Source organism: Hypnocyclicus thermotrophus, assembly GCF_004365575.1.
Taxonomy (GTDB): Bacteria; Fusobacteriota; Fusobacteriia; order Fusobacteriales; family Fusobacteriaceae; genus Hypnocyclicus; species Hypnocyclicus thermotrophus.
Genome location: NZ_SOBG01000005.1, coordinates 1 through 57,671 on the forward strand (window position 1 = coordinate 1; position 57,671 = coordinate 57,671).

Genomic DNA, 57,671 nt, shown 5'->3' on the forward strand with positions numbered 1-57,671 from the left:
TAACTTATGGAATTGATATGTATTAATATCAGTTTCCCGCTTCTTTCTCTATTCAATTTGTAATGTCCTTTTCGTCAATTCCCTTGACGCGAGATTAATTCTAACATATCTTTTGTTCCTAGTCAACACTTTTTTAATTATTTATTTTATTTGTCATCCTAATACTCTATTATACTATTTAAAATCAGTGTTTCTATAGAAAAAAAATTAAAAGTTTTAAAATTAAATAAAAATTTCAGCATATATTCTTCTTAATTAGTTTAGATAAAAACTTTTATCTAAACTAATTATATAATTTTATGTTTATTTTTGATATAATTTAATTATATCAAAAATAATAAATGGAGGTTAAGAATTATGAAAAAATATTTTTTGATTACACTTTTTGCTATTTTAATAACTACTCCATCTTTTGCAGAGAATATAAAAAAACTTAAAATTGCTACTTTAAAAGGTCCTACAGGTATGGGGATGGCTAAGTTAATGGAAGATTATTCTAATGATTATAATTTTGATATATATTCTGCACCTGATCAATTAATTGCTAAAATAATAAAAAAGGAAGTTGATATTGCTGCAGTCCCTGCAAATTTAGCATCTATCTTATATAATAAAACTAAGGGAAATATTAAAGTAGCGGCCATAAATACATTGGGAATTTTATATATTGCTGAAAACGGAAATAATATAAGTTCAATATCTAATTTAGAAAATAAAACTATATATGCTAGTGGAAAAGGAGCTACTCCTGAATTTATTTTAAATTATTTTTTAAAGAAAAATAATTTAAAAAATGTAAATGTAGTTTATTTATTAAATCATAGTGATATAGCGTCATCTCTAGTAGCTAATAAAATTGATATTGCTCTTATTCCTGAACCATTTCTAACAATTGCTCAAACTAAAAATTCTAATATAAGAGTTGCTCTAGATTTAAATAAAGAATGGGAAAAAATAACAAATAATAATAAACTAACTATGGGGGTAATTATTATTAATAAATCTATTAATAATAATAAAATTGATGAATTTTTAATTAGATATAAAAATTCTATTAATTTCGTAAATAATAATCCTGATTTAGCAGCTAATTTAATAGAAAAACACAATATATTTACAAATAAAAAAATTATAAAAAACTCTATTCCAAACAGTAATATTGTATTTATTGATATGAATGAAGGCGAAAAATATTTAAATGATTTTTATAAAATTTTATTTGATTTTAATCCAAAATTAATTGGGGGAAAAATTCCTAATGAAAACTTTTATTACAAAAATAATTAAAAAAAAAATTATTATTTTATCATGGATATTAATATGGGGATTAATCGCCAAAATAGTAAATAATTCCATATTAATACCTTCTCCAATAGAAACTTTTAAAACTCTATTATCCCTTGTAAATAAGGCTAACTTTTGGTATACAATTTTTTTTACTGTATATAGAGTATTAATTGGTGTTTTATTATCTATATTTTTAGGAACTTTTTTAAGTATATTTGCAATTTATTCAAAAATATTAAAAGATTTTTTTGAGCCAATTATTACTGCTATAAAATCAACTCCTGTTATGTCTTTTATTGTAATTGCATTAGTATGGTTTAAGTCTGGGATTGTTCCTATATTTATAAATGTATTAGTATGTTTTCCAATAATTTATACAAATATTTTAGAAGGAATAAACTCTATTGATAAAAAAATACTTAATATGGCAAAATTATATAAAGTGAAAAACATTTATATTATAAAAGATATTTATATTCCAGCAACTAAAAATTTTCTTGCTTCTGGGATCATTATGTCTTTAGGACTTGGATTTAAAGTGACTATTGCATCTGAAATTTTAAGTGTCCCAAGATATTCTATAGGTCTTAATTTGCTAGAAAGTAAAACATTGCTTGAAACTCAAGAACTTTTTGCATGGACAATAATTATTGTATTTTTAAGTCTACTATTTGAAGGTTTATTTAAATTTTATCTAAAATATAAGCGAGGGAATTTTAAAAATGAATAACTCTATAAAATTAATTAGTATTGATAAAAAATATAATAATGAAATAATTTTTAAAAACTTTTCTATTGAATTTGAAGAAAATAAAATACATATAATTTTTGGTCCTTCTGGAATCGGTAAAACTACTTTATTAAATATAATTGCTCAAATTGAAGATTTTGATAAAGGTAAAATTATAAATAATCACACTGTCTCATACGTATTCCAAGAAGATAGGTTACTTCCTTGGTTAAATGTATATGAAAATATTGAATTTGTATTAAAATCAATAATAAATAAAAAAAATCGAGAAAAAATTATTAAAAATAATTTAAAATTAGTAAAGCTTGAAAATCATTTATATAAATTTCCTAATGAACTTAGTGGAGGAATGCAACGAAGAGTAGCTTTAGCAAGAGCTTTTTCTTATCCTAGTAGTCTACTTTTGATGGATGAACCTTTTAAAGGTCTTGATTTGAAATTAAAAAAAGAAATCATTTCTGATTTTTTAAATTTATATAAATCATCTAATAAAACTATTATTTTAGTAACACATGATATTAAAGAAGCTAAACTTTTGAATGGAATAATTTATGATATTAGTAAATTAAAAAAAATTTCAACTCTTTAATAAATTTTATATTTTAAAGCTTAAATTTTTAATAAATTTAAGTCTTTTTTATTTTATTTAATATTTTTATGTGCTATAATTATAAAAACAAACTATTTAAGAGGTATATAATTATGGAAAATATTTATGAAGCTTTAAAAAAAGAAATTAATAATCTAAAAAATTCTACATCTACCTTAAATAGTGATAAAGTGACTATCTCTATTAAGAATATTGAAAATTCTATTGATTTTTTATTTGAAAAAGCTATGAAAGAAAAACTTAATTCAGAAAAGATAGTTAAAAATTTTTTTGAAAAAAAAGAAGTTTTTGAGATTATTTTTGATAATATTGATATTGGATTATTTATTATTAATGTTGTTAATAATGAATTTTATGTGGAGTCTATAAACAGAGCTTATGAAAAGGCTACTGGTTTTAAAAAAGATGATGTAAAAAATAAAAATATTAAAGAAATAGTAGATACAAAGTTATACTCCGCTTTTACTTCTAATTACCAAGAATGTATAAATAAAAAAGAACCTTTAGAATATGAAGAAATTTTATTTGTTAATTCAAAACGAACATATTGGTTTACTAAACTTATACCTCTTATAGAAAATGAAAAAGTTATTAAAATTATAGGTACTTCTGTTCCTATCACTGAATATAAAGCCTCTGAAAAAGAAGCTAAAAAAAGAGAATCCTTTTTAAAAACTCTTTTAGACACAATTCCAAATCCTATATTCTATAAAGATGAAAATTTAAGATATTTAGGTTGCAATAAAGCCTTTGAAGATATATTAAGGCTTAGACTTGAAGATATTATTGGTAAAAATGTATTTGAGTTATCTTCTAGAGAATTAGCTGAAGAATATCATAAAAAAGATATTGAACTTTTAAAAAATCCATACAAACAGCAATATGAAGCTCAGATTAAAAACGCAAATGATCAATATAGAGATGTATTATTTTATAAAGCAGTTTATGAAATTGACGGTGAGATAGCTGGTATTATAGGTACAATTCTTGATATTACAGAAATTAAAAATTATCAAAGAATACTAAAAGAATTATCATTACAAGATGAGTTAACTCAAATATATAATAAACGTGGTATCAAAGAACTTAGCCAATCTATGTATAGAGAATTAATTAGAAATAAAGGAACTCTTGGAATACTTATGATAGATATAGATAATTTTAAAAAATATAATGATACTTATGGACATCCAGAAGGTGATGTCTGTTTAAGTAAGATAGCTCAAACCATAAAAGAATCTTGTAATAGACCTCGAGATCTAGTTGGAAGATATGGTGGTGAAGAATTTATTGTGTTTTTACCTAATACTGATATTAAAGGGACTATTGTAGTTGCAGAAAGAATTCTTAAAAAGATTAGAAACTTAAAAATCCCTCATAAAACTTCACCTACTGCAGACGTTGTTACTGTAAGTATTGGTGTTCTAAATGTTCTTTGTGATAAAAACATTGATTTAGATACACATATATTTATGGTAGATAATTTACTTTATAAAGCTAAAAAAAATGGAAGAAATAGATACGAGGTGTAATAATGGCAAAATTAATCGGGTATATCAAAGATAATTCTATAAATATTTATATAAAAAACAGATTACTTGGAACAATAGATATAACTAATATTAAATCTATACCAAATATCCCTAAAATTTTTAATTTAACTAAAGAACATTTAAAAACTGAATGGGATAAAATAAAGCATAATCTAACTATTGCTGATAGACTTTTAAATTATGTTTTTAATAGTGAGTTAAAACTTTTTATTGAAAGTGATTTTTCAAGTGCAGAAGGTTTCGGATTAATGTCAATATTTATTGAAGTATTAAAAGTCTCTAAAATAGAACTTTTGCATAAATCTGATTATTTTTTTACTAATGGAAATAAAAATAATTTCTGTTTTGTAGAATCAAATAATAGAAATTTTATATATTTAGATTTTAATTCTGGTAATAAAATAATTATCTCTAAAGATAACATTGACCATTTAAAACAATATATTAATCTAGAAAGAGTTGATATAATATCTGATAAATATATAAATGAATTAAAAGAATTTGAACAAATCACATTAAAAGATTATTTAATAGTTGAACATTATTTAAGTAAATAGGAGTATTATGTATAAAGAAATAATCTGTAAAGAAAATCTAAATTTAAATGGTATAGTTTTATTTCAAAAAGCAGTAAGAGGAATTATTTATAAAAACAATAAATTGTTACTTATTTATTCAAAAATTAATAAAGATTATAAATTTCCTGGTGGCGGAATGGAAATAAATGAAACAGAAATTGATACTTTAAAAAGAGAAATTTTAGAAGAAACTGGCTATAATGTAACTAATTATAAAAAATTTGGAGAAATTATAGAGATTGATGAACCATTAGATAAATCTAATTATGATATTTTTAAGATGCATTCAGTTTATTATTTATGTAATGTAACTAATACTATTTCAAATCTATCGCTTGATGAGTATGAAAAAGAATTACAATTTACTCCTAAATGGATAGATATAAACAATGCACTAAAAAAGAATAAAATTATTCTTAATAACAATTTTAATATACCTAAATGGTGTAAAAGAGAAACCTATGTTTTAGAGTACTTATCAAATAACATTAAAGATTTAGAGAATTTTAGTCGATGATATTAATGTTATTAATTATCATCGATAAATCTTCCAAATAATAAAGAGTATCTATAGGGATACTCTTTTTATTTTTCTTATTGACATTTAATTTTTTATATAGTAAAATCATTTATGCAATCGTATGCATGATTTTATGAAATAAAGTACTAATATATTATTAAAAAGAGGTCTCTTATGAAAAAATTTACAATTAAAGATATCGCCAAAATAGCAGGAGTACACCCCTCTACAGTATCAAGGAGTCTTAACAATAATCCTGTAATTCCAGAAAAAACTAGAAAAAAAATTCAAGATATTGCTAAAAAATTAAATTTTGAATTTAATAGCAGTGCTAGAAATCTTAGTCTTAATAAAACTGATAATATCGGACTTATTATTTCAAATGGCTTTGACAATGATAGCACCATGCCTTTTGTAAATATTATTCTTGAGAAAACTAGAAAAATACTTTCTAAAAACTCTCTTGATACAATAGTCGAATTTTCTAAAAACATCTATACTAATGAGAGTAATATCCAAAAAATGGTGGCTTCTAAAAAAGTCGACGGTTTTTTAATACTTGATTCAAATTTTTCTAAAAAAGAGTTTAATTTATTAAAAAAAAATAAAATTCCTTTTGAAATAATGCATTTCAAACCAAATTTTGAAGATAGCGAAAATTATGGATACACTGCTACCGATCATTTTGAAGGTGGACTAATGGCAACAAATTTTCTTATAGAAAATGGTTTTACAAACATCTTTACTATTACCGCTATTCAAAATGACACATCTTTTAACGAGTTTACACTTAGAACAGCTGGGTATAGATATGCTCTTAGTAAAAATCAAATTGAAATTAATGAAAATAATATTCTATATTCTAATATATCTTATGAAGATACCTATAAAATAATAAAAAATAATATCCACATTTTTAAAAAAGGCGATGCTATATTTGCACAAACAGATATCATTGCTTTTGCTGTAATAAATGCATTTCGTAATCATAATATAGATGTCCCTAATGATATCTCGGTAGTTGGTTATGATGATATCGATATGGCTAGATATTTTTATCCTGCACTTACTACTATAATGCAACCTTTGGATGAATTAATAGAAAAATCGTGCTATAACTTAGTGAAAAAAATAAAAAATGTAACTTTTAAAGATAATTATAAAATATTAATTAAGCCAAAATTAATAATAAGAGATAGTGTACTAATAAAGCATTAGTAATTATTTCATAATTTTATGCATTCGGTTGCATAATTTAGGAAATGAAAAAAAGAAATGATTAGGAGGTACCAAATGGAAAGAAAATGGTGGAAAGAAAGTATTGTATATCAGATTTACCCTAGAAGTTTTAAAGATACTACTGGAAATGGCATAGGTGACTTAAAGGGAATTATAGAAAAAGTTGATTATTTAAAAGAACTTGGCGTAGATATAATTTGGCTAAATCCTGTATATAAATCACCTAATGATGATAATGGTTATGATATTAGCGATTATTATAGTATTATGGATGAGTTTGGAACTATGGAAGATTGGGAAAAATTATTAAATGAACTACATAAAAGGGATATGAAATTAATTATGGATCTTGTTGTAAATCATACCTCTGATGAACATATCTGGTTTTTAGAGTCAAAAAAATCAAAAGACAACCAATATAGAGATTATTACTTTTGGAAAAAAGGAAAAGATGGAAAAGAACCAAATAATTGGGTTTCTGTATTTGGTGGTTCTGCATGGCAATATGATGAAACTACTGATGAATATTATTTACATATATTTAGTAAAAAACAACCTGATTTAAATTGGGAAAATCCAAAAGTAAGAAAAGATATTTATAAAATGATGAAATGGTGGCTCGATAAAGGTATAGATGGTTTTAGAATGGATGTAATTAATTTTATCTCAAAAAACACAGACTTTCCAAGTGTATCTACTAATGAAAAATACGGTTGGGGTGGTGAATATTTTATGAATGGCCCTAGAGTAAATGAATTTTTTAAAGAAATGAATAAAGAAGTCCTTTCAAATTATAACATAATGACAGTAGGAGAATGTCCAGGAGCTACTCCAGAACATGCTAGTAGCTATGCTAACATCGATGGTAGTAAATTAAATATGATATTCACCTTTGAACATGTAAGTCTTGATCATGGCCCATATGGAAAATTTGATATAAAACCTTTAAAACTAAAAGATCTTAAAGAAAATATAAATAAATGGCAAATAGAATTGTATAATAAAGCATGGAATAGTCTATATTTAATGAATCACGACCAACCAAGAGCAGTGTCAAGATTTGGAGATGATAAAAAATATAGAGTCGAATCAGCTAAAATGCTAATAACTTTTACTATGACTCTTTGTGGTACCCCTTATATTTATCAAGGAGAAGAAATAGGAATGACAAATATTAGTTTTGATTCTATTGAAAAATATAGAGATCTAGAAACATTAAATTATTATAATGAAGCATTAAATAATGGTGCCGATAAAAATAAACTTATGAAAGCTATTCATTATATGAGTAGAGATAATAGTCGTACGCCTATGCAATGGGATAATACAAAAAATGCTGGTTTTTCAAATGCTGATACTACTTGGATTAATGTAAATCCAAATTATACAAAAATAAATGTAAAAGAAGCATTGAATGATGAAAATTCAATTTTAAATTATTATAAAAAAATGATAAAAATAAGAAAGTCTAATTTAACTCTTATATATGGCGAACATATTCCTTTTATGAATGATAATGAAAATATTTTTGCTTATATAAAAAAATACGAAAATCAATTATATATAGTATATTTAAATTTTTCTAAAAATAAACAATCTATAATTTTACCTGAGAATATTACTAAAGAAAATCTTACTTTAATAATTTCAAATTATAAAAATAATGATTTCTTTAATTTAAAACCTTATGAAGCAAGGGTTTATAAAGTATCTCAAAACTAGAGTATTTATCTACTCTAGTTTTTTATTTATTAAAAAAAATTAATGTATTTATTACATAATTCATTTTTTTCTCTTAAATTAAATTTTATGAATTTTTAATTTGAATTTTTAATTTGACATTACAATATAAATCTTATAGTTACATATAATATTTTATGATATAATATAGTGTAAAATTAAGAATTAAGGAGTGCTGATAATGTCTGAAAAAGATAAAATTTTAAAACTTCGAAAAGAGATTAAAAGGTATAATTATTATTATTATATAAAAAATGAACCTTTAATTTCAGATACTGAATTTGATAAATTATTAAAAGAATTAGAAGTTTTAGAAAAAAAATATCCAGAATTAAAAGATGAAAATTCACCTACAAACAAAGTGGGATCTAGCATTGAAAATAATAAATTTAAAAAAGTTGAACATAAAAAGCCTATGCTAAGTTTATCAAACACATATAATACTCAAGATATTTTAGATTTTCACAATAGAATTGTCAAATTTATTGAAAGTAATAATATCGAATATACTATTGAAATGAAATTAGATGGACTTAGTATTACCTTAATATACGAGAACGGTGAATTAATTCAAGCTCTTACAAGAGGAGATGGAATAATTGGTGAAGACGTTACAGAAAATATTTTACAAATAAAATCTATTCCTAAATATTTAAAAGAAAATATATCAGTTGAAGTAAGAGGTGAGGTTGTTTTACCAATATCTGAATTTAAAAAATTAAATGAAATCAGAATAAATAACGGCGAAGAACCATTTGCAAATCCACGTAATGCTGCAAGTGGTACTCTTCGTCAATTGGATAAAGAAATAGTAAAATCAAGAAATCTTGATGCTTATTTTTACTTTTTAGTTGATTCTGATAAATATAATATTAATTCACATTTTGAATCATTAAAAGTAATAGAAAAACTTGGATTGAAAACTACCAAAATTTATAAAAAATTTAAAATAAATGAAGTAGAAAAATATATAAAAAAATTTGATGAAATACGAAAAAACCTTGATTATGAAACTGACGGACTTGTAATTAAAGTTGATAATATTAATTTATACAATATTCTTGGAAATACTACAAAAAGTCCTAGATGGGCAATAGCATATAAATTCCCTGCAAAACAAGCTACTACAAAAATAAATAATGTCACTTTACAAGTAGGAAGAACAGGTGTTATTACTCCTGTAGCTGAACTTGAAGAAATAGAATTATCTGGAAGTCTTATTAAAAGAGCTTCTTTACATAATTTTGAAGAGATAAAAAGAAAAGATATAAAAATAGGAGATACAGTGTTTATTGAAAAAGCAGCTGAAATTATTCCTCAAGTTGTAAAAGTAATAAAAGAGTTGCGTACAGGTAATGAAAAAAATATCGAAATCCCTAAAACTTGCCCCGCCTGTGGAAGTAAGCTTATAAAAGAAAATGGTTTAGTCGCATTAAAATGTACAAATAATAATTGTAGCGCAAAGTTACAAAGAAAAATAGAATATTTTGTGTCAAGAGACGCTATGAATATTGATGGTCTTGGAGGAAAGATTATTGAAAAATTTATTGAAATAGGAAAATTAAAAAATATCGATGATATCTATACTCTTCATAATTACAAAACAGAATTAATTTCTTTAGAAAAAATGGGGGAAAAAAGTGTAGAAAACTTATTAACTTCTATTGAAAATAGTAAAAATCAAAAATATGAAAAAGTTATTTATGCTTTAGGTATTCCTTTTGTTGGAAAATTTACTGCAAATATTTTAGCAAAACATAGCAAAAATATTGATAGTTTAATAAGAATGTCAAAAGAAGAACTTCTTGAAATTGAAAATATCGGAGAAAAAATAGCTGATTCTATTGTACATTTTTTTAAAAATCCTGAAAACATTAAATTAATAGATAGATTAAAAAAATATGGTATAAATTTTACTATTTCAAGTAAAAATAATAGCAATAATATTTTTGAAGGAAAAACATTTTTAGCTACTGGTTCATTAAAAAAATATAAAAGAAGTGAAATAAGAGATATTATTGAAAATAACGGCGGAAAATATTTGTCAACTGTTAGTAAAAATTTGAATTATCTTATAGCTGGTGAAAAAGCTGGAAGTAAATTAAAAAAAGCAAAAGAAATGAATATAACTATATTATCTGAAAAAGAATTTGAAAACTTATTAAACTCAAATACTAATATCAATAAAGAAAATGATTCTATTCAAAAAAATACAGGACAAAAAACTTTATTTTAATAAGTTTTAGGATTTCACTTAAATAAATCAATTACGACTAATAAAAAGGGGTATTATATGATTAAATTTATTGATTTTTTAAATGATTTAGATTATGAAATTTTAAATCAAGGAGAAGAATTTCCTTTAAATAATATGCAATATGATTCTAGAAAAATAAAAGAAAATGATATTTTTATAGCACTTGAAGGATATACTGTAGATGGACATAATTATATTAATAAAAGTATTGAAAATGGTGCAAAACTTATTTTATGTAGTAAAAAATTAAAAAAATATAATAAAAATATCACATATATTTTAATAAAAAATCTTCGGAAAAATTTAGGATTTATTGCTAGTAGATATTATAATTTTCCAGAAAAAAAGTTAAAAATAATTGGAATTACTGGTACAAATGGAAAAACTACTATTACGTATATTTTAGAAAACATTCTAAAAAATATAGCTAGAATAGGAACTATCGAATATAAAATCGGAGATGAAATATTAGAAGCTCCAAATACAACTCCTGAATCATTAGATATAATAAAAATATGTAAAAAAGCAGTAGAAAAAAATATAAAATATCTTGTTATGGAAGTAAGCTCTCATGCATTAGAATTAAATAGAGTAAATATGTTAAACTTTGAAGTTGCTGGATTTAGTAATTTAACTCAAGATCATTTAGATTATCATAAAACAATGGAAAATTATTTTAATGCTAAAAGAAAATTATTTTTACAAACAACTAAAAATAATTTTGTATTTAATATTGATGATAAATATGGAAAAAGATTATATAATGAGTTTGGTGGCATTAGTTATGGGAAAAATGGTGATATTTCAGGAAAAATTTTAGAATACAAGTTATCTTCTATGCTTTTAAAGTTAAATATTTTAAATAAAGAGTATATTATTGAAACAAAATTACTAGGGAAATTTAATCTATATAATATTCTTTGTGCAATTGGTATTTCCTTAAAATTAAATATTCCTATTGATTTAATTATTGATTCAATAAAAAAGATGAATGTAGTTCCTGGTAGATGTGAATCTATTGACATTGGTCAAAATTTTTCTATAATATTAGATTATGCTCATACTCCTGATGGATTGATAAATATTTTAGATACTTTACATGATATGAAAAAAAATAGAATTATTACATTATTTGGAGCTGGTGGCGATAGAGATAAAACTAAAAGACCTCTTATGGCAAAAGCTGCTACAAAATATAGTGATTATATAATAATTACTTCTGATAATCCTCGTACAGAAGAACCCGATTTAATAATTGATGATATAGAAACTGGATTAAAAGAAATAAATTTTAAAAATTATACAAAAATAACAGATAGAAGAGATGCTATTAAATATGCTATTGATATAGCAAAAGAAAATGATATAATATTACTTGCAGGAAAAGGACACGAAACTTATCAAATAATTGGAAGAAAAAAAATTAATTTTAATGAAAAAAATATAGTAATAAAATATTTAAATGATTTAAAAAAATAATATAAATATATAAATTTTCATAGCATTTTAAATCTAATATAAAGTTAAAAATAATTATAATATTATTATCACTAAACTATTTAAAATACAAAAGGAGAAATTTATGGGATTAATTTTACAAAAAATAATCGCTAATATATTTTTATCACCATTTTTAATAATTCTCTTAATTATTCCATTGTTTTTTATAAAAAAATATAAAAAACATTATATCTTTATATTATCTATATTTATCTATATTTTTTCAATAGAGCCTACAAAAGATTTTGTTATAAAACCTTTAGAATCAAAGTATCCTACAATAACTAAAAAAACAGAGTTAGATAACATCGATATTTATGTAGTTCTTGGAAGCGGGATAAATGATTATGCTCCTCTTAATTTTAATACTAATGGTACACCAACTAGAGCTGCTCTTGCTAGAATTGTTGAAAGTATTAGACTTTACAATATTTCAAAAAAGAAAATAATTTTTTCTGGCGGAATAGTATTTAACGGAAAAATTTCAGAAGCTGAAATTTATAAAAAAATTGCTATCGATTTAGGGGTAAATACAAATGATATTTTAATTGAAACTAAAAGTAAAACAACTTATGAAAATTTGAAAAATATAAAAGAAATTTTAAATAATTATAACTATAAAAAAATAGGTCTTATTACCTCTGCTATACACATGAATAGAGCTATTAATAGTGCAAAAAAATTAAAATTAGATATACTTGCATTCCCTTGTGATTATCATTCAAGATATACCTCTTATAATATTTCATCATTTATCCCTAGTTATGATAATATGAAATATATTCGAGACGCTATATGGGAATATATCGGGGTAATATACTATAATTTAAAATCATATTAAAAAAGGAGATGAATAAATGTTAGTAAAAGATGTTAAAAAAATAAATATAGGTGGAAAATTTAATATAGGAGAAAAAAATAAACTAACTTTATTAGCTGGTCCATGTGTAATTGAATCAGAAGAATTGGTTATGGAAGTTGCTGGAAAAATAAAAGAAATTTGTGATAGATTAAATATAAATTATGTGTTCAAATCATCTTTTGATAAAGCAAATAGAAGTTCAATCTACTCATATAGAGGACCTGGTATAGAAAAAGGTCTTCAAATACTTCAAAAAGTAAAAGATACGTATAATATACCAGTAGTAACTGATATTCATGAAGTCTGGCATGCTGAAAAAGCTGCAGAAGTAGTTGATATTCTTCAAATTCCTGCATTTTTATGTAGACAAACAGATTTATTAATTGCAGCTGCGAAAACTGGAAAAGCTGTAAATATAAAAAAAGGTCAATTTTTAGCTCCTTGGGATATGAAAAATGTGGTTAAAAAATTTGAAGAATGTGGAAATGAAAATATTATGCTTTGTGAAAGAGGAAGCAGTTTCGGATACAATACATTAGTTGTTGATATGAGAAGCTTACTTGAGATGAGAGAATTTGGTTATCCAGTAGTATTTGATGCTACTCATTCTGTACAAAAACCAGGAGGTAAAGGAGATACAACCGGTGGAGATAGACAATATGTATCACCTCTTATGAGAGCAGCTTTAGCTATTGGAGTAGATGCAATATTTGCAGAAGTTCATCCAGATCCTGATAATGCAAAATCAGATGGTCCTAATATGTTAAAATTAGATGAATTAGAAGAGATATTAAAAATTGCTATAGAAATAAATAATGTAGTTAAGAAATAAAAATTTTAATATAAAAAAAAGAAAAAGAACCACATAAGAGAAATTTTAAAACTATAAATTTAAAGTTTTTAATCTATTGTGGTTCTAAAAATTTTCTTTGTATACTTTATATAAGTTCTTTATATATTCAAAAATTTTTAAAATTACAAGAGGGGGATTAAATGAATAAAGAAAATAGGGTACAAATTATACTTATCTCTATACTTATATCTTTTTTATCATTAGTAGTATTTTTAAAAAAAATACCTTTAAAACCTGGTACTATAGAATATTTAGCATGGCCTGTAAGTAATATAAATTATGATTTTTTTTCATTTTATAAATCAAGAATTTTAATTTTATTTGTAGCTTTTGCACTTCCAATTACAGCTATAAATAAATGGGGTAAAATAGATTGGAAAAATCATTATTTATTTTTGTTTATATACATATTATTTGCTATTTTATCTGCTGTTTTTTCTCCTTTTCCACAATTAGCATATAATGGAGTTGCTGATAGATATGAAAGCTTATCTGTTCTTATTGCTTATATTATGCTATTTTTTATAATTAATAATTCTATTTCAAATGAAAAAGATTTAAAGTCTATTTTAATTGGGGTGACTATTGTATCAATCGGAGTTGCTTTAATAGGTATTTTCCAATATTATGGATATGATATTTTTTCTTCTAATTTTGGAAGAAAATTAATTTTACCTAAAGATTTAGAATATTTAGCAAAAAATTTAAGATTTAAATTTCAAAAATATCAAATTTATTCTACTTTATATAATCCAAATTATGTAGGTTCTTTTATGACTCTTACTATATTTTTGGGTATAGGGATGTATTTATATCATACAAACATAAAAAAAATATTTTGGTATTTTTATACTTTACTTATGTTTGCAAATTTAGTTGGATGTCGTTCTAGAGGAGGATTTACTGGATTTATTTTTTCTCTTTTGATTTTTTCTATATTTTATTTTAAATTTATTCTAAAAAATTTTAAACAATTATTATTTTTGTTTTTATCTATTATTTTAGTATTTTATTTAATGAATGTATCTGACAAAGCGGATAAAGTTCTTATAAAAAAATATAGTACATATTTTGATAATTTTGATACTGGACTTCGAGATCTTTATATAGAAGGAAATACTGCGATTATTAGAGATAAAAACACTACTTTAAAAATAGAAAATATTGATAATACCAAAGTTGTGTTTTTAGATATTAATAATAATCAAATAAAAACTAAAATAAAAACTAATACTATTTATCTTTTAGATGATAATTATAAAAATTTTAGATTTGAGTTGAAAAAAAATGCTTTAAATTTCAAATATGGAGATACTCATTTCGAATATTTATTAATATTAATGGATAATACTTTTAAAACTGTTGATAATCATAATAAAATAATGCCTATTTTAACTGTACCTCATGTAAAACTTCTTGAAGGATATGAAAAAATGGGTTCTTTTAGAATATATAATTGGTCAAGAACAATTCCAATAATAAAAGATACATTAATTTTAGGTTATGGCCCAGACACTTTTTCAATAGTTTTCCCTCAAAAAGATTATTTTGGAAAGCTTATATCTTATGGCACAAAATCAATTCTTATAGATAAGCCACATAATATGTATTTACAAATAGCTGTAAATACTGGAGTTATCTCACTAATTGCTTTAATTGGATTATTTTTACATTTTTTTATAAAATTTATAAAAAATAGAGTATCCATACAAAGTAATTCTTTTCCTATATTTATCAGTCATTTTATAGGATTAGGAATAATAGCCTATTTAATAACAGCAACTTTTAACGATAGTGTAGTATCCGTTGCACCTTTATTTTGGACATTTTTTGGTAGTTGGTATGGAATATTAGAACTAAAAAAATAGGAGTAAAACTCCTATTTTATTTTATATATTTTTTCTAATATTTCTATTGCTTTATTAAAATTTTTTTCTTTTATTAAAATATAATCTTTTGATACTGCCGAAACTATGTTAAAATCAATATCTTCATTAGCTAACTCAGTAGTAATATTTGCTACTACTTGAATGAGTTCATCCTCATTTCTATCCTCTATTTTTAAAACTCTCCAATTTTCATTATTACTACTACTTTGTTTTTTACAAATAATAGATATATTATCTCTTATTTTAAGAATAGAATAAAATTCACTTTTTTCTATATGTTTTTTTAAATTTTCATATTTTTCTATATTATATATACTATAAATTTCATCTAATATTTTTATTATGTACACTTTATCCCTCCAAAAAAGAAATATCTCAGTCATTATTATAGCATATTATTAATTTATAACAAATAAAAATAAAAAGGTCTTTTGTTTTAAAAGACCTTTTTATTTTTATTTAATACTCTGTATAAATCTAATAATTCCTTCTAATCCTTCTTTATCTCTTTTATAAACCCCGGCATGTTCTAATACTTTAGAAAATACTATTCCTACTTCTTCTTTTAATATTTCTTTTGCATTTTCAAAAGTTATATTATTATATTTTGATTTTACTTCTTTTACCCAATCAAGATGTTTTATTACATCTTGATTTTTTTCTATTTCTTCTATATAGTTATCTTTTATAATTAATTTTTCTAATATTCTTAATTCGTGTTTCAATCTACCAGGAAGTACCGCAAGCCCCATTACTTCTATAAGACCAATATTTTCTTTTTTTATATTATGTACTTCATTATGTGGATGAAATATTCCTAAAGGATGCTCTTTACTCGTTCTATTATTTCTAAGAACTAAATCAATCTCATAATTTAAACCTCTTCTTCTAGCAATTGGAGTTATTGTATTATGAGGTTCATCTTTGCTATATGCATAAATTCCTAGTGATTCATCACTATATTCTCTCCAATTTCTAAGAATTTTATCAGCTAATTTTGATAATCTTTCTCTATTTTTTCCATTTATTCTTATTACACTCATTGGCCATTTTACTATCCCTATTTCTATATCTTCATAATCTTTTATTTCAACAAATGTTTCTATATGTGCTTTTTCCATCGGAAAAATATGTCTTCCACCTTGAAAATGATCATGACTAAGAATACTTCCTCCAACTATCGGAAGATCCGCATTTGAACCAATAAAATAGTGTGGAAATTTTTCTACAAATTCAAGTAATCTATCAAATGAACCTTTATCTATTTTCATTGGTCTATGATTACTACTAAATATTATAGAGTGCTCGTTATAATATACATATGGTGAATATTGTAAATTCCAAGGCTCATTAGTAAGAGTAATTGGTATTACTCTATGATTTTGTCTTGCTGGATGATTTAATCTTCCGGCATATCCTTCATTTTCTACACAAAGTAAACATTTTGGATATGAACTTTGAGGCATATTTTTAGCTGCTGCTATAGCTTTTGGATCTTTTTCTGGTTTTGATAAATTAATTGTTATTTCTAAATCTCCATACTCAGTTTTACTATACCAATGCTCATTTTTAGCTATTCTATCTGTTCTTATATAATTAGATTTTTTTGACATTGCGTAATAATTATCTGTAGCTTTTTCTATTCCTTTTTTTTCTACAATATCATAAAAATTTCTAATTACTTCACTAGGTCTCGGCATAAGTTTTGCCATTATTTTTGTATCAAATAAATCTCGATATGTCACACTATTCTCTTTTAATCTTCCATTTTCATAGGCCCAATCCAATATTTTTTCTAAAATTTCTGTTGGATATTCTAATTTTTCATTTACTTTACATTCTTTGTACTCATCTAATTCCAATACTTCTAGTAATGCATTTATAGTAAAAATTTTATCTTCTTTTTCTATAAGTCCTTTATCTAATGCATAATTTATAAGTCTTGTTATCTCTTTATTAATATCTATCATAAGTTTCTCCTATTCTTTAAATCCATTTTGATTATTTTTATGCCAATTCCAAGCACTTTCAATAATTTTTTCTAAATTAGAATATTTTGGTTTCCATCCAAGTTCTTTTATAGCTTTATTTGAACTTGCTATAAGTTTTGCAGGATCTCCAGCTCTCCTATCTGTTATTTCTACTGGTATTTCATGTCCTGTTACTTTTCTCGCTACATTTATTACCTCTTTTACAGTAAATCCATTTCCATTACCTAAATTATATATCCCACTTTTTTCTGTCTTAAATAATTTTTCTACTGCTAAAATATGTGCATCTACCAGGTCCATTACATGTATATAATCTCTTATACACGTTCCATCTTTTGTATTATAATCCTCTCCATAAATAAATATTTTCTCTCTTTTCCCAAGAGCAACTTGTAAAATTATTGGTATTAAATGCGTTTCTGGCTCATGATCTTCTCCAATTTTTCCACTTTCATGTGCTCCAGCAACATTAAAATATCTCAAAATTACATATTTTATTTCATAAGCCCCTTCAGCCCATTTTAGCATTTTTTCTACTGCTAATTTTGTTTCTCCATATGGATTTGTAGGAAAAGTTTTATCTGTTTCTAATATTGGTACATTTTCAGGCTCCCCATATGTAGCTGCTGTTGATGAAAATACTATTTTTTTTACATTATTTTCTTTCATTACTTCTATTAAACACATTGTACCGTAAACATTATTATTATAGTATTTAATAGGTTCTTGTACACTTTCTCCTACAAGTGAATCAGCAGCAAAATGTATAACAGCCTCTATTTTATTTTCTTTAAATACTTTATCTAAAAATATTTTATCTCTAAGATCTCCAATATAAAGTTTAGCACCTTCCCATACAGCATCTTTATGACCTTTTTGAAGATTATCAACTACTATTACATTTTCTCCTCTTTGAATAAGTTCTGCTACAGCATGACTTCCGATATACCCTGCGCCTCCACATACTAGTATATTCATCTATTTCCTCCTACACTAAAGTTATTTCTCAAACTATTTTCTAAAAATTATAAAAAAATAAAATTTTATATAATTAATCTTTTATCTCTCTAGCTCCATCACCAATTTCAGCTATATAAAAATCCGCCTTTAATCCTGTTTTTTCAAAATATTTTTCTCCAACATTTTTTATAAAATCATCAATTTTATCATTTTTTACAATTGCTACAATACATCCTCCAAATCCTGCTCCAGTCATTCTTGCTCCCATAGTTCCTTCTTGCTCCCAAGCTGCTTCCACTAAAGAATCTAGCTCTTTGCCTGTTACTTCATAATCATCTCTAAGTGAAATATGCGACTTATTCATTAGTTTCCCAAATCCTTCTATATCTCCAGAATTTAATTTTTCTACTGCCTTTAGTGTTCTTTGATTTTCATATACTGCATGTTTTGCTCTTTTTCTATTAATTTCATTTTTTATTAACTCTTTATTTTTTTCAAATTCTTCTTCTGTGAGTTCACCAAGTGATTTTATATTTAATTTTGTTTGGAGATCTACTAGTGCTCTTTCACATTCAATTCTTCTTTCATTATATTTAGAATCTGCTAATCCTCTTCTTTTATTTGTATTAGCAATAATAATTTTTGCATTTTTAAGTTTAACAGGTGCGTATTTATATTCTAATGTATCACAATTAAGTAAAATTGCATTATCTTTTTTTCCCATTCCTATAGCAAATTGATCCATTATTCCACAATTCACTCCAACAAATTGATTTTCTGCCATTTGACTTACTTTTACCATATTTACCATGTCAATATTTAAATTAAATAATCCTTTTAATACTACTGATGTTGCAAGTTCAATAGATGCTGATGAAGATAATCCAGCACCATTTGGTATATTTCCAAAAAATAATATTTCAAAACCTTTTTCTATACTATATCCTTTTTCTTTTAAAATACTAAGTATCCCTTTTGGATAATTTGCCCAATCATGTTCTTTTGTATTTTTTAACTCATCTATATTAAACTCTATTATTCCTAAATCTTTAAAATTTTTTGAATATAATCTAACTTTTTTATCATCTCTTAATCTTGCAATAGCATATGTTCCAAAACTAAGTGCACATGGAAATACATTCCCGCCATTATAATCTGTATGTTCCCCTATTAAGTTTACTCTTCCCGGAGAAAAAAAAGTTCTAACCTCTCCATTTCCAAATATTTCTCTAAAGTCTTTTTTTAATTCATTTACAATTTCTTTCATAACTCCTCCTTCATTTCACTATAATTCTACTTCCATTTTCTTATTTTATATAAATCTTACTCGTCTAGAATTTCCTTTTCTATAAAGTAGGATAATTCTATTTTATATTTCCAAAATAAAAATCTTAAAATTCATATATTGAAGCTGGAGTTGGAACTATTTTTAATAAATTTAAAAACATTTTTCTTAATTTGTTATTTTCTTTTTATAATTTTACTTCCATAAGGTTCTATTTCTATATTTTCAAATATTTTTACTTGATCAGTATGATTTGTAATAAATAAATATTCTTCGTCATCTATTTCTCTTGGATACACTTCAAGTCCATATTCAGATATATAATGTTTTATATTATTTTCATCTATTATATTTTTAAAAATTTTAACTATAACTTCTATATCTACTCCACCACCAATATAATAAACTTTCCCTTTTTTATAATTATTAACTGTTATACAAACTTTATCATTATAAAATTTATCAATATACTTATAAATTGGAGTAGCTGTTACTGGTATTATAAGATCTCGCCATACTCCGCATTTTCCTATATTATTATCCAATAATGATTTGATTTCTACTTCTTGTCCTGCTTGTAATGCTTCTACTTCTTCTATTTTTATCCCACACATCTCTCTTACTTTACAAGGTAAAGTTTCTTCAAAATGAATATTATTATTTTTATCCTTTATTCCTGCTCTAAATGAAAATATAATAGTTCCTCCATTTTCAGAAAATTTATCCAATTTTTCTTTTAATTCATCATCTATAATTTGCATAACAGGTAAAACTAAAACTTTATATCGGTCAAAATCTTTAGTTGTAGGTATAACATCTATTTTTGTATTAAATATATAAAACGGAGTATATAGTCTCATTATTTCATTGTTAAAATCAAATTCTAAACTTTGTTGTTGTATTTTCCACGACCATATATTATCAAAATCATAAACTACAGCAATATCAGCATTTATCTTTGATTGTATTACTTTTTCATATTTTGATACATCTTCTATTACTTCTTTAACCTCTTTATATTTTCTACCATCTTTATTATCATGATCTATTATTCCAAAACAAAATTGTTCTGCTCCTCTTGTCATTCCTCGCCATCTAAACCAAAGCATATTTTCACACCCATGTGCAAATGCTTGATATGACCACATTTTAGCTTGATTAGGTCGAGGTAAATATCCTATTATATTATGACCTTGCGCACCCATTAGTTCTTCTACTATCCAAAAGTTTTTATCTTTTAAACCTCTAACAAAATCATGTGCAGCTGCAATTGCTGCTGGCGATAATGGTTCTTTTAATCCTCCCCATACAGGATAATTATCATATGAAGCAAAATCTAAATTTTTTACATTTTCTTCATGATCATAATATTTTGTAAAAAATCCACCTGATAAATTTGTAGTCACTGTTTGATGTTTTCCTTTTAATTTTTTAACTAATTCAATTTGAGCATTTGCATATCCATTTAATGAATAAGATCTAAATCTACTCCAATCAAGTAAAAGGCTTGGATTATGAACTGTTATTGTTTTCAACGGAGTTGGTATTTCATCAAAACTATTATATGTTTGCCCCCAAAATATTGTTCCATATATTTCATTTAAATTTTCTGGTGTTTTATATTTTTCTTTTAAATATTTTTTAAATTTAATTTGACAATTTTCACAATAGCACATATCACTACCTTCATGACCAAATTCATTATCTATTTGCCATGAAATAATAGCCTCTTCATTTTTATAATGTTCTACAAGTTTTGTCACTATTTTATTACTATATTCTAAATATATATCAGAATTATAACAATATTGTCGTCTCCCACCAAATACTCTTTCTTGCATATTTTCATCCTTTGATAAAATACTCGGATATTTTTTAGCAAGCCAAGCTGGAAATGTAGCAGTTGGTGTCCCAAACATTATTTTTATATTAGCTCTTTTTAATTTTTCTATTACCATATCAAAAAAATTAAAATCATATTTCCCTTCTTCTTTTTCCATAAGATGCCAGGCAAATTCACCTATTCTAACTATATTTACTCCCATCTCTTTCATTCTTTTTATATCACTATCAATTAATTCTATCTCCCAATGTTCTGGATAATAATCTACACCAAAATACATTTTTCCCTCCTAAATTTTTATTAATTCAAAATATTCTTTTAATTATTAATTAACTCAATTATAAAATCCCAACTAACACTACTTTTTGCATCTACTTTAGCTACTTTTTTTATTTTATTTGCTAAATATAAGTCATCATATATTCCTGTACAAGGTTCTAATGCTATATTATAATCTCCTCTATATCCTCCTTGTGTTTTCCATACTCCTAAATAAGGTATTTTTTCAACATCATATCTATAAATAATTTTTTCTTTTGTTTTTGTATATTCTATTCCACAAATATCATTTTTTTCTAATTTATCTAAAAAATAAAATTTCTCACAATTATTTTTTTCTACTGCTTCTACTAATGACATATCTATTTCTTTATTTGTTTTTTTAGATATTGTTATTGGATAATTATGAATATCTCCCCACTTTCCTAAATGCTCTGAACTATGCTCTACTGTTATTATTTTCTTTAATCTTTCTGGTACTATTATTTTAGCATCATCATATGGATTAATGAGAGCATGTGGTGTCCATATATATTTAAATTCTTCATCATTTAAATTTTTTACAATATATCTAAATTCTAATTTATTGTTATTTAATCTTACTTTTTTAGTAAAAATATAATCAAATACAGGACTTTTTACACTAAATAATACATAATCTAATTTTATTTCGTATTCCCAAGGAAGTGTCCATACTTCTCCATGATCAGGAATCATTTTATTTTTATGTTTTCCCTCTGGATATGGTGCTTCATCTATACTCGGAAAAACTTCGTCAAATCCACTTGAATCATATTTACTAAATTTAGATCCATATTTTGGTATCTCTATTTGTTTTTCTTTCGCTTGAAAAAATATTTCTCTATTTGTTTTTTTATTAATTAATGAAGCTAATTTAGATCCATATTTTGGTAAAAATGTTGCTTTTATATAATCATTTTCTAATATTAAACTTTCTATTCCTTTGAAAACATCTTTTTTTATCTCCATTTTTCCTCCATTATACTTTATGACTTAAAATTCTTTTTCCCTTAAATAAATTTTCTAATATTAGTGTAACAGCACCTATTGTTGCTGATTTTTCTTGTAGTATAGATGGTTTTATTTCTAAATTTTTCAATGTAGTTGTTAATCCATATCTTTTTATTGTTGTTTCTACATTTTTATAAAATAATCCTTCTATTTTATTTATCTCTCCTATTATTACTATAAGGTTAGGATTCACTATATTTATTACTGTTGCAAGTGCTTTGCCTAAATATTTTGCGTTTTCTATTATTAAATCTCTTGCTAATCTATCTCCTTTTTTAGCCGCTTTAATTATTTTATCTAAATCTATATTTTCATATTTTAAATATTTACTTTGTTCTCCTATCATTAATTTATATTTTATATTTTCAATCATTGCTTTTGTCGATGCAAGCGCTTCAAGACATCCATAATTTCCACAGCTACATCTTTTAGTACTATGTTCTTCTACTGTTATATGTCCTATCTCTCCAGCACTATAGTTTCCACCTGTATAAATTTCTCCATTTAAAATTAATGCAGACCCTATCCCTTCACTTATATTTACTACTAAAAAATTTTTACTTTCTTTTGCAACACCAAATTTCCCTTCCCCTCTCGCCATCGCTCTTACATCATTGTCTACTATTACAGATAATTTTAATTCTTTTTCTAATATTTTTTCTAATTCTATATTTTTCCATTCATAATGTGGTGAAAATACTGATATTCCTTTACTTATATCAACAATTCCATTCATTGCAATACCTATTCCAAATATTTCTTCTTCAGTATTATTAATTATTTCTTTTAAATTTAATATTAAATTACGTAATATATAATCTTTAGTATGATTTTTAAGTTTAAAACTTTTTTCTGTTATTACTACACCATCAAGGTCAGCTAAAATAAAATCTAATGAATTAGGCCCCATATAGACACCTATTATATAAGCTGCTTTTGATTTTAGTTTAAGCATTATTGGTGGTCTACCACCTGTTGTTTGACCTATTCCAATCTCTTCTAAAATTCCTATTTTAATAAGTTTTTTAGTTGTTTTAGAAATACTAGCTGGAGTAAGAGATGTTAGTTTTGCTATATCTGCTCTTGATATAGGTCCTTTTGCTCTAATTATCTCTAATATCCCATTTATATTTATACTTTTTATTAAATTAAAATTTCCTTTTTCCATTTTTATTACTTCCTTATATATTATTTTAATACTTTTTATTCTATTAAATAACATTCTTTCTATTTTTAATTGAATTATACTTTGTTATTTTCTTATAGTCAAAGAAATAACAACAAAAAAAATACACTTTATTAATTTATTTAATAAAGTGTAAAAAAATCCTTTTTTTATTATTTTTTTATAATTATACTTTGTTAACTAAGTTAATTATTTTTAGATATGAAGTACCTTTTTAATTATATCTTTTCTAAGTATCATACCATAAAACTTATTATCTTCTACTACATAAAGTCTTGTAGCACTTTTAGTCACCATTAAATAACTAAGTTCCATAATAGGTGTTTTTCTAGTTACAGTAAGTACGCTCTTTCTATATAATTCATTTACTTTTACAGTGTTTTCATTTTTAAAATAATCTTCAAATGGTTCTCCTGTAGCTAAAAAACTCATATCACCAAGTAATGACATGTATTTAGGAAGTCCATATTCTATAAGCTCTCTTGGTGTTATCTCTCCTATAAAATTATCAAACATATCAAATACTGGAAGTCCAGGAAGATCACTTATTACAAGTTTACTTGCTACATCTTCAAGAGTTTCATTCTCATATACTCTCTCAACATCTTTTATCATTATATCTTCAGCTGTAATTGTATCTTTTACATCTTTTTCATACTTTTTAATATATTTTAATATCTTATTTTTATCTATTTCTATATCTATTTTATCTAAAAACTCTTTTTGATTTACAAGTTTACTTATAGCTGACATCAATTTTAAAACAAGTTTATTTTTATTTTTTGATGCAAGTATCAAAAACATATATTTTATATCATCTTCTTTATGAATAGCTGCTATTTCATATTTTATTGGTTTTTTTACTCTTACTAAAGCTACTAATATATCATCATAACCACCTAATCTTCCATGAGGAATCATTACCCCATTTCCTATCGCTGTAGATATTTCGTGTTCTCTTTTTAAGACTGTTTCTGTAACTTCCTTTTCTATTGATACTAACTTTTTATCAACTTTAGCTAATTCATCTATAGATTTTTTTATTAAACTGTCTATATCATTTGAATCTATATCTAAAAATATAAATTCTTCTGTCATATAAGTAGATAATTTCATTACGTAACCCCCTTTATTTTATTATTATTTTTTTAATTACATATTTTACCAATTCAAATTATTACTGTCTTTTTATTCAATATAAAAACTAAATATTATTCTCTTTAAATATAAGCTATCTTTTCTCTTATTATATTTTTTTATTCTTTTATAAATATCTCCAATAAATATAAATATTAGATACTATTACTGTTAATATAGTAATCAATACTCCATATTTTAAAAATTCAAAAAAACTTATTTTTCTTCCACTTTTTGCTGCTATTCCAGTAGCTACAACATTTGCAGATGCTCCTACTATTGTTGCATTTCCTCCAAAACATGCCCCTACTGATAATGCCCACCACAATGCATATTCTATTGTTTTTTTTGTTAATTCTGGATGTAATTTCATTATATTTGGTATAAGTTCATTTTTTATTAAGGGAATAATTGTTGTTGTATACGGTATGTTATTTACAATAGCAGAAACAAATGTAGATATCCAAAGAATGAGTGCAGATGTTATTTTTAAATTTCCATGTGTTACTTTTATCATTTTTTGTCCTAGTATTTTAAGTACTCCTATTTCTACTACTCCTTGTACTAAAATAAATAATCCTATAAAGAAAAACAATGTTTTCCATTCAACAGTTTTAAAAATTTCTTCTGGATCTTGTTTTGCTATTATCATCAATACTACTGCACCAGACATTGCTGTAGCTGCAATTCCAAAATTTGTAATAGAATTAGTTAAAAATCCTAATATTACTAATCCCATAACTATACCAGATTTCATTAATATTTTATTATCTCTAAGTGCTCTATTCGGATCTATTTCCATAATACGAGCTTTTAGATCTCTGGATACTTTCATTTTTCTTCCAAATAAAAACCAACTGATTATTATTAAAAATAACATATCTATTAGTACAAGTGGTCCCATATTAAACATAAATTCATTAAATGATATTTCTCCAGCTGTTGCTATAAGTATATTAGGTGGATCTCCAATAAGTGTTGCTGCTCCCCCTATATTTGATGCAAATACTTCCATTAATAAAAATGGTATTGGATCAAGTTTTAATTGCTCAGTAAGTATTATAGATACTGGTACTATAAGCATTATTGTCGTTACATTATCTAAAAATGCTGAAAATAAAGCTGTAGCTAACATAAGTAATATTAATAAAAGAAATGGTTCACCTCTAACAAATTGTGCTAATCTTATTGCTACCCATTGAAAAACTCCTGTTTCTGACATAATATGTACTATTATCATCATTCCAATAAGTAAAAATATTACTTCCATGTCAATTGATTCAAAAGCTTTTTCTTCTGATATTATTCCTACTGCTATCATTAAAAAACCACCCAGTAGTGCCGAAAGAGTATCTGGAATTTTTTCTGATACAATTAATGCAAAAGTTAAAATAAATATAATTACTCCAATTAAAAATTGTGTCATTTTGTTGCCTCCTTAATTATCTATATAAATTTTTTGTGAACATTTTTAATACTTATTTTTTTATAAAAAAATTTTAATTATATAATTATACTACTCTAGAATATGATTTTTTTCAAATAAAATGTTTTTATAAATATCTAACATATATATATATTGTTGAAACAATTATTGTAATTAATGTTATTAAAATTCCGTATTTTAAAAATTCAAAAAAATTTATTTTTCTTCCACTTTTTGCTGCTATTCCAGTAGCTACAACATTTGCAGATGCTCCTACTATTGTTGCATTTCCTCCAAAACATGCTCCAGTTGATAAAGCCCACCATAATGCATACTCTATTGTTTTTTTTGTTAATTCTGGATGCGATTTCATTATAGAAGGTATCATTTCTTTTTGTATCATTGGAATCAATGTCGTTGTATAGGGTATATTATCAATTACTCCAGAAACTATACCTGATAACCATAAAATTAAAATAGAGGTTATTTTTACGTCATTTTTTGTCATTTCTAATAATTTTTCTGCTAAAATTTTAATAATACCAATTTCAACTACTCCTTCTACTAACATAAATAACCCTATAAAGAAAAATAATGTTTTCCATTCTACTGTTTTAAATACTTCTTCCGGTTCTTTATTTATAAGTATCATAAGAATTACTGCACCAGCTAATGCTATTACTGCTATTCCTATATGAGTAAATGTATGTGTTACAAATCCTAATATAACAAAAAACATAACTAATGCTGATTTCCATAAAATATTCTTATCTTTAAGAGCTTTATTTGGATCTATATCCATTATTTTAGCTTTTAAATCTCTTGATACTTTCATTTTTTTTCCAAATAAAAACCAACTAATAATAATAAGTAATATTATATTAATTATTACTAATGGACCCATATTAAACATAAATTCATTAAAATTAAGTTTTGCTGCTGTTCCTATTAAAATATTAGGAGGGTCCCCTATTAAAGTAGCTGCTCCTCCTATATTTGATGCGAATATCTCCATTAATAAAAATGGTATTGGATCAACTTTTAACTGTTCAGTAAGAATTATTGATACCGGCACTATAAGTAAAATAGTTGTAACATTATCTAAAAATGCTGAAAATATAGCGGTTATCCAGATTAATAACACTAATAATAAAAATGGTTCTCCCTTTATAAATTGAGCTAATTTTATCGCTATCCACTGAAAAACTCCTGTTTCAGACATAATATGTACTATTACCATCATTCCAATAAGTAAAAATATCACTTCTAAATCAATTGCTTCAAAAGCCTTTTCCTCTGATAATATTCCAACTAATACCATTAATATACCACCAAGTAGTGCCGATAACGTATTTGGTATTCTTTCAGTAATAATCAATACAAAAGTTATCACAAAAATTAATGCCCCTATGATTACTTGATCCATTTTCCCTCCTTAATTTTTATATAAATTTTACTTAATACATCTCTAAATTTAAAATAATTTAAATTTTCATTATATTATATATTACTATGAACTTATTATGTTTTTCAAATAAAATATTTATATAATGACTTAAATCCATTTGAAAATTTCATATAACTTTCATATTCTAAAAATAAAAAACACTCCTTCTCATAGTATACAGTTTTATTATTTTAACTATCTACTACAAGAAGGAGTTATTATATTAATTTACTAATTTTAACTTTTATGAAAGTTTTGGAAACATTACTACTCCATAAATAGGTCCAGAATGTGAACCAACTACAGGTCCTATATTTATTTTTCCTCTACAATCTACTTTAGCCTGTTTCTCTAAAAATACTCTTATTTTTTCAGCATTTTCAAACTCTTCTGTTGCTCCACCCCATATAGGATATGCAATTATTGAATTATTTTTCAATTGTTCTTTTATAAGTCTTTCTATTTTTTTCAATGCTGCTATTTCTCCTAGTACTTTACCGTAAGAACTTACTTCTCCATCATCTATTTTTAAAATAGGCTTTAATTTTAGTACTCCACCTATTGCTGCAGAAGCTTTTCCTATTCTTCCACCTTTTTCTAGATATTTTAAATCATTTACTATAAAATAAACTGATGATTTTTCTCTAGCTATTTCTAGCCAACTTACTATATTTTCAAAGCTCTCTCCTTGTTTTGCTCTTTTAGCTGCTTCTATTACTAAATGTCCTTGAAGTATAGTTACAGCTTTACTATCTACTATTTGTATATCTTTTTCTCTTCCTGTCATTGTTCTAGCTAATTTTGCTGATTGTTGTAATCCACTCATTTTACTAGACATATGTATAGAAATTATTTTTTTATAACCTTTTGCAAAAAGCTTATTATACATATCTCTCATTTCAGCTGTTGAAGGATGAGCTGTTTTTGACATTTCTCCATTTAATATTTTTTCCCAAAATTCTTCTGATTTTAATTCAAAAAAATCTTTATAACTTTCTTTTCCAAAGTTTACTATAATTGGAAGAAGATTTATATTATATTGATCTATGAGATCTTTTGTTATATCTCCAGCAGAATCTGTAACAATTGCTATTTCTGGTAAATTTGGATCTCTATTTTCTATATATATATAATAATTATAGTTTTCTTGCTGTCCTTCATATACTTCTATATCTATTTCAGGAGATAAAAGCATATCATTTCCTTCTTTTGTAGTGTGTTTACCTTTTACCGCAAAAATTCTAAGAGTATCTTTTGTTATATTTTCTCTATAAATATCACTTATAATCTCTTCTAATCTTTCATTTGTATATTTTAATTTCCCATCTACAAGAGCTATATAACTTCCTTTTTTAATAGTAAGTCCATCAGCTTTTGTATCTCTTACTGCTATCGTTATCTCTATAGATTTATTTCTATGTGTATTAGCTACTATCTCTTTTAAATCTTCTTTTCTATTTTTAAGTACATAATATCCTTCTAACATAGTTCTTGTTTCAAATAATATTACATTTTTTTTAGATCTTTCACACACAAGATTAGCTGTTGATATTATATTTTTATTGTTTGGTAAAATTATAATTTCTTCAGCTTCAATTTGAGAAATCATTTCTTCTATATCTGATACACTTGGGTTTTTACTTTGTCCCCCAAGAAGAACTCCTGCCGCTCCTATTTTTAAAAATAGTTGTGCCATTTCTATAGTATCCGCAATTGCAACAAATGCTTTATTGTTAATAATATTTAAATTCTCTATTAATATATGTTGATCTACTGTAAATCCTTTTTCATTTTCTCCTACTACAAGACTTCTGTGTTGTTGTGCCATATTATCTATTTTTATATTTGTAAGTTCTCCATACTCTCCGGCTATTTCTAGGGCTTGTCCTGGATTATTTGTATGTATATGTGTTTTTGTTTTTTTACTAGTTTTAGCCACAATCATAGAATTACCAAGTTTTGCAATTCTTTCTTTGTATTCTTCTATATCAAATTCTCCAGCCATTATTATATATTCTGTACAATACTTATACTCTAGATCTTCTTCTACAAATCCAACTTTAGTTTTTCTTTTTGCTTGATTACTTACTATTCTTTCAAGATCTTTTAACATTTCTTCATCTGTAATAGATTTTTCAAATCCTTCCATTAAATAAAAAAGACCTTTTGCTCCAGCATCTACAACTCCAGCTTCTTTTAATTTTGGTAACATATCTATTGTTTTTTCAGTGCTTTCATAAGCTACATTTTTTATAAATGATAAAAAATCTACAAAATTATCTTTATCTTCAGGCCAAGTTTTAGCTGCTTCTGCTATTTCTCTAATAACTGTAAGTATAGTCCCTTCTACAGGTTCAGTTACAGAATTATATGCATATTCTCTAGCTCTATCAAAAGCATGTACTACATCTTTTATATCTAGCTCAGTTTTTCCTATCGCAGCATTTAAAAATCCTTGTAATATTTGAGATAATATTGTACCAGAATTTCCTCTAGCTCCTAAAAGAACAGCTTCTGAAACAGTCTCTATTAGTCCTTCCATTGTCATTTCATCATTTAATTTTATAAGATCATTTTCTATTGCTTGAAGAGTCATTGACATATTTGTCCCTGTATCACCATCTGGTACCGGGTATACATTTAAATCATTTAAGACATCAGCATATTTGGATACCCATCTACTTCCTGCTATAAACAATTTTGCAAGTCTAATTGCTGTTAACACTTTTATATCTAATTTTTCCATAAATATCCTCCAACTCTAACTTATTTAAATAATTTTACTTATTTAAATATTTTTCTATTATATTTTTCCAAAGATTTTTTTCCTTTAAAATATGCTCTATAAATTCTCTTACTGCCCCATCTCCACCATTTTTTGTAGATACAAAATCTACTTGTTCTTTTATAAAATTATCTGCATCATTTGGAGCAGCAGTAAATCCTACTTTTTTTATTGCAGGAATATCATTTATATCATCACCCATATATGCTATTTCTTCATACTTAATATTATATATATTACATATTTCATCAATTTTTTCAAGTTTATTTTTTATCCCTTGATAAATAATTTCAAATTTCAATTCTTTTGCTCTTTTTTCTACAATTTTTGATTCTCTTCCTGTTATTATACCAAACTTAAATCCAAGTTCTCTGGCTTCGACAATAGCAAATCCATCTTTTACACTAAAACTTTTAGTTTCTATTCCATTATTATCATAATATAATTTACCATCTGTTAATGTTCCATCTACATCAAGTATTATAAATTTTATATTCTCTACATTTCTTGACATAAGCTCTCCTTATTTTTAAAATGTTGGTGGTGTTACTACCCACATTACTTTACATGTTTTATTTGTTTCATTTTTAAATTTATGTTTTTGATTTGATTTAAAGTATAGACTATCTCCTTCTTCTAGTGAATAGCATTTTTCATTTATATATACATCTAACTTACCTTCAAGTACAAATACAAATTCTTCTCCTGGATGTTGGTACGATTCTCTTCCACTTTCTCCATATGGTCCTATTTCATAAAGTATTGGCTCCATATCTTTATCTATATTTCCTGATGCTAGTAATGATATTTTAGTATTAGAATCCATGCTTTCCACTGTATCTCTATCTTTTTTTCTTGTAACTATAGCGTCTTTTTTTACTTCTTCGTCTTCTATTAAATAACTTACTCTTACATCTAAACTATTTGCTATTTTTTTTAAGTTTTCAATAGATGGAGATGCTTTTCCTTGTTCTATTTGCGATAAAAAACTAGCTGATAAATCCACTTGCGATGCTAAATCTCTTAATGAAAATCCTTTTTCATTTCTTATTTTTTTTATTTTCTCACCTAACATAACCTTACCTCTTTCTTAAAGTAATTTTAACAGTTCAAAAAGTGCAGTTAACGAAGCTCTTTCTCTAATTTTTTCTCTATTTCCATTAAAATGATGTTTTTTTATATTATAAATATCATCTTTTTTTATGCCTATATATACTGTCCCTACTGGCTTTTCTTTTGTTCCACCATTAGGACCTGCTATCCCTGATACTGCTATTCCAATTTCTGTTTTTAATCCTTTTAACATTTCATACACAGTTTCTTTACTTACTGCTCCATATTTTTTTATTGTCTCTTTTTTTACATTAAGTCTCTCGTGTTTTGCTTCATTTGAGTATACTACTATTCCTTCTGTAAATACTTTAGACGCTCCAGAAACTGATACAAGCTTTGAGGCTATTAATCCTCCTGTACATGATTCTCCCAAAGATATCCTTTTATTTTGTTTTATTAATTTATTTATAACATTTGTCTCTATTCTTTCATTATCTTCACCAATAATATATCCACTTAATTTATTATCTATTTTATTTTTTATTTCATTAACTAAATCAATTTTATGTTTTTCTGTCTGCATCCTAAATATTATACCATAATCTTTTACCAAAAATTCAAAAATAATTTCATTTTCATAATTTTTTATAATATCTAAAATCTCATTTTCTAAAATAGATTCAGCTATTCCCCAAAATAAAATATCTTTTATATATACCTCTTTATTTAAAGAATATTTTTCTTTTAAAAAACTTAAAAATTTAGGAAATAAATTTTTGAGCTCTATTGGTACTCCTGGAAACGCCGCAATTTTATTTATATAAAATCCAGGTGCAATTCCTGGCTCATTATAAAAAACTTCACTTCCTGTTGGTACCATTACTTCTTTTTTATTTTTTTCAAAAATTTTAATATTTCTTAATTTAAACTTTTCTATCATCTTATCATAATGAAATCCATCTATTTCATTTTTAATATTTAAAAATTTTGATATTGCATCTCTAGTAACATCATCAATCGTAGGCCCTAATCCACCTGAAAATATTACTATGTCTGATTTATTATATACATATTTTAATAAATCTATTATCTCATCTATATCATCACTTACTACTGATTTTCCAATTATTGTAATCCCTATTTTATTCAATTCTTCTGCTATATAGATACTATTTGTATCAATCATCATTCCACTTAAAAGTTCAGTTCCTACTAAAATAATATATGCTCTCATTTTATTCACCTAATATTTCTCTTACTTTCAATAAAAGCTCTCTTGGACTAAATGGTTTTGTTAAAAAATCTGTTACATCATATTTTTTCCCTTCTTCAATATAATTATCTTGCCCCTTAGCTGTTAATATTATAAGTGGTATACTTTTCACTTCATCATTTTCTCTAATAAGTTTACACATTTCAAGTCCTGTTAATCTAGGCATCATAATATCAGATATAATTAAATCCGGTTTTTCTTTTATGGATACTTCATACCCTTCTTGTCCATCATTTGCTGATACAACTTCATATTTTCCTTTTTTTTCAAGGTTAAATTTTACTATTTGTAATATATGTTTTTCGTCATCTACTATCAATATTTTTTTGCCCATTTTTTCACCTCTTTTATATTTTAGGTATCGTAAATAAAAACGTCGCACCTTTTCCTATTTCTGATTCTACCCAAATTCTTCCACCATGATACTCTATTATATTTTTACATATAGGTAAACCAAGCCCTGTTCCTCCTACATTTCTTTTTAATATATTATCCGTTTGTTTAAACTTTTCAAAAACCGTTTCAAAATGTTCTTTTGCTATTCCTACTCCATTATCTTTTACCCCTATTAATATATGTTTATCACTATAGTGTTTACAAAATACCTTTATTTCAGTATTTTCATTTGAAAATTTTATTGCATTATTTATTAAATTTAATAAAACTTGTAATATTCTATCTTTATCAAAAGGTATCTCACATTTTTCATCCTGAAATTCTGTTTGTATTATAATATCTTTTTTAGCTGCAAAACTTTCCATATTTTTTACTGCTCTTTTTATAATAGCGTTTATATCATTTATTTTTATTCTAAATTCCATTTTCCCTGCTTCAATTTTAGAAAGATCTAATATATCATTAATAAGTATATTTAATCTATCTGTTTCTTCATTAATAATGGATAAAAACTCTTTCTCTATACTATCTTCTTGAGCCATATCAATAAGTGTTTCAGCATAAGCTTTTATTGAAGTAAGCGGAGTCCTAAGTTCATGCGATACCATAGATAAAAATTCATCTTTTAGTTTATCTATTCTTTTTAGCTCTTTTAGCTCTTTACTTTCCCGTAAGTCTCTTAAAACTATAAGTTTTCCTGCATTTTCTTCTTCAAGTTTAAGAGGTTTTACCCCTACTCCAAATAATATTTTTGTATCTTCATCTATTTTGTATTCTATTTCTTCAGTAATATAACTTTTAATTTCCTTTTTTACTATTCTATTAAGCTTTGTTATAAATTCTATATCAAACTTTGTATTAATTAATTTTTTTCCAAATACGTCTTTTCTTTTTATATTAATTAATTCTTCCATTTTTTTATTGTATACTCTTATTTTTTCTTCGCTATCAAGTACTATTATACCATCATTCATATTTTGAACTACATTATCCATATAATTTTTTAAGGCTTTTAAATTTTGATTTCTTCTTTCTAAATCTTTATACAAAATAACATTTTCAAAAGCTATTGATATTCTACTTGTTACAATTTCTAACACTTTTAATTTATTCTTAGTAAAGTATTCCTCTACATAAATAGTATTTAATATAAACGCTCCTATTATTTTTTCTTGGATTACAATAGGAACAATTACTGAGGTTTTTATTTCTTCAACTTCTTCTTTTAATACAAAGGCTTTTCTCATTTTTCCTGCCCATAATAAAAAGTTTTCACGGAGAATTTTTAATAAATTTTTCTTTAATACATTATTATAATTTTTTTGTTTAGTAATTATATATAAATTTTTTTCTTCGTTGAATTTTACAAATGCTACAGAATGATAATCAATAATTCTCTTAAGCTCCTTTATATAAAGCTCAATAAGTTCATCTTCATTCATATCCATATTAAGATCGTTCTGTATCTCTAAAAATAAATTTATTGTATCTTCATAGGTCTTTTTTATATTTAATTCTAATTCTATATCCCTAGCCATAAATTAACTCCTATTAATATTATATTAGCCACTATTCCTGCTAAAAAATCATCAGCCACTACCCCTACACCATTTTTCATATCTTGTACTTTATCTATAAACAAAGGTTTTGTTATATCAAATAATCTAAATAATATAAATGCTAATACTATATTGATAATAAGTGATAAAATAGTTGTAGGATTTACCATAAATAATGTTGTCATATAACCAAGCACTTCATCAAGAACTACTTGTTGTGGATCTTTTTTATAATAAATTTTTTTTTCTGCAAAATCACACATATATATTGAAATAAAAAATAAAAATATTAAAAATACAAAATATATCATATTATAAATTTTTTCATTCTTTATTATACCACTAAAATACAAAGAATGAAAAATAATATATAACGGAATCGCCCCTAATGTCCCTATTGTCCCTGGTGCTTTTTTACTTCTTCCTGTACCAAACCATTCTAAAAAAAATTGTACTATATTTTTATTCATATTTCATCTCCCTTTATATTTTTATCAACAATTTTATTGAATTTTTTTATATTTTATTTTTCATCATTATAATAAATAAAATTTTAAAATATTATCTTTCTCAAATAATTCTCAATTTTTTATTTCTTTTAAAAATAAACTCTATATTTTATAAAAAAAACTTTTAATATTTTTTATAATTAATTTTAAATTTTAAAATATAATTCTATAATACTCCTGTGTCAAAATTATATCCTCTATATTCTCCATTCATTCTTTCTAAACTTTCAAGTATTTTAATCATTTCATCTTCTGTTTCAAATATAAAATCTAATCTTATCTCATCTAAATTCAAAACTTTTATTTCATTTAGTTTTGGTATAAGATTTAAAGGTTCTTTTAAATAAATTTCTACATTTCCAATTTTATTTTTTATTCCAATAAATTCATCGCCATTTTTATTTTTAAACTCTATTTTATTATTATCAAATATTGAATACTCTATATACATTCCCTTAAGATATCCATATACTACAAGTGCTTTATTAATTTTTTCTGATTTTATATTTTTTATCGTTTCTTTATCTAACTCTTGAGATAAATAAACAGTTTCTACTTTATCTATTTTTTCTAATTCTTTTATTGCATAAGAATTCGTTATATTAAAATTTTTATCTAAAGTTATTTTATTATTCTTATTATTTATTACTTGATAAAAATTTGTACACAACTTACTTTCCAAATCTATTTTATCCAAATTTTTTTCATTTGCAACTTCTACCTGTTTAAAGTATATTTCATCTATTTTTTTATTTTCTAAATATTTCTTTGCAATATTATATTGTTTTTCATTTGACACCAATACTGAGATTCTTAATTTTTTATGTTCTTTTTCTCTAAATTTTTCTATTTTTTTTATATTTACTACTCTTTTTTTGCTTTTTAATATTTCATTTTCTAGTTCTTTTATGATTTCTCTTCGAATATTTTTCAATTCACTAAGCGGTAGAAAAATATTTTCATCATTCTCTATTTTTATATTTTTAATAAAGAATGAAGTATCTCCTAATTCACTAAATTTTTCTATAATTTTTTCTTTTGTCGTAGCTCTTTTTTTTGCTTCTTTTATAACAAAATATTCTTTTTCAATATTTATATTTTCATAATAAATTTTTATTTTCAATTTATTATTTAACGTTGCTATAACTTCTATATTTATTCCAATTTTTTTTTCTGAATTTTTTATTTTTTGATTTATATTATCTAAAATCGATTTATTATAATTTTTATAGATATATTCTGTTTTATTTAAATTTTCAAATAAATTTTTTCTAAATATAATTATATCATCTTTTTTAGCTTCTTTTCTATTTTTACTAGATTTTATATCTATTTTATTTATGTTATATCCATATAATATATTTAAATTTTTATCTACAAAAGTTATTCCATCTCCTAATACAACACTATCTAATAGTTTAAATTTATTATCTGATATTTTTTCCCCTATTTTATATCCAAAATGTGATGCATATTTTTTATTCATCAAGTTTTTATCATTATAAAAATACCCTTTACTATATCCTCTATTAAATATTTTTTCTATATTACTTTCTCTATCTAAATCATCTATAAGATTTCTATAATAATTTACTACTTCATATACATATTCTTCGCTTTTCATTCTACCTTCTATTTTTATAGAATTAATACCTATTTCTTTTAATTTTTTTATCTCATCTATTCTAAATAATTGATCCTTTGGACTAAGTATATATTCTTTATTAGTGTCTAATATATATTCTTTTCTACAAGGTTGTGCACACATTCCTCTATTTCCACTACGTCCACCTATAAAGCTACTCATATAGCAATTCCCTGAATAAGATATACATAAAGCACCTGATACAAACATTTCTAATTCTACATCAGTTTTTTCTCTAATTTTTTTTATACTATTATAATCCAATTCCCTAGCTGGCACTACTCTAGTTATTCCAAATTTTTTAAAAAAATTTATCTCATCTGCATTCGATATTGTCATTTGTGTACTTGCATGGATTTCTATATCAGAAAAATTTTTTCTAATAAATCTTAATAATCCAAAATCTTGTACTATTATTGCATCTACTCCGTATTCATATACTTTCTTTATGTTCTCATATAAACTTTCTAGCTCTATATCTTTTATTACAGTATTAAGTGTTAAGTATATTTTCACTCCTCTAAGATGCGCATAATCTAGTGCTGTTCTTAATTCCTCAAAAGTAAAATTTTTAGCTCTTCTTCTAGCTCCAAATCCTTTTATCCCTAAATATACCGCATCTGCTCCAGCTTTAACTGCAGCTAAAAATTTATTATAATCACCAGCTGGTGCTACTATTTCCATAATCTACCTCTTTTTTTATACTTCTTTTTATTTTTCAACCATAATTTAATATAAATAATTAGTTTTAATATTACAAATCTAAAACTATAATTTAGTTTTTTATAAATGAATAATTTATTTTATATAATATTTACTACATAATTCTTCTGCTTCTAATATAGCATTTTTTATCATTTCAAAATCTACTTTATAAGGTGAATTCCATATTGTATCACCCTTATACATAGCTTTATTTATAACTCTTTTCAATTTATCATCATCCAAATCATATCCAAGTCCTTTTATTCCAATAGGTGCATTTATACTATGATAAAATTCTAATATCTCATCAAGCATATCATATTCTTTATCTAATACTAATTGTACAATATTTCCAAATCCTACTACTTCTCCATGAAGATTATTTTCTCTATATTCTGGGAAAATAGTAAATCCATTATTTATAGCATGTGCTGCAACCGCTCTACAAGCTTCTCCGCCGATTCCTCCTATCAATCCAGCCGTTAAAATAATATGTTCTATTATTCTATCAACTTCTTCTGAATAATTTTTATTTTCTATATCTTTAATTACTTTTTTTCCATATTTTAATATCTCGTTATATGCTTTTTTGGCTAAATATATAGCTATTTCAAGTTCTACATTTTTATTTTTTATATTTTTTGTATATGCATTTGTTTCTATCCATTTTGCTAATGTGTCTTGTATTCCAGAGATAATATATCTTTTAGGTGCTTCAAATATTATCTTTTTATCCATATAAAGTATATCTGGATTCTTATAAATATTAAAATATTCATAAGAAGCTCCTGTATCAGAGTATACCGCACTATGACTTGCCCATGATGCACAAGTAGCAGCTATCGTTGGCACTGTAACTATTTTTACATCTGCTTTATATCCAGCAGCTTTTACTGTATCCATAGTTTTTCCACCACCAAACCCTATTATACAATCACTTTTATTTTCTTTTATTACTTTTACAACTCTGTCTATTTCTTTATGAGTGCAATCTCCGTTAAAATATTCTATTTTTATATTCAATTTATTTTTTAATGAATTAATTCCAAATACTATTATATCTTCAATATTTTTATCATATAATACAGTAGCTTCTCTTGAAATTTTAGATATTTCATTACCAATATTTTTTAAAATATCATATCCACTTATATAATTTCTTGGTGCAATAAAAAGATTAAGCATAATCCACCCCTTTTAAAATACTTTCTTTATATATTTCATTTACTCTTATTCTAATTTTCTTTATTTTTACTTTTAGAACTAATTAATCAATTTTTATATTTTTACTTTTTAATCTATTTCTTCATACTAAATCTTTACATTTTTTCACTCTATTATAGCACAATAATATTGATTTTAAAAGACTTTGTCTAGTGTCACTATACATATTTTTATGTATAAAAAAAGAGAAGTGGATATCCACTTCTCTAAAATTTATTTTATATTAATTATAATCCATAAGTAAATTCTACGCCAGCAACTGTTTTAGTTTTTGACATATCAGTAGAATCTTCTTTTGCATAAACTTTATTTTCAGAAGAAGTTATGATTAATTTTGGAGTAATTGTAAAGTGTCCTTTAGACATTCCTACTCCAGTTTCTAACTCAGTAGTAGCTCCATTTGTAGTATTTACTTCTTTATTTAATAATTTTACTGAAGCATATGCAGTTGATGCATATCCATTTATTTCTTCTAAGCTATATGATCCTTTTGCAAAAACTCCTGTTTGTGCATCTGCATTTTTATTATCTTTTTCCATGAAGAACTCTCCATTTACTGATACTGCATCAGTTAAATTCATTGAAGCAGTAGCTCCTGTATACATAGCTTTAGTTCCAGTTGTATAAGATACTGCAGTTCCTAATGTAACTCCTGCTACAGTAGTATTGAATTCACCTTTTACTTGATATTTATTTTTTGTATTAGTATTATCCATAACTGCTAATTTAGCTGCTACACTACTAGCGTCATCTAATTTAACTGCTAATTTAAATCCTGGAGCTGAAATGTTTGAATCTGAAGCAAATGTATCATTATCCCAATCCATTCCATCTACTTCCCATGGATATAATGTAAATGAAGTCATTTCGCTTCCCATTACAGCCCATTTAATATAAGCTCCTGAATCTTTATCAGTATCTAAATCAAATTCACTACCAGCACTTATTAAAGTTGCTCCAAATCCTATTTCAAAATCTCCTTCAGTTTTAGAATAAGATGCTGATAAGTTATTATCATCTCCTACACTAATATCAAATGATAAATCTCCAAAATCTCCTGTTTTACTAGTTGATAATGTAAAATTTAAATCTCCACCCTCAATATTCATACCATTAACAGTATCTAATACGTTTACTGTACCTCCTATATTAGCTCCTGTAACATTCCATTCTGTTGCAAACACTGTACCAGTTACTAGTAATAATCCAGCTAATAAAGTTGCTGTTTTTTTCATGTGAACATCATCTCCTCTTTTAGTCTTTTTTATAATAAAAAGTTAAATACTACATATAATATAGTATTCAATTAAAAAAAATAATTTTCTAAAATATAATTTTTAATACTCTAGTTTTAATTTACCATTTTTTAATTTTTTTTTCAAGCTTTTTTTGATATTTTTTGAGTTTTTTTACCATTTTTTTTACACTTTTTTTACATTTTATCTTATTTTTGTTATTTTCTCGATTTTAATACACTTTTAGTACAGTTAATATTTTTTAAATATAAACAATATATATATTATTAAGACCTTACATTTATAAGAATAACTTATTTTATTCAAAAAGTCAATACCTCTTGAGAATTTTTTTACATTCTTGTACTTTGTATTCTATACATTTTATTTATCTGAAAAGATTTCTTCACTAAAATGACAAGCTGCATAATGACCTGGTTCTATTTCTCTCATTACAGGTCTTTCTTGTCTACATTTATCCTTTGCATATTTACATCTAGTTGAAAATTTACAACCTTTTGGTGGATTTATTGGGCTTGGTAAATCACCTTCTAATTTTATTCTATTTTTACTAGCTTCTATATCTGGATCTGCTATAGGTACAGCTGATAATAATGCTTCTGTATATGGATGTAATGGTTTTTCATATAATTTATTACTTTCTGTTAACTCTACCATATCTCCTAAATACATTACAGCTACTCTATCAGATATATATTTTACCATACTAAGATCATGTGCAATAAATATATATGTAAGTCCTCTTTCTTTTTGTAATTCTCTTAATAAGTTTGTTACTTGTGCTTGGATAGATACATCTAAAGCTGAAATAGGTTCATCACATACTATAAATTCTGGATCTACAGCCAATGCTCTTGCTATTCCTATTCTTTGTCTTTGGCCTCCTGAAAATTCATGAGGAAATCTATTTGCATGTTCTCTATTTAATCCCACTTTTTCAAGTAGATTATATACTATTTCTAATCTTTCTTCTTTTGTTTTATACATTTTATGCACATCTAATCCTTCTGCTATAATATCAGCTACCGTCATTCTAGGATTTAATGATGCTTGTGGATCTTGAAATATCATTTGAGCTTTTTTTGCAAATTCTTTTGTAGGTATATTATTTACATTTGTTCCATTATATATTACATCTCCACCTGATTTTGGATAAAGAACTGTAAGCGTTCTTCCTAATGTTGTTTTTCCACAACCAGATTCTCCAACAAGTCCTAATGTTTCTCCTTTATATACATCAAAACTAACTCCATCAACAGCTTTTAATATTTGTTTGTGTCCTACATGGAAATATTTCTTTAGATTTTTTACTTCTAATAATTTCTCTTTTGCCATTATTTTAGTTCCTCCTTTTGCTTAACAATAGGATTCTCAACTTTTGGCGCATCTTCATGATGTAACCAACAAGCTACTTTATGAGTATCACTTATTCTAAAGAATCCTGGTTTTTTCTCTTTACATACTTTCATAGCATATTCACATCTAGGAGCAAAAGGACATCCTACAGGAGGTGCTAATAAATCTGGTGGTGTTCCATCTATTGACTCTAAATTTTCTTTTTCTCTATCAATATCAAGTCGCGGCATAGATCTCAACAATCCCCATGTATATGGATGTTCTGGATTATGAAATATATCTCTTACTAAAGCTTCTTCCATCACTTCTCCACCATACATAACGATTACTCTCTCCGCTATATCAGCAACGACTCCAAGATCATGAGTTATCATTATTATTGCTGTGTTTAATTTATGTTTTAATTCATTCATAAGGTCTAATATTTGTGCTTGTATTGTAACGTCAAGGGCTGTTGTTGGTTCATCAGCTATTAATAATTTTGGATTACAAGCAAGGGCAATAGCTATTATTACCCTTTGTCTCATTCCACCTGAAAATTCATGTGGATATTGATTAAATCTTTTTTCTGGAGTTGGTATCCCTACAAGTCTAAGCATTTCTATAGCTCTTTCTTTTGCTTCTTGCTTAGTCATATCTTGATGTAAGAGTATACCCTCTACTATTTGATTTCCTATTTTCATAGTAGGATTTAACGAAGATAGTGGATTTTGGAAAATCATTCCTATTTTTCCACCTCTAATTTTTTGCATTTCTGATTCTGATTTATTTACTAAATCTTCTCCATCAAATATCATTTCACCTTGTTTTATTCTTCCAGGTGGCATAGGTATAAGCTTCATTACTGTTTGTACTGTAACTGATTTCCCACTACCAGATTCTCCAACTATAGCAAGGCTCTCTCCTTCATTTACTGAAAAATTTATTCCTCTTAAAACCTTTACCTCTCCTGCATATGTATCAAAAGAAACATGAAGGTCTTTTACATCTAACAGTTTTTTATTTTCCATCTTTACATTCCTCTCCTAAAATAATATATAAAATAAGATTATTTTCTCAATTTTGGATCTAACGCATCTCTTAATGCATCTCCAACAATATTAAATGCTAAAGTTGTAAACGATATTAATAATGCTGGTATTACAAAAAGATGTGGTCCTCTTTGTAATAATTGATATCCTTCATTCGCTAAACTTCCCCATGAAGCTAAAGGTACTGGAATACCTATTCCAATAAAACTTAAAAATGCTTCACTAAATATAGCTTGAGGTATGTCAAGTGTAAGTCTAACTATTATTTGACCTAATGCATTTGGAATAAGATGTTTTGTAATTATCCACATCGGATTAGCTCCAAGAGCTATTGAAGCCATAACAAATTCTTGTTCTTTAATCCTTAATACTTCACTTCTTACTATCATAGCCATAAACATCCATCTAGTAGCACCCATAGCTATAATTATAGTTTTTAATCCAGGTCCTAATACTACCATTAATAATATAATATATATCATACTTGGTACAGACATCATTATTTCTACAAATCTCATCATATAAAAATCTATTTTACCACCAAAAAAACCTGCTATACCACCATATAAAGTTCCTACAACTCCTTCTATAAATACAACTATTAAAGCAATGGTAAATGATACTCTTGCTCCAGCCCAAATTCTAGTAAAGAAATCTCTACCAAAATTATCAGTACCAAAGTAATATCCAGCTTTTAATGATTCCGCATCCCAAAATCTAAAAGTCATATCAGTATTCATTTCTCTATATCCATACTTGTTTAAATATGGTCCAATTATCGCAAATAAAAACATTACTAGAAGTGACCAAAAGAAAAACATTGCTAATTTATTTTGTTTAAATCTTCTTAACGCATCTTCAAGATATGTCATACTTGGTTTATATATTTTTTCACTTTCAGCTAAATCTTTTCCAACAAACGTAAAATCATGTTTCATAATAACTATTCTCCTTTTCCTTTACTTAGTCTTACTCTAGGATCTATAAATACATAAAGTATATCCACTATTAGTAGCATCACTACTAATAAAAAAGCATAAAATATAGTAATTCCTAATACTACTGTATAATCTCTATTATATATACTTTCTACATAGTATCTTCCTAGACCAGGAATAGAAAATATTTTTTCTATAACAAACGAACCTGTAGTTATTGCTGCAAGTAATGGTCCCATATATACTACTACAGGCATAATAGCATTTCTAATACCATGTCTTGTAACAATTTTAAAAGGTTTTTGACCTTTTGATTTTGCAGTTATAATATAATCTTGGCTAAATACATCTATCATTGATGCTCTCATCATTCTAGCTATTACAGCTACAGGAAAAAGTCCAAGTGCAATAGTAGGTAATACTTTATGTTGCCAAGTATCATATCCTGCTACAGGAAGTAATGATATTCCAAATTTTCCATTTATAGCAACTATTATCCATTGTAATGTCCCTGCTAATACAAAACTAGGTACCGATACTCCGATAACTGCTAGTAGCATTGCTCCAGAATCAAGTTTTTTCCCTCTATTTAATCCCGCTATTATTCCTAAAAATACTCCTACAAAAAATGCAAAAATTGCAGCTCTTATTCCTAAATCTAGTGAATATGGGAAATGATTTTTAATCATACTTGATACTTTTCTTCCTCTAACTTTCATTGAAAGACCAAAGTCACCTTTTAATAAATTCCCAACATATTTCACATACTGTATAGGTAATGGTTTATCTAAATCATATTTTTCCATAAGTTTTGCTTTAATTTTAGGTGGAATAGCCTTTTCGCTAGCAAAAGGATCTCCAGGTAATTGATGAACTAGAAAAAAAGTAATCGTTGTAATTAGTAATAATGTAATAACACTTGATACAATTCTCTTAAAAATGTAATTAAACATAATGTCTCCTCTCTAAAAATATATAATTAATTTTGTTTTTAATGAGAAAATGAAAAACAATTTTCAGCTTCTCATTATAACAAAAAATAAGGTAAGTATATTATACTATATATTTTAATATTTTCAAATATATTTCCTAAAAAAATCAATAATAAACATTGGAAAATGGTCACTATATAAGCGATATATAGCGACCATTTATGTTATTTTTTAATTTTTTTATTATTTTTGAATATCAGCATAATATAAATCTGTTTCTTGACCAACTGCTCTAAAGTATACATTTTTTAAATAAGGTTTTACTAATCTGTTTCTATTTCTATAGAAAGTAACACCTATAGGAAATTCTTTAGCTAATATTTTTTCTGCAGCAGCCATAGCTTCCATTCTCACTTTATTATCTGATGAAGTTTGAGCTTTCTCTATTAAAGCATCGTATTCAGCATTTGACCAACCAGTATGATTATTTCCACCATTTGTTACCCATAAATCCATATAAGTCATAGGGTCGTTATAATCTGGTCCCCATCCTGCTAATACAATTTCAAAGTCTCTCGAAGACATTCTTTGAAGTCTAATTTGGAAAGTAACTTGTTCTATTTTAACTTCTATTCCAAGTTTTGTTCTTAATTGCTCTTGATAGAATTGAGCTTCTTTTGTTGCTGTATCACTTGTACCAGTTAATAAGCTAATTTCTACTGGACCAGTATGTCCAACTTCTTTTAATCCTTCAGCTAGTAATTGTTTAGCTCTTTCTACATCATTATCTTTATATAATTCGCTTCCAAAATCTTCTCTAAATCCTTTATCAATTCCAGGGAATCCATAAGGTACCATTCCTTGAGCAGCTTTAGATCCATCTTTTTTGATTTTTTCAACTAATTCTTTTCTATCAATTGCTATAGTTATAGCTTCTCTTATTTTTCTATTTTTTAATAATTTATGTTTTGTATTAAATTCAAAATACCATACAGAACCATCACTATAACTTACTAATTCTGGACTATCTTTAAATTCTGGTAATTGATCTCCGCCTAGTCCAACTATATCTAACTCACCATTTTTATACATATTTAAAGCTGTATTACTATCATTTACCATAAGTGCAGTAATTCCATCTAATTTAATTTTTGACGAATTCCAATAATCTGCTCTTTTTTCTAATACTATTTTACTATCATGTTCCCATTTAACCATTTTAAATGGCCCATTAAATAAGAAGTTATCTTTTTCTAATGCATAGTCTTCTCCTTTTTCTTTGAAAAATTCTTCATTTAAAGGATAATATGTTGGGAATGCAGTTACTGATGCAAAGTAAGCAGCTGGTTTTTCTAATTCAAACACAACTGTTTTATCATCTAATGCTTTTACTCCAACTTTAGAAAAATCTTTAATTTTCCCTTCATTATAAGCTTGAGCATTTTTTATATAATAAGTCATATATGCATACTCTGAAGCTGTTTCAGGCTCTATTGCTCTTCTTATTCCAAATACAAAATCATGAGCTGTCACTGGTTTACCATTTGACCATTTTGTATCTCTTAATTTAAATGTCCATTTATTACCTTCTACCGTCCATGATTCTGCTACACCAGGTACTACATCTCCAGTAGCTCCTAATCTAGTTAACCCTTCCATAATAAATGGTAATATTTGCATAGCACTTTGATCTGTTGTTAATTGCGGATCCATTGTTCCAGGTTCTTGTCCTAAATTAATTTTCACAACTTTTTTTTCAGCTTTAGTTTTCGCACTTTCTTTTGCGCCACCTCCACCACAAGCTACAAATAATACTAATGTTAATAATGTCAATAGCCACTTTAATCTTTTCACTATTATCTCCCTCCTACATCTTTATTTAGTTTAATATTATAATAGTATTAAACTAATTAATAAAAATTTATTATTATAATACTACTCTATTATACACGATTTTTATATTTCTTCAAATATATGATTTAAATATATCTAATATATTCCATATATATAGTCTTTGATTTTTAAGGACTTTTAAACTTTAAAAGAACTTTTTTTTATTTTTTTTGAATTTTTTTATGATAATCATCTATTTTTTTAATTTATATCTTTTTATGTCAAATATATCACAATTTATATATATGCATTTTTTGTCTTTTTCCTTTTTTATAAATTAAATTTTTTATAAATTAAATTTATAATTTTATTAAATCGTATGTAATACATAAAAAACTTAAAATATATTCTCTATAAAAATAAAAAAATAGAGTATCAACTCTATTTTTTAAATGGCGCGCCTAGTAGGAGTCGAACCCACAACCTACGGATCCGAAGTCCGCCGCTCTATCCAATTGAGCTATAGACGCATATTTTTTTATAAAAAAAAAGTCCAAGTGGACTACTTAAATGGTGCGAAGGGAGGGACTTGAACCCTCACGTCATAGACACTAGATCCTAAGTCTAGCGCGTCTGCCAATTCCGCCACCCTCGCAAAATGAATGGTGCGTCATACAGGAATCGAACCTGTGACAACACGATTAAAAGTCGTGTGCTCTACCAACTGAGCTAATGACGCAAATATTTAATTGGGGTGAACGACGGGATTTGAACCCGCGACAACCAGTGCCACAAACTGGCGCTCTACCAACTGAACTACGCTCACCATATATGGAGCGGGAAACGAGGGTCGAACTCGCGACATTCAGCTTGGAAGGCTGACGCTCTACCAACTGAGCTATTCCCGCAATGGTCGGAATAGCAGGATTCGAACCTGCGGCCCCCTGCTCCCAAGGCAGGTGCGCTACCGGACTGCGCTATATTCCGAACTTTCCAAGGCGAGTATAATAATATCACAACCTTTAAGTTTTGTCAAACATTTTTTTTATTTCACTTAATTTTTTGAAAATTTCAAGTTTATTTGTACTTATTTTCCCTATGCTAATTTAATAATTTTTTTATTTTTCTTTTATTTTTTCTATAAGTTTATTCATTTGATAATGATATGAAGATATATCATTAAAAAAACTCAGCCTTTCTTTAAGATTTTCTGATATATTACTTATATGCTTTTCAAGAATATCTATCTCTAATGCTCTTTTACTACAGATATTTTCTGTATTTTTTATTATTTTTTTCATTTTATTTATTCTTTTTTCTTCTTTTTTAATAAACTCTAATTCTTCTTTTTTTAATTCATTACAATTGTTATTTCCAAAAAAAATATCTTTTCTATAATCTATTATAGTTTTTTCTATTTTACTTATTTCTTCTTTTAAAATTTTCATATTTTCTTTAATATATTTTAATTCAATACAACAATTTTTTATTATTTCAATATTTTCTTTTAAATCTTCTTCAAGTTCTAATCCATTTTTTGTGTTAACTTTAAGTGTTTCATTAATTATATCCATTAATTCAAGTTGAGCATTTAAATATATATTGTTCTCTTTTTCTTCTTTTAATTCTTTTGTTTCTTTTATTTCTTTTTTTATAAAAAGTTTTTTTAATATTCCCGTCATATGCCTCATTCCCCTATGCATAATAATATTATTGATTGATTTAAATGTATTCCTTTGTACTGCTCTCCATAAGATAAAAAACCTGAAAAATCTGATATATTTGCTAAATTATTTATAAAATGTTTTTCTATATTATTTTTTCTATAATTAAGCTCTGTAAGAATACATTGAACAGTAAACATCATATTAACTTTTTTAAAATCTTTTTTAATATTTTCTAATACAATTTTTTGGCTATCTAAAGGATTCTTTTTTTCCAAAATATTTACAGTAATATTTTCTGGAATTTTAGTATACATTTTTATACTTTTATCTGCATTTATTGAAAACACTGTTGATATATAAATATCATCTAAAACAGTTCTACCTAATGGGTGTTTTTGCAAATATTTATTTAATCTATTTTCATTTATTCCTAAAAGTTCTGCGTATCTTTCACTAGCCTTTTTATTATCTAACTCATATATTATTCTATTATTAAAGTCTGCTTTTGTTATTCTAGTTTTTATATCTGTTTTTTTATACATTACGTCTTTGTATGTTTTTATTTTAAAATTTGTTTTTTCAAAATTAAGATATAAAAACAATGATGTATTATTTAATAATTCACCATTTAAAGATAAAAATGTTTTTTCAAATCTACAATTATCTCCTCCACTTCCTCCTATTATTTCTAATTTATTTTTAAAAATAGAGTTTATAATTGATAATACATTTTCTTCTGCTCCAGATAATCCTTCATTAAAGAGTATCCCTACTTCTTTATTAGTATATTTTGATTTTAAATAATTTTTTTTATTAAATTCATTTATTATTTGTTGTCTAGATAATATTGGTAAATTTTTTACATCTTCTATACGAGAAATTATATACTCTATACTTTCATAAAATGCTATTCCTGTAACAGATTTTTTTACAATTCCTGCTTTATTATGGACTTCTCCTGCTGTTGTTATACCTATGATTTCACATTCAATATATTTCTTAGATAGCTTTTCTGAAATTTCTTTAAAATTTTCAATCTTACTTGTAAAAAATAAAATAAGTCTTAATTTTTTTTTTTCTAATTCTATCCCTTCTATAATTTTCTCTATACTATTTTCATTAGAAAAAAAGTTTTTTATCATCTCTCCCCCTTATTTAGTTTATTTCTAATAAACTATCTTTTGATAGTCTAATCCCTATTGCGCCTAACGGTGCTGTAACTACTATTGATAATACTGCTATTGCTAACATAATATCACCATTTGGTACTCCCATAGCATATGGTATACCTCCTATTGCTGCTTGTACTGTTGCTTTTGGTAAATACGCTATTGCACAAAATAATTTTTCTTTATTGTTTAATTTTGAACCCGCTAATGATATATACACTGCTATTGTTCTACCTATTAACCCTATTGCTATTACTATTAATCCTAAAAATCCTGATTTAAATATAAGATTTATATTTACTGCTGCTCCTATAAGTACGAATAACAATATTTCCGCTAATACCCATACTTTATTAAATTTTAAAGCCATTCTTTTAGCTAAATCATCATTTTTTTCTAAAATTATAAACCCTATTGCCATTATTCCCAATAAACTAGCAAGTGGTATAATTTTTAATTCTTCTATATGATGAAACATAATTGCTACCATCATAAATACTAATACTTTTTTAGTATCTCTCATATGAAATTTTTTAAATAATTTTAATAATAAATATCCTAGAATAATTCCTATAATAATCCCTAAAATTATACTAATTGGAATATTAAAAATAGATTTTATTACATTTACATTTTTTCCAAGTGCCATTCCTAAAAAAGAACTAAATAACGTAATTGCAAATACATCATCTATCGATGCTCCAGCTAATATTAATGTAGGTATCTCTTTTTTCTTTCCATATCCTCCTTCTTTTAAATTAAGCATTTCTGGTACAATAACTGCTGGTGATACTGCTGCTATTATAAATGCTAATACACCTGATAGTATAAAAGAAAATCCCAAAATATAATGCGCTGCAAATATAATAAATGTTCCTTCTAATATACATGGAATAAATGACATTTTAAGTGCAGGAACACCAATTTTATTGAGTACCTCTCTATTTATTCCAAGCCCTGCTCTAATAAGTATAACTATAAGTGCTGCTGTTCGAAGTTCTGATGATATATCCAAAATTTTATCTGATATAAATAAAAATTTTAAACTTTCAAATCCATTATTCATAAAAAAATCTCTTGAAAAAGGTCCCAATAAAACTCCGGTTAATATCATTCCAAGTAATGGTGGTAATTTAATCTTTTGAAATAATGATGAAAATAACATAGCTACCAATATTATTACTGATAAATTGAATAACATATTTCCTCCTTATATTATAAAAAATTTATGAACTATTATGTCTAATAAAAAATGTTACGTATATTCTATAATTATTACAATTTTAAATCTATTTTAATATTTTTTTTCACAATAACAATTTTATTTTTAAATCAAATTTTATAATTATTATACTACATTTTAAGTATAATTTGAAATATTTTTATTTTATGATATACTTAATATAGATTAATTCTACAATAAAAGGGGTTTTAGCATGAAAAAAGTTTATTTTGTTCTATTTTCATTAATATTTATATCTTGTAGCTCTGTAAATCAATACAATAAAACTTTTGATTTTGGTACTGATAAAGGATATAAAGATTTAACTATTCTTTTTGATGATGGAACAGATTATTATATTTTAGATAAAAAAATTAAAAATTCAAATACAAAAATTATAACTTCTAAAAATATAAAAAAAGAAAAAGAAAATATAAAAAAAGATAATATAAATACTACTTTATCAAAAGATTACACAATAAATAATTCTACTAATTTATTTTATCCGTTATCTAATTTTAAAATAACTAGAAATTTTGATAAAAACGGTAAAAAATCTATTGAAATTGCTAGTTCAGAAAATAAAATAAGTGCTTCAGCGCCTGGAATGGTTATATATTCTGGAGAAAATTCTAATCTTGGAAAAGCTATTTTTATTTATCACAACAATGGATATATTTCTATTTATTCTCATCTAACAGAATTAAAATATAAAAAAGGTGATTATATTAGAGATGTGAATACTACTATTGCTATATTTAATGATACATTTGAATACGAATTAAGAAAAAGAACTGACAAAGGAGTTATTGCTATAAATCCTATTGAAATACTTAAAAAGAAATAAAAAAAGAGGCATTTTAAAATGCCTCTTTTTTTATAAAATTAATCTTCTAATACATTCATTACTCTAGCTTGAGATACATTTGCTTGAGCTGAAATTGCTTTTTCATCATTAATTTGTTCTTTTAATTCAGATAATTTTTCATTTAATTCATCTGGATTATCAATTCTAGATGAAGCAGCTATTGTATTTTCTGATGCTATTTGTAGTTTTTTAATTTCTTTATTAAACTTATTAATATTCTCTTTATTTTCAGAACTTCTAGCTAAAATATCATCTATCGCTTCATCAATAACTTCTAACTTATTGTCGCTTATCCAAAATTCATCAAGACCTAAAGTTTGTAAATTAATTCCGTTTAATGCTTTCTGACTACTTCCTTGCAAGGACTTGGCTATTTTTTCTACTTCTATAAGCAATGCATCTGCTTTGTCTTTATAATTTACAGATGGTGTTTGTCCTTCTAGCTTACTAGTTAATTTTCTTAACTCTTCTAATTTACTTTGGATTTCAGAAAGTTGTCCACTTCCATTTTGTGCAACAGATATTTCAGTTTGATAATACTTTATTTTTCTCAGTATTTCATTTGTTTTCATTTCGAAGTTTTTCTCCCCAGCTAAAACTTCATCATTCTTAGTTGCACTAGCTTTTTTCAATAAATCAGATCTTTTTTCATAATCATTTTTCAGTTTGATATCTTTATATGCAGCTCCTCCATAAGCTCCTGTTAACTTCATGTTGACACCTCCTTTTCTCAAAAACCATGTATCATCTACTATTATACTATATCTTTATTTACTATTTCAAGTTACTTTTTATTTATCCCTGTTTTCATATATGTATTTTTTAGCTTTTTTTCATGATGTAGAGCAATAATATCTTTTTTTATATCTCCTATTTTTTCTTTATAAAGTTTTTGATTTCCATTTTCTATATCTAATATTTCCTCTATCAACTCTTTTAGCTCTATTTTTATTTCGTTATTTAAATTTTTTAATTCTATTTTTTCTAATTTTTTTTTAATTTCTATTTTCTTTTGTGATAAAAGGCTTATATATTCTTCATCTATTTCTTTTTGATTTAACTCTCTATTCTCCTCACTAGACAATCTATAAAGTTTTTTATATTCGTCTATAATATCAAGCTCTTCCAAATCCACCTTTTAATCCACCTTTCACTCCACCAGTATTTTTTACTGCTACTTTCCAAGTATCTCTTAATTCTTCTAATAATTTTTGAACTTCATCTATTTTTTCTTTATCTTTTTTTAAATTAGCTTCTACTAATTGACTTAACATATAATCATAAATACTATATAAATTTTGAGCTATTTCTCCACCACTTTTCATATCCAAAGAAGCCATTAATTCTGTTATTATATCTTGTATTTTTATTATATATTTATTAGCATTCATTATATTTTTTTCATCAATGCTTATTTTTGCTAATTTACAAAATTTTACGCCACCTTCATATAAAAGCAATATCAATTGTCCTGGTGTTGCTGTTTGAATTTGAGTATTTTTATACTGTGCATAAGCATTATTTTTGTTGTATGGATTATTATTATACATTATTTTCCTCCTAAAAATTACATAAAAAATCTACCTAAAGTACTACTATACATTCCATTATAAGTATTTTCATCATAAATTTTTTTGTATTCTCCTGTTGCATTAACAATGGTATAGTACCAATAATAATTTCTTACTAAAAAAAATAGTATTAAAAAATTTAATATATATTTTAAAATATAGCTACTTAATATATTTTTCGATATAAATATTAAATAACTTAACATTAAAAAAATTAATAATTGTTTTACAAGTGCATTATAGCTTCCTTTTTCTCTTTTTATTATTTCTTTTATTTTTACTATTGCATATTTCCCAAATTCTTTTGGAATTATTATACTTGTTATAAAAGAATACACTATTAAGGGTATTCTATAGACCAATACTATTAATAAAAGAAATATTATTGCAAAAAATGTAAATATATCATTTTTTAATATTCCTATTCCATACATAGGTAAAATAGTCAATACACTTAATAAAGATATATTTATTACTATAATAAGTATCGCTTCAATTAAGTTTTGAAATATTTTAGGGTAATATATAAGAGAATAGAGAAATATTCTTTTAATATTAATTTTACTAAGCCTTGTTTCATTTTTTACAATTGATATAAGACCTATTGAAAACATAAAAAACAAAAAATATCCCATTATAGATAACCTTAAATCTATAACTAAAAAACTTATTATGAAATTAAAAAATAATGCAGAATATAAAATATTTTTATTTCTATTAAAAAATGCAAAAGCTTCTTCATATTTTGTAAGCATTTTAATCCCCCTATAAAAATACTACTTTACTTTTTTATTTTTTCTAAACCACTTAATTATTCTTATTTAGTTATAAAACTATACTTTCATTATTGCATCTATCATCTTAGCTACTCTTTTTGTTTCTTTTACATCATGTACTCTCAAAATATTAGCTCCATTTTGTACAGATAATGCTGCCACTGCTAGACTTCCTTCAAGTCTATCATCAGTCTCTACATCTAAAATTTTTCCAATAAACGATTTTCTTGAAGCTCCAATAAGTATCGGCAATTCAAATTCTTTAAATTTATTTAAATATTTTAAAATTTCTAGATTATGCTCTATCGTCTTACCAAATCCTATTCCTGGATCTAATATTAATCTATTTTTTTCAATCGAATACTTATCTAATTTTAATAAGAGAGTCTTAAATTCATCTTTTATGTCATTTATTATATTATTATAAGTAGGATTATTTTGCATTGTTTGAGGTGTCCCTTGCATATGCATAGCGATTAAATAGCATTCATACTCTTTAACTACTTCAAGCATCTTTTCATCTCTAAATCCAGTAATATCATTTATTATATCTACATTATACTTTAGACATTCTTTTGCTACTTCACTTTTATAAGTATCAATAGACAATATTACATCAAATTCTTTTTTTATTCTAGAAACAATAGGTATTACTCTATCAAGTTCTTCTTGTAACGGTACTACTTTTGCTCCCGGTCTAGATGATTCAGCTCCTACATCAATAATATCTGCACCTTCTTTTATCATTTCTTCTACTCTAATTAAAGCTTTATCTATATTATTATATTTTCCACCATCTGAAAATGAATCAGGAGTCACATTTAATATTCCCATTATTTTAGTATTTTCAAAAAAATCTATTTTCTTCATATATTTAACTCCTCGTATAACTTTTTTCTTCTATAATTTTTTAAATTCATTAATTTTCTATATTTCCCAATCTCTAGGATATCTAAAGTCTCTATCTATAGTTCTAGCTGATACTTTTGCTATTACTGGTAATTTTCTTTTGTATTGAGAAAATTTAATTTTTCTATACAATTTTTCTATAAACGGTCTCTCATATCCTTCATTTAATAACTCTTCATATGTTTTTCTTTCATCTATCATTGCATAAAGTAATTTATCGGCTTCATAATATGTAAATCCAAGTTCATTTTCATCACTTTGCCCTTCCCAAAGATCAGCACTTGGTTTTTTCTCTATTACTTCTTTTGGAACTCCCATATATTCTGATAATGCCCAAACTTGAGTTTTATATAAATCACCTATTGGATTTAATGCTGACGCCATATCTCCATGTTGAGTTCCATATCCTAATAATAACTCCGTTTTATTTGATGTTCCTAAAACAAGAGCATTTTCTCTTGCTGACATATCATAAAGAATAGTCATTCTTTCTCTTGCCATTTTATTTCCTTTTCTCATATTATTCATATCAGAAAATTTATTGAAATATGCATCTACCATATCTGTTATCTCTATTAATTCACTTTTTATTTTTGATTTTTCTACTACCAATTTTGCGTGGTCTATACTATTTTGACTAGATGATTTATAAGGCATCATTACTCCTAGTACATTTTCAGGCCCTAATGCTTCTTTTGCAATAAAAGCTACTAATGCAGAATCTATTCCTCCTGATAGTCCTAATACTGCTTTTTTAAATCCTGATTTATGTACTTCTTCTCTTACAAAGTCTACTAATATTTTTTGTGTAAGTTCTAAATTTAAATCAAGTTTATTTTTCATAACCTAACCTCTCTAATTATTATTTTCTATATCTATTACAAATTTTCCTAAATTACAAGCTCTATAATCTCTAAGTATTTTATATGCTGCTTGAAGTGTATCAAGTTTTTCACCTTTTTGCAACATTCCTAAATTTTTTGCTACTTTTTGTAATATGATTTCAGGTAATTCATTAATATCACTTTTTTCTAATCTATATTTTTCTATAAATATTCCTTCTTTATTTAATTGTTTAATTCTTTTTATAAATTCTTGAGCAACTTCTTCTATAGGAAGTATTTCATCTTTTATAGCCCCTGCAATAGCAAGACTATATCCTACAAATTCATTTTCAAATCTAGGCCATAATATCCCTGGAGTATCAAGTAGTTCCACCCCTTGTTTTATTCTAATCCATTGCTTCCCTTTTGTAAATCCAGGTTTATTTCCTACACCAGCAGAATTTTTCCCAACTATTCTATTAATTAATTTTGATTTACCTACATTTGGTATACCTGCTACTATTATTCTTACATTTACATTTCTCAAACCTTTTTTTTTCATTTTTTCTACTTTTTCTTTTGATAACTCATTTATTAATGAAAAAACTTTTTTTATATTATATCCAGTTTCTGCACTAATCTCAAGTACTTCATTTGCCATATTATTTTCTTTAAAATATTTTTTCCATCTATTTATCTCTTCTTTTTCTACTAAATCTGATTTATTTAATAAAAGTAATCTTTTTTTATTTTTTGCAAATTTTGGTATATCTGGATTTTTACTGCTTAATGGTATTCTCGCATCTACTATTTCTAATACAATATCTATTATCTTCATATTTTCATTTATCATATCTTTTGTTTTTTTCATATGCCCTGGATACCAATTTATTTTTGTCATTGACACTTTTAATCTTCCTCTCTTTTCTTTCTCTCTTTATAATTCTCAAGTCCTTCTACTATTAGTACTATTTCACCTTTTACTGTCTTACTTTCAAATACATTTAACACTTCTTCTATACTACCTTTTACTATTTCTTCATAAATTTTTGTTATTTCTCTAGCAATAGTAACTTGTCTATCTCCTAAATACTCTTTTATTTCTTTTAAAGTTTTTACAATTCTATGTGGCGATTCAAATATCACTATATTTCTTTCTTCTTCTTTTAATTTATTCAGTAATGTCTGTCTTCCTTTTTTCTTTGGTAAAAACCCTTCATATGCTATTCTTCTCATATTCATACCACATACTGAACTTGCTGCTGTCAACGAACTTGCTCCAGGAATGGGTACTACTTTTATTCCTTTTTCTAATGCTTTTTCTACAACTTCATATCCTGGATCAGATATACATGGAGTCCCTGCATCTGTTACAAGTGCTATATCTTTTTCATCAATTAATAAATTCATAATGTTAGCTATTTGATGATGTTTACTGTGTTCATCATATCTATATATTATATTTTCTATTTCAAAATGATTAAGCAACTTTTTTGTTACTCTTGTATCTTCTGCAAAAATATAATCTACTTTTTTTAAAATTTTTATTGCACGAAATGTCATATCTTCTAAATTACCAATTGGTGTCGCTACTATATAAAGCATTTTTATACCTCTCTTAACTTTTCTTTTATATTCATATTTATCCTTCTACAATATTAAAATAAGTCCTTTAAAAATTAAAGGACTTATTTTATTTTTATCTTTTAAATTTATTTTGTATTGTATAATATTATTCCTTTTAATATTGATTCTGCCATAATAAGTTGTTCATCTTTTTTTTCTTCAAGTTCTTTCTTTTTCTCTTCACCTTCTGATTTTCCTATAGCATCTATTATTTCATGTTTTGTTTCTTCTAAACTGCTCTCTTCTACATTTGTTAATGTACCTTCAAAGAATAAAAAATCATCCTTTTCTTTTACTTCAACATCTGGCATTATTCCTT

General features: G+C 25.1%; 51 protein-coding genes and 6 tRNA genes (1 of these 57 running past the window's edge). 14 read left to right on the top strand and 43 right to left on the bottom strand.

The window, feature by feature from the left end:
* Positions 1-357: 357 nt before the first annotated feature.
* The 13 genes from EV215_RS06105 to EV215_RS06165 all read left to right on the top strand — a co-directional run bounded on the left by EV215_RS06105 (position 358) and on the right by EV215_RS06165 (position 15,618).
* Positions 358-1,287: an ABC transporter substrate-binding protein gene (locus EV215_RS06105; protein ID WP_134113121.1), complete on the top strand. Its 930-nt coding sequence runs from the start codon at positions 358-360 to the stop codon at positions 1,285-1,287.
* Positions 1,259-2,017 (top strand): ABC transporter permease, encoded by a 759-nt coding sequence (locus EV215_RS06110; RefSeq protein ID WP_134113122.1) that lies wholly within the window; start codon positions 1,259-1,261, stop codon positions 2,015-2,017. The genes EV215_RS06105 and EV215_RS06110 overlap by 29 nt, the downstream gene beginning before the upstream one ends.
* Positions 2,010-2,627 carry an ABC transporter ATP-binding protein gene (locus tag EV215_RS06115; protein ID WP_134113123.1) on the top strand — a complete coding sequence of 206 codons (618 nt, stop codon included), beginning with the start codon at positions 2,010-2,012 and terminating at the stop codon, positions 2,625-2,627. Before EV215_RS06110 ends, EV215_RS06115 begins: the two co-directional genes overlap by 8 nt.
* A gap of 113 nt (positions 2,628-2,740) precedes the next feature.
* Positions 2,741-4,180, top strand: a complete 1,440-nt coding sequence (locus EV215_RS06120) for a sensor domain-containing diguanylate cyclase (protein WP_166667363.1) — start codon at positions 2,741-2,743, stop codon at positions 4,178-4,180.
* A 2-nt stretch (positions 4,181-4,182) separates the two neighbouring features.
* Positions 4,183-4,758 (top strand): hypothetical protein, encoded by a 576-nt coding sequence (locus tag EV215_RS06125; RefSeq protein WP_134113125.1) that lies wholly within the window; start codon positions 4,183-4,185, stop codon positions 4,756-4,758.
* Between the two features lie 7 nt (positions 4,759-4,765).
* A complete protein-coding gene (locus EV215_RS06130) occupies positions 4,766-5,296 on the top strand; it encodes an NUDIX domain-containing protein (RefSeq protein ID WP_134113126.1) in 531 nt (176 codons plus the stop codon).
* A gap of 177 nt (positions 5,297-5,473) precedes the next feature.
* Positions 5,474-6,517, top strand: coding sequence for a LacI family DNA-binding transcriptional regulator (locus EV215_RS06135; protein ID WP_134113127.1), 1,044 nt, complete (start codon positions 5,474-5,476; stop codon positions 6,515-6,517).
* 75 nt (positions 6,518-6,592) lie between these two features.
* Positions 6,593-8,260, top strand: coding sequence for a glycoside hydrolase family 13 protein (locus tag EV215_RS06140; protein ID WP_134113128.1), 1,668 nt, complete (start codon positions 6,593-6,595; stop codon positions 8,258-8,260).
* A 199-nt stretch (positions 8,261-8,459) separates the two neighbouring features.
* Positions 8,460-10,514 (top strand): NAD-dependent DNA ligase LigA, encoded by a 2,055-nt coding sequence (gene ligA / locus EV215_RS06145; protein WP_134113129.1) that lies wholly within the window; start codon positions 8,460-8,462, stop codon positions 10,512-10,514.
* Between the two features lie 57 nt (positions 10,515-10,571).
* Positions 10,572-12,014: a UDP-N-acetylmuramoyl-L-alanyl-D-glutamate--2,6-diaminopimelate ligase gene (locus EV215_RS06150; RefSeq protein ID WP_134113130.1), complete on the top strand. Its 1,443-nt coding sequence runs from the start codon at positions 10,572-10,574 to the stop codon at positions 12,012-12,014.
* A gap of 103 nt (positions 12,015-12,117) precedes the next feature.
* Positions 12,118-12,876, top strand: coding sequence for a YdcF family protein (locus EV215_RS06155; RefSeq protein WP_134113131.1), 759 nt, complete (start codon positions 12,118-12,120; stop codon positions 12,874-12,876).
* Positions 12,877-12,892: 16 nt separating this feature from the next.
* A complete protein-coding gene (kdsA, locus tag EV215_RS06160) occupies positions 12,893-13,729 on the top strand; it encodes a 3-deoxy-8-phosphooctulonate synthase (RefSeq protein ID WP_134113132.1) in 837 nt (278 codons plus the stop codon).
* A gap of 161 nt (positions 13,730-13,890) precedes the next feature.
* Positions 13,891-15,618, top strand: coding sequence for an O-antigen ligase family protein (locus tag EV215_RS06165; RefSeq protein WP_134113133.1), 1,728 nt, complete (start codon positions 13,891-13,893; stop codon positions 15,616-15,618).
* Between the two features lie 11 nt (positions 15,619-15,629).
* Here EV215_RS06165 and EV215_RS06170 read toward each other — a convergent pair whose 3' ends face one another.
* The 34 genes from EV215_RS06170 to EV215_RS06335 all read right to left on the bottom strand — a co-directional run bounded on the left by EV215_RS06170 (position 15,630) and on the right by EV215_RS06335 (position 50,757).
* Positions 15,630-15,989 (bottom strand): ACT domain-containing protein, encoded by a 360-nt coding sequence (locus EV215_RS06170; protein WP_166667364.1) that lies wholly within the window; start codon positions 15,987-15,989, stop codon positions 15,630-15,632.
* A 105-nt stretch (positions 15,990-16,094) separates the two neighbouring features.
* On the bottom strand, positions 16,095-17,606 hold the full coding sequence (galT, locus tag EV215_RS06175) for a UDP-glucose--hexose-1-phosphate uridylyltransferase (protein WP_134113302.1): 1,512 nt from the start codon (positions 17,604-17,606) through the stop codon (positions 16,095-16,097).
* Between the two features lie 12 nt (positions 17,607-17,618).
* A complete protein-coding gene (galE, locus tag EV215_RS06180) occupies positions 17,619-18,608 on the bottom strand; it encodes a UDP-glucose 4-epimerase GalE (protein ID WP_134113135.1) in 990 nt (329 codons plus the stop codon).
* Between the two features lie 73 nt (positions 18,609-18,681).
* Positions 18,682-19,848 carry a galactokinase gene (locus EV215_RS06185; protein WP_134113303.1) on the bottom strand — a complete coding sequence of 389 codons (1,167 nt, stop codon included), beginning with the start codon at positions 19,846-19,848 and terminating at the stop codon, positions 18,682-18,684.
* A gap of 203 nt (positions 19,849-20,051) precedes the next feature.
* Positions 20,052-21,998: a beta-galactosidase gene (locus EV215_RS06190; protein ID WP_134113136.1), complete on the bottom strand. Its 1,947-nt coding sequence runs from the start codon at positions 21,996-21,998 to the stop codon at positions 20,052-20,054.
* Between the two features lie 38 nt (positions 21,999-22,036).
* On the bottom strand, positions 22,037-22,987 hold the full coding sequence (locus tag EV215_RS06195; protein ID WP_134113137.1) for an aldose epimerase family protein: 951 nt from the start codon (positions 22,985-22,987) through the stop codon (positions 22,037-22,039).
* Positions 22,988-22,997: 10 nt separating this feature from the next.
* Complete coding sequence (locus EV215_RS06200) at positions 22,998-24,197, bottom strand: ROK family transcriptional regulator (RefSeq protein WP_166667365.1); 1,200 nt, start codon at positions 24,195-24,197, stop codon at positions 22,998-23,000.
* 213 nt (positions 24,198-24,410) lie between these two features.
* Positions 24,411-25,331: a PTS sugar transporter subunit IIA gene (locus EV215_RS06205; protein ID WP_134113139.1), complete on the bottom strand. Its 921-nt coding sequence runs from the start codon at positions 25,329-25,331 to the stop codon at positions 24,411-24,413.
* Positions 25,332-25,479: 148 nt separating this feature from the next.
* A complete protein-coding gene (locus tag EV215_RS06210) occupies positions 25,480-26,778 on the bottom strand; it encodes an ArsB/NhaD family transporter (RefSeq protein WP_134113140.1) in 1,299 nt (432 codons plus the stop codon).
* 127 nt (positions 26,779-26,905) lie between these two features.
* Complete coding sequence (locus EV215_RS06215; protein WP_134113141.1) at positions 26,906-28,204, bottom strand: ArsB/NhaD family transporter; 1,299 nt, start codon at positions 28,202-28,204, stop codon at positions 26,906-26,908.
* 265 nt (positions 28,205-28,469) lie between these two features.
* Positions 28,470-30,971, bottom strand: coding sequence for a DegV family EDD domain-containing protein (locus EV215_RS06220; protein ID WP_134113142.1), 2,502 nt, complete (start codon positions 30,969-30,971; stop codon positions 28,470-28,472).
* Between the two features lie 34 nt (positions 30,972-31,005).
* Complete coding sequence (locus EV215_RS06225) at positions 31,006-31,524, bottom strand: KdsC family phosphatase (RefSeq protein ID WP_134113143.1); 519 nt, start codon at positions 31,522-31,524, stop codon at positions 31,006-31,008.
* Between the two features lie 15 nt (positions 31,525-31,539).
* Positions 31,540-32,085, bottom strand: coding sequence for a cupin domain-containing protein (locus EV215_RS06230; protein WP_134113144.1), 546 nt, complete (start codon positions 32,083-32,085; stop codon positions 31,540-31,542).
* Positions 32,086-32,100: 15 nt separating this feature from the next.
* Positions 32,101-33,297: a CinA family nicotinamide mononucleotide deamidase-related protein gene (locus EV215_RS06235; RefSeq protein WP_134113145.1), complete on the bottom strand. Its 1,197-nt coding sequence runs from the start codon at positions 33,295-33,297 to the stop codon at positions 32,101-32,103.
* A 1-nt stretch (position 33,298) separates the two neighbouring features.
* On the bottom strand, positions 33,299-33,670 hold the full coding sequence (locus tag EV215_RS06240; RefSeq protein ID WP_134113146.1) for a response regulator transcription factor: 372 nt from the start codon (positions 33,668-33,670) through the stop codon (positions 33,299-33,301).
* A gap of 13 nt (positions 33,671-33,683) precedes the next feature.
* Positions 33,684-35,270 carry an ATP-binding protein gene (locus EV215_RS06245; RefSeq protein WP_134113147.1) on the bottom strand — a complete coding sequence of 529 codons (1,587 nt, stop codon included), beginning with the start codon at positions 35,268-35,270 and terminating at the stop codon, positions 33,684-33,686.
* On the bottom strand, positions 35,255-35,761 hold the full coding sequence (locus EV215_RS06250; RefSeq protein WP_134113148.1) for a phosphatidylglycerophosphatase A family protein: 507 nt from the start codon (positions 35,759-35,761) through the stop codon (positions 35,255-35,257). Before EV215_RS06250 ends, EV215_RS06245 begins: the two co-directional genes overlap by 16 nt.
* A gap of 205 nt (positions 35,762-35,966) precedes the next feature.
* Positions 35,967-38,129: a peptidase U32 family protein gene (locus EV215_RS06255; protein ID WP_134113149.1), complete on the bottom strand. Its 2,163-nt coding sequence runs from the start codon at positions 38,127-38,129 to the stop codon at positions 35,967-35,969.
* A gap of 114 nt (positions 38,130-38,243) precedes the next feature.
* Positions 38,244-39,335 (bottom strand): iron-containing alcohol dehydrogenase family protein, encoded by a 1,092-nt coding sequence (locus EV215_RS06260; protein ID WP_134113150.1) that lies wholly within the window; start codon positions 39,333-39,335, stop codon positions 38,244-38,246.
* A gap of 266 nt (positions 39,336-39,601) precedes the next feature.
* Entirely contained in the window at positions 39,602-40,609 is a 1,008-nt protein-coding gene (locus tag EV215_RS06265) for a hypothetical protein (protein WP_134113151.1), read from the bottom strand.
* A 384-nt stretch (positions 40,610-40,993) separates the two neighbouring features.
* Positions 40,994-41,965, bottom strand: coding sequence for an ABC transporter ATP-binding protein (locus EV215_RS06270; protein ID WP_134113152.1), 972 nt, complete (start codon positions 41,963-41,965; stop codon positions 40,994-40,996).
* The gene (locus tag EV215_RS06275) at positions 41,965-42,996 is read right to left on the bottom strand and encodes an ABC transporter ATP-binding protein (protein WP_134113153.1); all 1,032 of its coding nucleotides are present in this window, start codon (positions 42,994-42,996) and stop codon (positions 41,965-41,967) included. Before EV215_RS06275 ends, EV215_RS06270 begins: the two co-directional genes overlap by 1 nt.
* A 38-nt stretch (positions 42,997-43,034) precedes the next feature.
* Complete coding sequence (locus tag EV215_RS06280) at positions 43,035-43,955, bottom strand: ABC transporter permease (RefSeq protein WP_134113154.1); 921 nt, start codon at positions 43,953-43,955, stop codon at positions 43,035-43,037.
* A 5-nt stretch (positions 43,956-43,960) separates the two neighbouring features.
* Positions 43,961-44,908 carry an ABC transporter permease gene (locus tag EV215_RS06285; RefSeq protein ID WP_134113155.1) on the bottom strand — a complete coding sequence of 316 codons (948 nt, stop codon included), beginning with the start codon at positions 44,906-44,908 and terminating at the stop codon, positions 43,961-43,963.
* A gap of 222 nt (positions 44,909-45,130) precedes the next feature.
* A complete protein-coding gene (locus EV215_RS06290; protein WP_134113156.1) occupies positions 45,131-46,741 on the bottom strand; it encodes a peptide ABC transporter substrate-binding protein in 1,611 nt (536 codons plus the stop codon).
* 432 nt (positions 46,742-47,173) lie between these two features.
* Positions 47,174-47,250, bottom strand: a tRNA-Arg gene (locus EV215_RS06295).
* Positions 47,251-47,291: 41 nt separating this feature from the next.
* Positions 47,292-47,375: transfer RNA gene (locus EV215_RS06300), tRNA-Leu, on the bottom strand.
* Positions 47,376-47,383: 8 nt separating this feature from the next.
* Positions 47,384-47,459: transfer RNA gene (locus EV215_RS06305), tRNA-Lys, on the bottom strand.
* An 11-nt stretch (positions 47,460-47,470) separates the two neighbouring features.
* Positions 47,471-47,546: transfer RNA gene (locus EV215_RS06310), tRNA-His, on the bottom strand.
* A gap of 6 nt (positions 47,547-47,552) precedes the next feature.
* Positions 47,553-47,628: transfer RNA gene (locus tag EV215_RS06315), tRNA-Gly, on the bottom strand.
* Between the two features lie 2 nt (positions 47,629-47,630).
* Positions 47,631-47,707 (bottom strand) — tRNA-Pro (locus tag EV215_RS06320).
* A 131-nt stretch (positions 47,708-47,838) separates the two neighbouring features.
* Positions 47,839-48,402 carry a hypothetical protein gene (locus EV215_RS06325; RefSeq protein WP_134113157.1) on the bottom strand — a complete coding sequence of 188 codons (564 nt, stop codon included), beginning with the start codon at positions 48,400-48,402 and terminating at the stop codon, positions 47,839-47,841.
* A gap of 5 nt (positions 48,403-48,407) precedes the next feature.
* On the bottom strand, positions 48,408-49,529 hold the full coding sequence (locus EV215_RS06330; protein WP_134113158.1) for an FIST signal transduction protein: 1,122 nt from the start codon (positions 49,527-49,529) through the stop codon (positions 48,408-48,410).
* 13 nt (positions 49,530-49,542) lie between these two features.
* Entirely contained in the window at positions 49,543-50,757 is a 1,215-nt protein-coding gene (locus tag EV215_RS06335; RefSeq protein WP_134113159.1) for a cation:proton antiporter domain-containing protein, read from the bottom strand.
* A gap of 235 nt (positions 50,758-50,992) precedes the next feature.
* On the opposite strand from EV215_RS06335, the gene EV215_RS06340 reads away from it, so the two are divergent.
* On the top strand, positions 50,993-51,625 hold the full coding sequence (locus tag EV215_RS06340; protein WP_134113160.1) for a M23 family metallopeptidase: 633 nt from the start codon (positions 50,993-50,995) through the stop codon (positions 51,623-51,625).
* A 38-nt stretch (positions 51,626-51,663) separates the two neighbouring features.
* Here EV215_RS06340 and EV215_RS06345 read toward each other — a convergent pair whose 3' ends face one another.
* From EV215_RS06345 to EV215_RS06385, 9 genes are all read right to left on the bottom strand, one after another.
* Entirely contained in the window at positions 51,664-52,359 is a 696-nt protein-coding gene (locus tag EV215_RS06345) for a flagellin family protein (protein WP_134113161.1), read from the bottom strand.
* Between the two features lie 71 nt (positions 52,360-52,430).
* Positions 52,431-52,781 carry a hypothetical protein gene (locus EV215_RS06350; RefSeq protein WP_134113162.1) on the bottom strand — a complete coding sequence of 117 codons (351 nt, stop codon included), beginning with the start codon at positions 52,779-52,781 and terminating at the stop codon, positions 52,431-52,433.
* On the bottom strand, positions 52,762-53,196 hold the full coding sequence (gene fliS / locus EV215_RS06355) for a flagellar export chaperone FliS (RefSeq protein ID WP_134113163.1): 435 nt from the start codon (positions 53,194-53,196) through the stop codon (positions 52,762-52,764). Before fliS ends, EV215_RS06350 begins: the two co-directional genes overlap by 20 nt.
* Before the next feature lie 17 nt (positions 53,197-53,213).
* Positions 53,214-53,972: a hypothetical protein gene (locus EV215_RS06360; RefSeq protein ID WP_134113164.1), complete on the bottom strand. Its 759-nt coding sequence runs from the start codon at positions 53,970-53,972 to the stop codon at positions 53,214-53,216.
* A gap of 78 nt (positions 53,973-54,050) precedes the next feature.
* Positions 54,051-54,863 carry a dihydropteroate synthase gene (gene folP / locus EV215_RS06365; RefSeq protein WP_134113165.1) on the bottom strand — a complete coding sequence of 271 codons (813 nt, stop codon included), beginning with the start codon at positions 54,861-54,863 and terminating at the stop codon, positions 54,051-54,053.
* A 57-nt stretch (positions 54,864-54,920) separates the two neighbouring features.
* Positions 54,921-55,745, bottom strand: a complete 825-nt coding sequence (locus tag EV215_RS06370) for an NAD+ synthase (protein WP_134113166.1) — start codon at positions 55,743-55,745, stop codon at positions 54,921-54,923.
* 12 nt (positions 55,746-55,757) lie between these two features.
* On the bottom strand, positions 55,758-56,633 hold the full coding sequence (gene ylqF / locus EV215_RS06375; protein WP_134113167.1) for a ribosome biogenesis GTPase YlqF: 876 nt from the start codon (positions 56,631-56,633) through the stop codon (positions 55,758-55,760).
* Positions 56,634-56,635: 2 nt separating this feature from the next.
* A complete protein-coding gene (rsmI, locus tag EV215_RS06380) occupies positions 56,636-57,331 on the bottom strand; it encodes a 16S rRNA (cytidine(1402)-2'-O)-methyltransferase (protein ID WP_134113168.1) in 696 nt (231 codons plus the stop codon).
* 107 nt (positions 57,332-57,438) lie between these two features.
* Positions 57,439-57,671, bottom strand: partial view of a S41 family peptidase gene (locus EV215_RS06385; RefSeq protein WP_134113169.1) — the 3' end only. 1,057 nt of this gene lie beyond the right edge of the window; 233 of the gene's 1,290 nt are visible here — the last part of the coding sequence; its start codon lies off the right edge, out of view; it ends in the stop codon at positions 57,439-57,441.

Bases quoted from the DNA above. Each gene is read 5' to 3' on its own strand.
- EV215_RS06105 (WP_134113121.1), top strand. From the start codon at position 358: ATGAAAAAATATTTTTTGATTACACTTTTTGCTATTTTAATAACTACT.
- EV215_RS06110 (WP_134113122.1), top strand. From the start codon at position 1,259: ATGAAAACTTTTATTACAAAAATAATTAAAAAAAAAATTATTATTTTA.
- EV215_RS06115 (WP_134113123.1), top strand. From the start codon at position 2,010: ATGAATAACTCTATAAAATTAATTAGTATTGATAAAAAATATAATAAT.
- EV215_RS06120 (WP_166667363.1), top strand. From the start codon at position 2,741: ATGGAAAATATTTATGAAGCTTTAAAAAAAGAAATTAATAATCTAAAA.
- EV215_RS06125 (WP_134113125.1), top strand. From the start codon at position 4,183: ATGGCAAAATTAATCGGGTATATCAAAGATAATTCTATAAATATTTAT.
- EV215_RS06130 (WP_134113126.1), top strand. From the start codon at position 4,766: ATGTATAAAGAAATAATCTGTAAAGAAAATCTAAATTTAAATGGTATA.
- EV215_RS06135 (WP_134113127.1), top strand. From the start codon at position 5,474: ATGAAAAAATTTACAATTAAAGATATCGCCAAAATAGCAGGAGTACAC.
- EV215_RS06140 (WP_134113128.1), top strand. From the start codon at position 6,593: ATGGAAAGAAAATGGTGGAAAGAAAGTATTGTATATCAGATTTACCCT.
- ligA (WP_134113129.1), top strand. From the start codon at position 8,460: ATGTCTGAAAAAGATAAAATTTTAAAACTTCGAAAAGAGATTAAAAGG.
- EV215_RS06150 (WP_134113130.1), top strand. From the start codon at position 10,572: ATGATTAAATTTATTGATTTTTTAAATGATTTAGATTATGAAATTTTA.
- EV215_RS06155 (WP_134113131.1), top strand. From the start codon at position 12,118: ATGGGATTAATTTTACAAAAAATAATCGCTAATATATTTTTATCACCA.
- kdsA (WP_134113132.1), top strand. From the start codon at position 12,893: ATGTTAGTAAAAGATGTTAAAAAAATAAATATAGGTGGAAAATTTAAT.
- EV215_RS06165 (WP_134113133.1), top strand. From the start codon at position 13,891: ATGAATAAAGAAAATAGGGTACAAATTATACTTATCTCTATACTTATA.
- galE (WP_134113135.1), bottom strand. From the start codon at position 18,608: ATGAATATACTAGTATGTGGAGGCGCAGGGTATATCGGAAGTCATGCT.
- EV215_RS06190 (WP_134113136.1), bottom strand. From the start codon at position 21,998: ATGTATTTTGGTGTAGATTATTATCCAGAACATTGGGAGATAGAATTA.
- EV215_RS06195 (WP_134113137.1), bottom strand. From the start codon at position 22,987: ATGGAGATAAAAAAAGATGTTTTCAAAGGAATAGAAAGTTTAATATTA.
- EV215_RS06200 (WP_166667365.1), bottom strand. From the start codon at position 24,197: ATGGAAAAAGGAAATTTTAATTTAATAAAAAGTATAAATATAAATGGG.
- EV215_RS06205 (WP_134113139.1), bottom strand. From the start codon at position 25,331: ATGAAATTATCTACTTATATGACAGAAGAATTTATATTTTTAGATATA.
- EV215_RS06210 (WP_134113140.1), bottom strand. From the start codon at position 26,778: ATGACACAATTTTTAATTGGAGTAATTATATTTATTTTAACTTTTGCA.
- EV215_RS06215 (WP_134113141.1), bottom strand. From the start codon at position 28,204: ATGGATCAAGTAATCATAGGGGCATTAATTTTTGTGATAACTTTTGTA.
- EV215_RS06220 (WP_134113142.1), bottom strand. From the start codon at position 30,971: ATGGAAAAATTAGATATAAAAGTGTTAACAGCAATTAGACTTGCAAAA.
- EV215_RS06225 (WP_134113143.1), bottom strand. From the start codon at position 31,524: ATGTCAAGAAATGTAGAGAATATAAAATTTATAATACTTGATGTAGAT.
- EV215_RS06230 (WP_134113144.1), bottom strand. From the start codon at position 32,085: ATGTTAGGTGAGAAAATAAAAAAAATAAGAAATGAAAAAGGATTTTCA.
- EV215_RS06235 (WP_134113145.1), bottom strand. From the start codon at position 33,297: ATGAGAGCATATATTATTTTAGTAGGAACTGAACTTTTAAGTGGAATG.
- EV215_RS06240 (WP_134113146.1), bottom strand. From the start codon at position 33,670: ATGGGCAAAAAAATATTGATAGTAGATGACGAAAAACATATATTACAA.
- EV215_RS06245 (WP_134113147.1), bottom strand. From the start codon at position 35,270: ATGGCTAGGGATATAGAATTAGAATTAAATATAAAAAAGACCTATGAA.
- EV215_RS06250 (WP_134113148.1), bottom strand. From the start codon at position 35,761: ATGAATAAAAATATAGTACAATTTTTTTTAGAATGGTTTGGTACAGGA.
- EV215_RS06255 (WP_134113149.1), bottom strand. From the start codon at position 38,129: ATGGAAATAGTAGCACCAGCTGGTGATTATAATAAATTTTTAGCTGCA.
- EV215_RS06260 (WP_134113150.1), bottom strand. From the start codon at position 39,335: ATGCTTAATCTTTTTATTGCACCAAGAAATTATATAAGTGGATATGAT.
- EV215_RS06265 (WP_134113151.1), bottom strand. From the start codon at position 40,609: ATGAAAAAAACAGCAACTTTATTAGCTGGATTATTACTAGTAACTGGT.
- EV215_RS06270 (WP_134113152.1), bottom strand. From the start codon at position 41,965: ATGGCAAAAGAGAAATTATTAGAAGTAAAAAATCTAAAGAAATATTTC.
- EV215_RS06275 (WP_134113153.1), bottom strand. From the start codon at position 42,996: ATGGAAAATAAAAAACTGTTAGATGTAAAAGACCTTCATGTTTCTTTT.
- EV215_RS06280 (WP_134113154.1), bottom strand. From the start codon at position 43,955: ATGAAACATGATTTTACGTTTGTTGGAAAAGATTTAGCTGAAAGTGAA.
- EV215_RS06285 (WP_134113155.1), bottom strand. From the start codon at position 44,908: ATGTTTAATTACATTTTTAAGAGAATTGTATCAAGTGTTATTACATTA.
- EV215_RS06325 (WP_134113157.1), bottom strand. From the start codon at position 48,402: ATGACGGGAATATTAAAAAAACTTTTTATAAAAAAAGAAATAAAAGAA.
- EV215_RS06330 (WP_134113158.1), bottom strand. From the start codon at position 49,529: ATGATAAAAAACTTTTTTTCTAATGAAAATAGTATAGAGAAAATTATA.
- EV215_RS06335 (WP_134113159.1), bottom strand. From the start codon at position 50,757: ATGTTATTCAATTTATCAGTAATAATATTGGTAGCTATGTTATTTTCA.
- EV215_RS06340 (WP_134113160.1), top strand. From the start codon at position 50,993: ATGAAAAAAGTTTATTTTGTTCTATTTTCATTAATATTTATATCTTGT.
- EV215_RS06345 (WP_134113161.1), bottom strand. From the start codon at position 52,359: ATGAAGTTAACAGGAGCTTATGGAGGAGCTGCATATAAAGATATCAAA.
- fliS (WP_134113163.1), bottom strand. From the start codon at position 53,196: ATGTATAATAATAATCCATACAACAAAAATAATGCTTATGCACAGTAT.
- EV215_RS06360 (WP_134113164.1), bottom strand. From the start codon at position 53,972: ATGCTTACAAAATATGAAGAAGCTTTTGCATTTTTTAATAGAAATAAA.
- folP (WP_134113165.1), bottom strand. From the start codon at position 54,863: ATGAAGAAAATAGATTTTTTTGAAAATACTAAAATAATGGGAATATTA.
- EV215_RS06370 (WP_134113166.1), bottom strand. From the start codon at position 55,745: ATGAAAAATAAACTTGATTTAAATTTAGAACTTACACAAAAAATATTA.
- rsmI (WP_134113168.1), bottom strand. From the start codon at position 57,331: ATGCTTTATATAGTAGCGACACCAATTGGTAATTTAGAAGATATGACA.